47 protein-coding genes and 4 tRNA genes (1 of these 51 only partly in view) are annotated in these 57,039 nt (G+C 67.4%); 26 read left to right on the top strand and 25 right to left on the bottom strand.

Annotation, left to right across the window (positions count from 1 at the left end; translation table 11 throughout):
* The 3 genes from AC5P78_RS16175 to ahpC form a co-directional block, all read right to left on the bottom strand.
* Positions 1-389, bottom strand: the 5' end (the start) of a protein-coding gene (locus AC5P78_RS16175) for a LysR substrate-binding domain-containing protein (protein ID WP_005412310.1). It extends 574 nt beyond the left edge of the window; 389 of the gene's 963 nt are visible here — the first part of the coding sequence; the start codon lies at positions 387-389; its stop codon lies beyond the left edge, outside the window.
* An 85-nt stretch (positions 390-474) separates the two neighbouring features.
* Complete coding sequence (gene ahpF, locus AC5P78_RS16170) at positions 475-2,067, bottom strand: alkyl hydroperoxide reductase subunit F (RefSeq protein WP_005408158.1); 1,593 nt, start codon at positions 2,065-2,067, stop codon at positions 475-477.
* Between the two features lie 223 nt (positions 2,068-2,290).
* Positions 2,291-2,854 (bottom strand): alkyl hydroperoxide reductase subunit C, encoded by a 564-nt coding sequence (gene ahpC, locus AC5P78_RS16165; protein WP_005408159.1) that lies wholly within the window; start codon positions 2,852-2,854, stop codon positions 2,291-2,293.
* A 297-nt stretch (positions 2,855-3,151) separates the two neighbouring features.
* Here ahpC and prmC point away from each other — a divergent pair, with 297 nt between their 5' ends.
* Together prmC and pip are read left to right on the top strand one after the other, a co-directional pair.
* Entirely contained in the window at positions 3,152-4,009 is an 858-nt protein-coding gene (gene prmC, locus AC5P78_RS16160; RefSeq protein ID WP_005408160.1) for a peptide chain release factor N(5)-glutamine methyltransferase, read from the top strand.
* Positions 4,010-4,057: 48 nt separating this feature from the next.
* The gene (gene pip / locus AC5P78_RS16155) at positions 4,058-4,999 is read left to right on the top strand and encodes a prolyl aminopeptidase (RefSeq protein WP_005408161.1); all 942 of its coding nucleotides are present in this window, start codon (positions 4,058-4,060) and stop codon (positions 4,997-4,999) included.
* A gap of 375 nt (positions 5,000-5,374) precedes the next feature.
* Here pip and AC5P78_RS16150 read toward each other — a convergent pair whose 3' ends face one another.
* Positions 5,375-6,274, bottom strand: coding sequence for a LysR family transcriptional regulator (locus tag AC5P78_RS16150; RefSeq protein ID WP_224481821.1), 900 nt, complete (start codon positions 6,272-6,274; stop codon positions 5,375-5,377).
* Between the two features lie 91 nt (positions 6,275-6,365).
* On the opposite strand from AC5P78_RS16150, the gene AC5P78_RS16145 reads away from it, so the two are divergent.
* Complete coding sequence (locus AC5P78_RS16145) at positions 6,366-7,784, top strand: MFS transporter (protein WP_088610979.1); 1,419 nt, start codon at positions 6,366-6,368, stop codon at positions 7,782-7,784.
* Between the two features lie 136 nt (positions 7,785-7,920).
* Here AC5P78_RS16145 and AC5P78_RS16140 read toward each other — a convergent pair whose 3' ends face one another.
* The 4 genes from AC5P78_RS16140 to AC5P78_RS16125 are packed head-to-tail and all read right to left on the bottom strand — an operon-like array spanning position 7,921 to position 10,775.
* Complete coding sequence (locus AC5P78_RS16140) at positions 7,921-8,718, bottom strand: N-formylglutamate amidohydrolase (RefSeq protein WP_062607744.1); 798 nt, start codon at positions 8,716-8,718, stop codon at positions 7,921-7,923.
* Positions 8,711-9,265, bottom strand: coding sequence for an NUDIX hydrolase (locus AC5P78_RS16135; protein WP_062607743.1), 555 nt, complete (start codon positions 9,263-9,265; stop codon positions 8,711-8,713). Before AC5P78_RS16135 ends, AC5P78_RS16140 begins: the two co-directional genes overlap by 8 nt.
* Positions 9,262-10,197, bottom strand: coding sequence for a 5'-3' exonuclease (locus tag AC5P78_RS16130; protein ID WP_495217298.1), 936 nt, complete (start codon positions 10,195-10,197; stop codon positions 9,262-9,264). Before AC5P78_RS16130 ends, AC5P78_RS16135 begins: the two co-directional genes overlap by 4 nt.
* A complete protein-coding gene (locus tag AC5P78_RS16125) occupies positions 10,194-10,775 on the bottom strand; it encodes a nitroreductase family protein (RefSeq protein WP_005412319.1) in 582 nt (193 codons plus the stop codon). The genes AC5P78_RS16130 and AC5P78_RS16125 overlap by 4 nt, the downstream gene beginning before the upstream one ends.
* Positions 10,776-11,106: 331 nt before the next feature.
* On the opposite strand from AC5P78_RS16125, the gene pacR reads away from it, so the two are divergent.
* Entirely contained in the window at positions 11,107-13,428 is a 2,322-nt protein-coding gene (gene pacR, locus AC5P78_RS16120; protein WP_012479215.1) for a PacR family protein, read from the top strand.
* Positions 13,429-13,479: 51 nt separating this feature from the next.
* Positions 13,480-14,559: an NAD(P) transhydrogenase subunit alpha gene (locus tag AC5P78_RS16115; RefSeq protein ID WP_012479216.1), complete on the top strand. Its 1,080-nt coding sequence runs from the start codon at positions 13,480-13,482 to the stop codon at positions 14,557-14,559.
* Between the two features lie 121 nt (positions 14,560-14,680).
* Here the strand turns inward: AC5P78_RS16115 and AC5P78_RS16110 are convergent, their stop codons facing one another.
* From AC5P78_RS16110 to AC5P78_RS16100, 3 genes are read right to left on the bottom strand one after another with little or no spacing between them, the layout of a single operon-like run.
* Positions 14,681-15,142 carry a DUF3106 domain-containing protein gene (locus AC5P78_RS16110; protein ID WP_012479217.1) on the bottom strand — a complete coding sequence of 154 codons (462 nt, stop codon included), beginning with the start codon at positions 15,140-15,142 and terminating at the stop codon, positions 14,681-14,683.
* A 3-nt stretch (positions 15,143-15,145) separates the two neighbouring features.
* The gene (locus tag AC5P78_RS16105) at positions 15,146-15,472 is read right to left on the bottom strand and encodes a hypothetical protein (protein WP_012479218.1); all 327 of its coding nucleotides are present in this window, start codon (positions 15,470-15,472) and stop codon (positions 15,146-15,148) included.
* Positions 15,469-16,053 carry an RNA polymerase sigma factor gene (locus AC5P78_RS16100; protein ID WP_495217297.1) on the bottom strand — a complete coding sequence of 195 codons (585 nt, stop codon included), beginning with the start codon at positions 16,051-16,053 and terminating at the stop codon, positions 15,469-15,471. Before AC5P78_RS16100 ends, AC5P78_RS16105 begins: the two co-directional genes overlap by 4 nt.
* 98 nt (positions 16,054-16,151) lie before the next feature.
* On the opposite strand from AC5P78_RS16100, the gene AC5P78_RS16095 reads away from it, so the two are divergent.
* Complete coding sequence (locus tag AC5P78_RS16095) at positions 16,152-16,472, top strand: NAD(P) transhydrogenase subunit alpha part 2 (RefSeq protein WP_005408173.1); 321 nt, start codon at positions 16,152-16,154, stop codon at positions 16,470-16,472.
* Positions 16,469-17,929, top strand: coding sequence for an NAD(P)(+) transhydrogenase (Re/Si-specific) subunit beta (locus AC5P78_RS16090; RefSeq protein WP_414498587.1), 1,461 nt, complete (start codon positions 16,469-16,471; stop codon positions 17,927-17,929). Before AC5P78_RS16095 ends, AC5P78_RS16090 begins: the two co-directional genes overlap by 4 nt.
* Before the next feature lie 290 nt (positions 17,930-18,219).
* Here AC5P78_RS16090 and AC5P78_RS16085 read toward each other — a convergent pair whose 3' ends face one another.
* Positions 18,220-18,639 carry a hypothetical protein gene (locus AC5P78_RS16085; RefSeq protein ID WP_012479221.1) on the bottom strand — a complete coding sequence of 140 codons (420 nt, stop codon included), beginning with the start codon at positions 18,637-18,639 and terminating at the stop codon, positions 18,220-18,222.
* A 122-nt stretch (positions 18,640-18,761) separates the two neighbouring features.
* Here AC5P78_RS16085 and sufT point away from each other — a divergent pair, with 122 nt between their 5' ends.
* From sufT to AC5P78_RS16070, 3 genes are all read left to right on the top strand, one after another.
* Positions 18,762-19,313 (top strand): putative Fe-S cluster assembly protein SufT, encoded by a 552-nt coding sequence (gene sufT / locus AC5P78_RS16080; RefSeq protein ID WP_012479222.1) that lies wholly within the window; start codon positions 18,762-18,764, stop codon positions 19,311-19,313.
* A gap of 59 nt (positions 19,314-19,372) precedes the next feature.
* Positions 19,373-20,467, top strand: a complete 1,095-nt coding sequence (locus AC5P78_RS16075) for a branched-chain amino acid aminotransferase (RefSeq protein ID WP_005412326.1) — start codon at positions 19,373-19,375, stop codon at positions 20,465-20,467.
* A 452-nt stretch (positions 20,468-20,919) separates the two neighbouring features.
* A complete protein-coding gene (locus AC5P78_RS16070; RefSeq protein WP_024957748.1) occupies positions 20,920-22,662 on the top strand; it encodes a S8 family peptidase in 1,743 nt (580 codons plus the stop codon).
* A 120-nt stretch (positions 22,663-22,782) separates the two neighbouring features.
* Here the strand turns inward: AC5P78_RS16070 and AC5P78_RS16065 are convergent, their stop codons facing one another.
* The 3 genes from AC5P78_RS16065 to wrbA all read right to left on the bottom strand — a co-directional run bounded on the left by AC5P78_RS16065 (position 22,783) and on the right by wrbA (position 24,273).
* A complete protein-coding gene (locus AC5P78_RS16065) occupies positions 22,783-23,268 on the bottom strand; it encodes an asparaginase domain-containing protein (RefSeq protein ID WP_010481766.1) in 486 nt (161 codons plus the stop codon).
* Positions 23,269-23,347: 79 nt separating this feature from the next.
* Positions 23,348-23,683 carry a DUF2069 domain-containing protein gene (locus AC5P78_RS16060; protein WP_005408180.1) on the bottom strand — a complete coding sequence of 112 codons (336 nt, stop codon included), beginning with the start codon at positions 23,681-23,683 and terminating at the stop codon, positions 23,348-23,350.
* Positions 23,680-24,273: an NAD(P)H:quinone oxidoreductase gene (gene wrbA, locus AC5P78_RS16055; protein WP_005408181.1), complete on the bottom strand. Its 594-nt coding sequence runs from the start codon at positions 24,271-24,273 to the stop codon at positions 23,680-23,682. Before wrbA ends, AC5P78_RS16060 begins: the two co-directional genes overlap by 4 nt.
* Positions 24,274-24,350: 77 nt before the next feature.
* On the opposite strand from wrbA, the gene AC5P78_RS16050 reads away from it, so the two are divergent.
* Positions 24,351-25,625, top strand: coding sequence for a YihY family inner membrane protein (locus tag AC5P78_RS16050; protein ID WP_005408182.1), 1,275 nt, complete (start codon positions 24,351-24,353; stop codon positions 25,623-25,625).
* Positions 25,622-26,191, top strand: coding sequence for a TlpA family protein disulfide reductase (locus AC5P78_RS16045; protein WP_005408183.1), 570 nt, complete (start codon positions 25,622-25,624; stop codon positions 26,189-26,191). Before AC5P78_RS16050 ends, AC5P78_RS16045 begins: the two co-directional genes overlap by 4 nt.
* A 608-nt stretch (positions 26,192-26,799) precedes the next feature.
* On the opposite strand, the gene ppk2 is transcribed toward AC5P78_RS16045, so the two are convergent.
* The 4 genes from ppk2 to hemA form a co-directional block, all read right to left on the bottom strand.
* Complete coding sequence (ppk2, locus tag AC5P78_RS16040) at positions 26,800-27,582, bottom strand: polyphosphate kinase 2 (RefSeq protein WP_005408184.1); 783 nt, start codon at positions 27,580-27,582, stop codon at positions 26,800-26,802.
* Between the two features lie 190 nt (positions 27,583-27,772).
* Positions 27,773-29,485, bottom strand: a complete 1,713-nt coding sequence (locus AC5P78_RS16035) for an O-linked N-acetylglucosamine transferase, SPINDLY family protein (RefSeq protein ID WP_099484328.1) — start codon at positions 29,483-29,485, stop codon at positions 27,773-27,775.
* 5 nt (positions 29,486-29,490) lie between these two features.
* Positions 29,491-30,573 (bottom strand): peptide chain release factor 1, encoded by a 1,083-nt coding sequence (gene prfA, locus AC5P78_RS16030; RefSeq protein ID WP_005412330.1) that lies wholly within the window; start codon positions 30,571-30,573, stop codon positions 29,491-29,493.
* A complete protein-coding gene (hemA, locus tag AC5P78_RS16025) occupies positions 30,551-31,834 on the bottom strand; it encodes a glutamyl-tRNA reductase (RefSeq protein ID WP_099484327.1) in 1,284 nt (427 codons plus the stop codon). The genes prfA and hemA overlap by 23 nt, the downstream gene beginning before the upstream one ends.
* 63 nt (positions 31,835-31,897) lie before the next feature.
* Here hemA and AC5P78_RS16020 point away from each other — a divergent pair, with 63 nt between their 5' ends.
* The 8 genes from AC5P78_RS16020 to ychF all read left to right on the top strand — a co-directional run bounded on the left by AC5P78_RS16020 (position 31,898) and on the right by ychF (position 39,003).
* Positions 31,898-33,583, top strand: a complete 1,686-nt coding sequence (locus AC5P78_RS16020; protein WP_171969031.1) for a tetratricopeptide repeat protein — start codon at positions 31,898-31,900, stop codon at positions 33,581-33,583.
* Positions 33,580-34,239, top strand: a complete 660-nt coding sequence (lolB, locus tag AC5P78_RS16015; RefSeq protein WP_005408189.1) for a lipoprotein insertase outer membrane protein LolB — start codon at positions 33,580-33,582, stop codon at positions 34,237-34,239. The genes AC5P78_RS16020 and lolB overlap by 4 nt, the downstream gene beginning before the upstream one ends.
* Complete coding sequence (ispE, locus tag AC5P78_RS16010; RefSeq protein ID WP_005408190.1) at positions 34,236-35,105, top strand: 4-(cytidine 5'-diphospho)-2-C-methyl-D-erythritol kinase; 870 nt, start codon at positions 34,236-34,238, stop codon at positions 35,103-35,105. The genes lolB and ispE overlap by 4 nt, the downstream gene beginning before the upstream one ends.
* Positions 35,106-35,116: 11 nt before the next feature.
* A tRNA-Gln gene (locus tag AC5P78_RS16005) sits at positions 35,117-35,193 on the top strand.
* A gap of 140 nt (positions 35,194-35,333) precedes the next feature.
* Positions 35,334-36,293 (top strand): ribose-phosphate diphosphokinase, encoded by a 960-nt coding sequence (locus tag AC5P78_RS16000; RefSeq protein WP_005415400.1) that lies wholly within the window; start codon positions 35,334-35,336, stop codon positions 36,291-36,293.
* A gap of 109 nt (positions 36,294-36,402) precedes the next feature.
* Positions 36,403-37,020: a 50S ribosomal protein L25/general stress protein Ctc gene (locus AC5P78_RS15995; protein ID WP_005408191.1), complete on the top strand. Its 618-nt coding sequence runs from the start codon at positions 36,403-36,405 to the stop codon at positions 37,018-37,020.
* Between the two features lie 48 nt (positions 37,021-37,068).
* A complete protein-coding gene (pth, locus tag AC5P78_RS15990) occupies positions 37,069-37,647 on the top strand; it encodes an aminoacyl-tRNA hydrolase (RefSeq protein WP_005408192.1) in 579 nt (192 codons plus the stop codon).
* Positions 37,648-37,911: 264 nt separating this feature from the next.
* Positions 37,912-39,003: a redox-regulated ATPase YchF gene (gene ychF / locus AC5P78_RS15985; RefSeq protein WP_005408193.1), complete on the top strand. Its 1,092-nt coding sequence runs from the start codon at positions 37,912-37,914 to the stop codon at positions 39,001-39,003.
* Between the two features lie 504 nt (positions 39,004-39,507).
* Here the strand turns inward: ychF and AC5P78_RS15980 are convergent.
* The 6 genes from AC5P78_RS15980 to AC5P78_RS15955 form a co-directional block, all read right to left on the bottom strand.
* The gene (locus tag AC5P78_RS15980) at positions 39,508-42,783 is read right to left on the bottom strand and encodes an autotransporter outer membrane beta-barrel domain-containing protein (protein ID WP_495217296.1); all 3,276 of its coding nucleotides are present in this window, start codon (positions 42,781-42,783) and stop codon (positions 39,508-39,510) included.
* Between the two features lie 263 nt (positions 42,784-43,046).
* Positions 43,047-43,688, bottom strand: coding sequence for a response regulator (locus tag AC5P78_RS15975; protein WP_005408195.1), 642 nt, complete (start codon positions 43,686-43,688; stop codon positions 43,047-43,049).
* Entirely contained in the window at positions 43,685-46,912 is a 3,228-nt protein-coding gene (locus AC5P78_RS15970; protein ID WP_005408196.1) for a hybrid sensor histidine kinase/response regulator, read from the bottom strand. Before AC5P78_RS15970 ends, AC5P78_RS15975 begins: the two co-directional genes overlap by 4 nt.
* Before the next feature lie 123 nt (positions 46,913-47,035).
* A complete protein-coding gene (locus AC5P78_RS15965; RefSeq protein ID WP_005408197.1) occupies positions 47,036-48,256 on the bottom strand; it encodes an EAL domain-containing response regulator in 1,221 nt (406 codons plus the stop codon).
* The gene (locus AC5P78_RS15960; protein WP_012479230.1) at positions 48,253-51,024 is read right to left on the bottom strand and encodes a response regulator; all 2,772 of its coding nucleotides are present in this window, start codon (positions 51,022-51,024) and stop codon (positions 48,253-48,255) included. The genes AC5P78_RS15965 and AC5P78_RS15960 overlap by 4 nt, the downstream gene beginning before the upstream one ends.
* Positions 51,025-51,186: 162 nt before the next feature.
* Positions 51,187-53,925: a TonB-dependent receptor plug domain-containing protein gene (locus AC5P78_RS15955; protein ID WP_012479231.1), complete on the bottom strand. Its 2,739-nt coding sequence runs from the start codon at positions 53,923-53,925 to the stop codon at positions 51,187-51,189.
* A 170-nt stretch (positions 53,926-54,095) separates the two neighbouring features.
* Between AC5P78_RS15955 and AC5P78_RS15950 the strand changes: the two genes are divergently transcribed.
* The 6 genes from AC5P78_RS15950 to AC5P78_RS15925 form a co-directional block, all read left to right on the top strand.
* A complete protein-coding gene (locus tag AC5P78_RS15950; protein WP_012479232.1) occupies positions 54,096-55,115 on the top strand; it encodes a cyanophycinase in 1,020 nt (339 codons plus the stop codon).
* A 105-nt stretch (positions 55,116-55,220) separates the two neighbouring features.
* Entirely contained in the window at positions 55,221-56,237 is a 1,017-nt protein-coding gene (locus tag AC5P78_RS15945; protein ID WP_024957319.1) for an isoaspartyl peptidase/L-asparaginase family protein, read from the top strand.
* 137 nt (positions 56,238-56,374) lie between these two features.
* Positions 56,375-56,460 (top strand) — tRNA-Tyr (locus AC5P78_RS15940).
* Between the two features lie 24 nt (positions 56,461-56,484).
* Positions 56,485-56,558, top strand: a tRNA-Gly gene (locus tag AC5P78_RS15935).
* A gap of 49 nt (positions 56,559-56,607) precedes the next feature.
* A tRNA-Thr gene (locus tag AC5P78_RS15930) sits at positions 56,608-56,683 on the top strand.
* A gap of 41 nt (positions 56,684-56,724) precedes the next feature.
* Positions 56,725-57,039, top strand: a 315-nt coding sequence (locus AC5P78_RS15925) for a GTP-binding protein (RefSeq protein ID WP_258010329.1), incomplete at its 3' end; no start/stop codon positions are given.

Below are 57,039 nucleotides of genomic sequence, written 5' to 3'. Positions count from 1 at the left end.
TCGCTCTTTTCCTCGACCAGCAGCAGTTCCAGCTCCGGGAAGCGCTCGCGGATGCGTGGGATCACATGCGGCAGCAGGTACGGACCGAGGGTCGGGAAGATCCCCAGGCGCACCGTCCCGGCTTCCGGGTCGCGGCTGCGTCGCGCCGCTTCCTTCAGCTGCTCCACTTCGGACACGATCACCCGTGCCCGTGCCGCCGCTTCCTGGCCGGCCGGGGTCAGCATCACCTTGCGCGGTGCGCGTTCCACCAGCGGCAGGCCCAGTTCCTCTTCCAGCTTGCGGATCTGGGTGGACAGCGTGGGCTGGCTGACAAAGCAGGAGGCGGCAGCCCGGCCGAAATGCTTGTGGTCGGCCAGGGCTACCAGGTACTTCAGATCACGTAGGTTCATCCTTACACCCCAGGGGTAACGGACCGGCTGACGGCATGGTTACCCGACAGGCAGACAATGTTCCCGGTGATCTGGGAACGGTGGATCAGGCCGCTTCAGCAACGGCACCGCTGCTGTTGCTCACCGACGAGCGGATCAGGTGGTCGAACGCGCTCAGTGCGGCGGTCGAACCGGCGCCCATGGCAATGATGATCTGCTTGTAGGGTACCGTCGTGCAATCGCCAGCAGCGAACACACCCGGCAGGTTGGTCTGGCCGCGGTCGTCGATGACGACCTCGCCACGCGGCGACAGCGCCACCACATCCTTCAGCCACTCGGTGTTGGGCAGCAGGCCGATCTGCACGAAGATGCCTTCCAGCTCGACGCGGTGGGCGTCGCCGCCGACGCGGTCCTTGTAGACCAGGCCGGTGACACGGCTGCCGTCACCCAGCACTTCGGTGGTCTGTGCGCTGGTCAGCACGGTGACATTGGCCAGGCTGCGCAGCTTCTTCTGCAGCACTTCATCGGCGCGCAGGCTGGAATCGAACTCCAGCAGGGTTACATGCGACACGATGCCGGCCAGATCGATGGCCGCTTCCACGCCGGAGTTGCCGCCGCCGATCACCGCCACGCGCTTGCCCTTGAACAGCGGGCCATCGCAGTGCGGGCAGTAGGCCACGCCCTTGTTGCGGTACTGGTCTTCGCCCGGCACGTTCATCTGCCGCCAGCGCGCGCCGGTGGACAGGATCACCGAGCGCGACTTCAGCACCGCGCCGTTCTCCAGCTGCACCTGCACCAGGCCGTCTTCGCCGGCCGGCACCAGCGCACTGGCGCGCTGCAGGTTCATGATGTCCACCTCGTACTCGCGCACGTGCTGTTCCAGTGCCGTGGCCAGCTTCGGGCCTTCGGTCTCCTTCACCGAAATGAAGTTCTCGATCGCCATGGTGTCCAGCACCTGGCCGCCGAAACGCTCGGCGGCGATGCCGGTGCGGATGCCCTTGCGTGCGGCGTAGATCGCCGCTGCAGCACCGGCCGGGCCACCGCCCACCACCAGCACGTCGAAGGCGTCCTTGGCGGCGATCTTCTCGGCATCGCGCTTGCTGGCATTGGTGTCCAGCTTGGCCACGATCTGCTCGAGGGTCATGCGGCCCTGGTCGAACACTTCGCCGTTGAGGTACACGGTCGGCACCGACATGATCTCGCGCTTCTCGACTTCGTCCTGGAACAGGGCACCGTCGATGGCCACGTGCTGGATGCGCGGGTTGAGCACCGCCGCCAGGTTCAGCGCCTGCACCACGTCCGGGCAGTTCTGGCAGGACAGCGAGAAGTAGGTTTCGAACCTGTACTCGCCTTCCAGGTTCTGCACCTGCTCGATCAGCTCGGCGGTGGCCTTGGACGGATGACCGCCCACCTGCAGCAGCGCCAGCACCAGCGAGGTGAACTCATGGCCCATCGGCAGGCCGGCGAAGGTCAGATGGATGTCCTGGCCCGGGGTGCCCAGGTCGAAGGACGGCACGCGGCCCTGGCCATCGCGCAGCACCTGCAGCGAGATCTTGTCCGACAGGCTTTCCAGGGTCTGCAGCAGTTCCAGCATCTCCTGCGACTTGGCGCCGTCGTCGGCGTGCGCAGTGATCTGGATCGGGCGGGTCACGCGCTCCAGATAGGTCTTCAGCTGCGACTGCAGGTTGGCGTCCAACATCGGTCTTCTCCTGGCTTCAGGCAAACAGGGGGCGTGGCACCGCTGTACAAGGTAGCGGACCAGCTGGGGGTAGGGGTGAACCCAAGACAGCGACCGTGGAAGGGGCTGGCTGGCCAAGGCGGGCGAGCGTTGGCTGTCTTGGGTTCACCCCCACGCCGGTAGGGCACCGGCATGGGGATGAAGGGCGCGACGTGGCGTGGGGCCACGGCAGGCGGGTACTGCGTTAGATCTTGCCGACCAGGTCCAGCGACGGGGTCAGGGTCTTCTCACCTTCCTTCCACTTGGCCGGGCACACCTGGTTCGGGTTGGCGGCGGTGAACTGGGCAGCCTTCAGCTTGCGCAGGGTCTCGGAAACGTCACGGGCGATCTCGTTGGAGTGGATCTCCAGGGTCTTGATCACGCCTTCCGGGTTGATGATGAAGGTGCCGCGCAGCGCCAGGCCTTCTTCCGGAATGTGCACGCCGAAGGCGTTGGTCAGCTGGTGGGTCGGGTCGCCGACCAGCGGGAACTGGGCCTTGCCGACGGCCGGCGAGGTTTCGTGCCACACCTTGTGCGAGAAGTGGGTATCGGTGGTGACGATGTAGACCTCGGCGCCAGCCTTCTTGAACTCGGCGTAATGGTCAGCCGCGTCTTCGATCTCGGTCGGGCAGTTGAAGGTGAAGGCGGCCGGCATGAAGATCAGGACGGACCACTGGCCCTTCAGGCTGGCGTCGGAAACCTTGATGAACTCGCCATTGTGGTAAGCGTTGGCTTCGAACGGCTGGATCTGGGTGTTGATCAGGGACATCGTTTTTCCTCTGGTGAAGGGGAGTGGGTGAATCGACAGGAGCTAGGTTACCGACTCACTGGCGATAAGAACAATCCATTGATTGCATCTATTTGATAGATGTAGTCTATCATTTGGTCATGAGCAGGCACTGAACCCTGCCGCTCCCATCCTGCAACTGGCTGTGTGACAAGGGAAATCTCCCGGAGGCGCGGAAAGGGGCCGATAGCCCCTCCTTATTCCCTCCGGCAGAACCTGAACGGATTGCAGCTTTTTGCAGTGTCGAGCCACGCTCGACTGCGGCTCTACAATTGCGGCATGTCTTTCCAAACCGAACCCTCCCTGCGCCAGACCGTGGCTGAGGCCAGTGCCCGTCTCGGCGGCATCGAGGCCCGCCACGAGGCTGAACTGCTGCTGCTGCACGTACTGGACCGCCCGCGCAGCTGGCTGTTCGCCCACGCCACCGATCCGCTGGCCGCCAATGACCAGGCCGCCTTCGAGGCGTTGCTGGCCCGCCGCGTGGCCGGTGAGCCGGTGGCCTACCTGACCGGCCGTCGCGGATTCTGGACGCTGGACCTGGAGGTCGACCCGGCCACGCTGATCCCGCGTCCGGAAACCGAGCTGCTGGTCGAGCTGGCGCTGGAGCGCCTGCCGCCAGACCAGTCGCTGCAGCTGGCCGACCTGGGCACCGGCAGTGGTGCGATTGCACTGGCACTGGCCAGCGAACGGCCGCAGGCGCAGGTGCTGGCCACCGACGCCAGCCCGGGCGCGCTGGCCGTGGCCGCGCGCAATGCCGCCCGCCATGATCTGCGCAACGTCCGCTTCGCTGAAGGCGGGCACGACTGGTATGCACCGCTGCAGGGCGCGCGTTTTGATCTGATTGCCAGCAACCCGCCGTACATCGCCAGCGACGATCCGCATCTGGAGCGGGGTGACCTGCGCTTCGAGCCGGCCACCGCACTGGCCTCGGGTCCGGATGGCCTGGACGACATCCGCCGCATCGTCGACGGTGGCCAGGCCCACCTGCTGCCCGGCGGCTGGCTGCTGATCGAGCACGGTTGGGACCAGGGCGAGGCGATCCGCGCGCTGTTCGACGCGGCGGGGTTTGCCGAGGTGCAGACCGTGCAGGATCTGGAGCAGCGCGACCGCATCACCCTGGGCCGGCGTCCGGCCTAGAATGGAGGTTCTCCTGCCACGGCAGGGCATCACCCTGGAGCTGCAAGCATGCGTACGCTGTACCCCGCCATCACCCCCTATGACGTCGGCACCCTGAAGGTCGACGACCGCCACACGCTGTACTTCGAGCAGTGCGGCAACCCGGACGGCAAGCCGGTGGTGATGCTGCACGGTGGCCCGGGCGGTGGCTGCAGCGACAAGATGCGCCAGTTCCACGACCCGTCCAAGTACCGCATCATCCTGTTCGACCAGCGCGGTGCCGGCCGTTCCACCCCGCACGCCGACCTGGTGGACAACACCACCTGGGACCTTGTTGCCGATATCGAGAAGCTGCGCGAACACCTCAAGGTCGATCGCTGGCAGGTGTTCGGTGGCAGCTGGGGTTCGACCCTGGCGCTGGCCTATGCCGAAACCCATCCGCAGCGCGTGACCGAACTGGTCCTGCGCGGCATCTTCATGCTGCGCCGCTGGGAGCTGGAATGGTTCTACCAGGAAGGCGCCAACCGCCTGTTCCCGGATGCGTGGGAGCACTACCTCAAGCCGATCCCGTCGGTGGAGCGCCATGACCTGATCTCGGCCTTCCACCGCCGCCTGACCAGCGACGACGAAGCCACCCGCCTGGAAGCGGCCAAGGCGTGGGCGGTGTGGGAAGGCGCGACCAGCTTCCTGCATGTCGATGATGACTTCATCAACAGCCACGAAGACCCGCACTTCGCACTGGCTTTTGCCCGCATCGAGAACCACTACTTCGTCAACGGCGGCTTCTTCGAGGTGGAAGACCAGCTGCTGCGCGACGCGCACCGCATCGCCGATATTCCCGGCGTGATCGTGCACGGCCGCTACGACGTGGTCTGCCCGCTGGCCAACGCCTGGGACCTGACCAAGGTCTGGCCGAAGGCGAAGCTGGAAATCACCCCGGCCTCGGGCCATTCGGCGTTCGAGGCCGAGAACGTGGACGCGCTGGTACGCGCTACCGATAGCTTCGCCTGATCGGTAGTGCCGGCCGCTGGCCGGCAACGCCTCATCGGTAGCGCCGGACGATGCCCGGCGCTACCAACCCTCATCCACGCATGGCGTGGATCTACCACAACCTGGTAGTGCCGGCCGCTGGCCGGCAACGCCGCACCGGTAGCGCCGGGCCATGCGCGGCGCTATCAACCCTCGTCCACGCATGGCGTGGATCGACCACAGCCTGGTAGTGCCGGCCGCTGGCCGGCAACGCCGCACCGGTTGCGCCGGGCCATGCGCGGCGCTACCAACCCTCGTCCACGCGTGGCGCGGATCTACCACAGCCTGGTAGTGCCGGCCGCTGGCCGGCAAACCTGAAACGGGTGGATTCCTGCAGGCGCCGGCCAGCGGCCGGCGCTACCAATCCCCGGCCAGCAATGCGTCGGCCAGCACCTGCAGCTTCGGCGAATGCTGGCGCGACGGTGGGTAGATCAGTGACAGCGCGCGGCTGCGGCCCTCGAACGGCTGCAGCACGCGCTGAAGGCGGCCGTCGGCCAAGGCATCGGCCACCGCGAAATCCATCACCTGCACGATGCCGATGCCGGCGATGGCCGCTTCCACCAGCGGATCGCCGCTGTCGAACACCATCCGCGTCGGCGGCGTGAACTCGCGCAGTTGCCCGTCCTGCAGGAACTGCCAGTCCACCAGCCGGCCACTGCGCAGGTTGCGCACCGCCAGGCAGGCGTGATCCCGCAGCGCGGCCACATCGTCCGGTGCGCCACAGCGGGCCAGATACGCGGGGCTGGCCACCGTCACCCAGCGCAGCGGCCGCAATGGCCGCGCGACGATGCGCTGGTCGGCGATGACGCCGGTGCGCAGCGCGGCATCGAAGCCTTCCTCGACCAGATCGACCAAGCGGTCACTGAGCACGGCTTCCACCTGCAGTTGCGGATGCTGTTCCAGTAATGGCGCCAGCATCGGCACCAGCACCTTGCGCCCGAACATCGACGGCGCACTGATCTTCAACGTACCCGAGGGCGTGCACGGGCGGTCGGCCAGTTGCCGCTCGGCATCGTCGAGGCCGGCCAGCAGCGGTGCCACCTGTTCCACGAACTGGCGGCCATCCGGGGTCAACGCCACGTTGCGGGTGTTCCGCTGCAGCAGCTTTACCCCCAGCGTGGCTTCCAGCCGCCCGATCGCGCGCGACAGGCCGGACTGGCTCAGGCCCAGCTGCCCGGCAGCGACGGTGAAGCTGCGTGCCTCGGCCACCTGCACCAGCATGCGCACCGCATTGAGGTCCAACGAGGATCCATTCATGCCGAAAATCATGACAGATATGGTCGGGCAGGGGTTTATTGATTGGCCCGCATCAATGAGACTGCGTTCCCCCACCGATCCACCGCCGCCGATGCCCCCTCTCAAGTACCCACGCTGGGCGCTGACCCTGCTGGCCACCGCGCAGCTGATCATCGCCCTGGACGCCACCATCATCTTCGTCGCCCTCCATGACATGGGCCGCGCGCTGCAGATCAACGCGCAGCAGCTGCAGTGGGTGGTCAGTGCCTACACCGTGGCGTTCGGTGGCAGCCTGCTGCTGGGTGGTCGCGCCGCCGACCTGATCGGCCGTCGCCGTTTCTACCGGCTGGGCATGCTGCTGTTCGCACTGGCGTCGCTGCTCGGTGCGTTGGCGCCGAATGCCACCTTGTTGATCATCGCGCGCGCCGCGCAGGGCGTCGGTGCGGCCCTGCTGTTCCCCGCCACGCTGGCACTGATCAACACGCTGTACGCCGAAGGCCCGGTGCGCAACCGCGCGCTGGCGATCTGGAGCATGGCCAGCGCGGTGGGCCTGGCGCTGGGCACGCTGCTGGGTGGCGTGCTGACCCAGGCGTTCGGCTGGCCGGCGGTGCTGGCGGTGATCGTGCCGCTGGCCACGGCGTGCGCGGTCGCAGCCGGTGCGTGGTTGCCGTCCGATGGTCCAAGGGTGCGCGGCCGCTCCTTCGATCTGGCCGGTTGTCTGACCGTCACCGCCGGCGGCAGCCTGCTGGTCACTACCCTGGTGCAAGGGCCGGAGTGGGGCTGGACGGCACCGGCCACGCTGATCTGCCTGCTGCTTTCAGCCGTGCTGTTGACGGTGTTCGTACAGATCGAAAAACGCAGCCGTGACCCGCTGATGCAGTTTTCGCTGTTGCGCCTGTCGGGCCTGCGCGCGGCACTCGGCCTGACCTTCGCCTTCATGAGCAGCTATGGCGTGCAGTACTACTTCCTGGCGCTCTACTTCCAGGATGGCTATGGCTGGAGCCCGCTGCAGGCCGGCATGGCCTTCCTGCTGCCGACGTTGGTGTGCACCTTCGGCATCCGTATTGCCGAACGCATGCTGCGGCGCCGTTCGCCAAGGCAGGTACTGGCCTGGGGCTTCGCCGCCGGTGCCATCGGCATTGCCGCGGTGGCGCTGGCGATGCCGCACGGTGCCAGCTACTGGCCGCTGCTGCCGGGCATCGTGGTGCTCAGCATCGGCCAGGGCATGAGCTGGACGGCGATGTGGATCGTGGCCGGGCAGGGAGTGCCGGCCGCACAGCAGGGCGTCGCGTCCGGCATGGCGGCCACCGCCCAGCAGATCGGCGGCGCGTTGGGACTGGCGGTGCTGGTGATGGTGGCCAACGCCGCGCGCGGCACGCAGGCCGCAACCAGTGCCGACGCCCTGCAAGGCATGGTCAATGCACAGTACGGCGCCGCGTTGTTCGCCGCGCTCGGCGTGGTGATCGCGCTGGGCCTACGCCCGGCGCCGGTCGAATCGGCCGCCACCGTCTGCCCGGTCAGCGATGCATGATTGAAGGCGCTGCCGTGGGTGGATGTGCCACGCCTGCGGTGGTGCCGGCCGCTGGCCGGCAACCTCGGGGTGGTTGGATCATTGAGGTTGCCGGCCAGCGGCCGGCACTACCGATCCGGAATGGATCCACGCGCGTTCAACCGAACGCCAGCAACTGCGGCTGCAATGCGCTGAAGATCCGCGCCAGCCGCTCCGCCCACGCCTGCTGCCCAGCCACATCGGCAATCAGGTCCTGGCGGATTTCCAGTTCCACGTGCACCAGCCCGCGGCCTTCGCCATGCACCGGCACTGCGTAGTCGCTGGTGCTGCTCACCGAATACGGTTCATTGTCACCAACCACCAGGTCGCCTTCCTCGCGCAGTGCCTGCAGCAAGGCATGGGCGAAGCGCGTGTCCTGGTGGTACAGCACGCCGGCATGCCACGGTCGCTGCGCGCCGTTCATCGCCGGAGTGAAGCTGTGCATCATCACCAGCAGGGTGGGGCGGCCGGCATCTCGGCGCGCATCCAGTTCCGCGTCGATGCGCGCGTGGTAGGGCGCGTGGATCGCATCGATACGCTGCTGCCGCTGTGCCGCCGACAGCCCGGCATTGCCCGGCACCACGGTGTGGTCGCTCACCTCCGGAATCAGCGTCGGCGAGGCCAGCGGGCGGTTGCAGTCGATCAGCAGCCGCGAATAGGTCTGTTCGATGGCCCAGGCATCCAGCCGTTCGGCCAGTGCGCGGGTGGTGCCGGCAATGCCGATGTCCCAGCCGATATGGCGGTCCAGTTCGGCCTGCGGCAAGCCCAGGCCTGCGAGGGCACGCGGCACCTGCTGGCCGGCATGATCGGCCAGCATCAGGTACGGCGAGGCACCCTGAGGCCGGTGGATCGTATGGATCGCCGGGTCGTCGGCGCCGAGCAGCGCCGGCAGCGCGTGCAGGTCGGCGTCAGCCACGCGGGCGTCCGTCCAGGTGATGCTCGATCATCCACAGCCCGGCCCAGAGCTTGGCGTCCAGCTCGTAGCCTTCGCCCATCTTCTGCACCAGCCAGGCCGCTGCCTCACTGCGCGGAATCTCGTGCACGATGATGTCTTCGCTGTCGTCACCACCGCCCTCGCCAACGCGGCGCAGGCCGGTAGCGCGCACGAAAGCGATCTTCTCGCTGCTGGCGCCGGAAGAGGTCGGGCCGATCAGCAGCACTTCGGCGTGATCGGCGGTCCAGCCGGTTTCTTCTTCCAGTTCGCGCACGGCCGAGACTTCGATCGATTCGCCGGCGTGGATGTCGCCGACCAGGCCGGCCGGCATCTCGATGGTGGGTGCCTGCAGCGGCACGCGGAACTGCTCTACGAACAGCACGTTGTCCTCGGGGGTGACGGCGATGATGATCGCGGCCAGGCCACCGGCGTGGGTACGTTCGCTGTATTCCCAGGTGCCGCGCACCAGCATGCGCTGGTACTTGCCTTCATAGACGACACGCGGGGCTTCGGTGTTGCGCTGGCTCATGCGGGCTCGCTGTGGGTGGGAAGAATATCGGGCACGCCGGCGGCATCGAACAGCCGGCGGCGGGTCATCGGGCCGAAGCGCAGGGTCTGGCACAGGCCGCCGAGCAGCTCGGGATCGGCCGCCTGGCGCAACAGGCCGGGCTGGCTGCCTTCCAGTGGCGCGTCCAGCGCGATGGTGGTCAGCTGGCGCCAGAGCTGGGCGTGCTCGCGCTGCTCGCGCAGGCGCACCGCCATCTGGGCGGCGCCGCGCAGGCGCAGGAACGGCACTTCGTCCAGGCGTTCGTACAGCGCATCCATGCTGCCGAAATGGGCCAGCAGCACGGCGGCGGACTTGCTGCCGACGCCACTGATGCCGGGAATGTTGTCCACCGCATCGCCGCATAGCGCCAGGTAGTCGGCGATCTGGTGCGCGTGCACGCCGTGCCGCGCCTTCACTCCGGCCACGTTCCAGCGCTGGTTGCGTGCGTAGTCCCACTGCTCGTCGTGATCCAGCAGCAGCTGCGACAGGTCCTTGTCGGCGGAGATGATCACGCCGCGGTGGCTGCCACGATGCACATGCAGGGCGCTTCCGATCAGGTCGTCAGCCTCGTATTCATGGTGGGCCAGAACGGCGAGGCCCAATGCTGCGCACAGCGCCTTGCAGTGCACGAACTGGCGCTTGAGCGCCTCCGGCGCCGGGTCGCGGTTGGCCTTGTAGGCGGGGTACAGGCGGTGGCGGAAGCCACTGTCCAGCGCTTCGTCGAAGGCGATGGCGATGTGACGCGGGCGTTCGCGCTCGAGCAGGTCCAGCAGGAAGCGGGCGAAGCCGTGCACGGCATTGGTCGGCCAGCCCTGCGCGTCCTGGTACTGGTCGGGCAGGGAGTGCCACGCGCGGAACACATAGATGCTGGCGTCGACCAGGTACAGCGACGGCGGTGGTACCGGCAGGGTCATGCCGGAGGCGTCCAGTCGCGCAGCAGGGTGGCAGGGTCCGGACGCTCGCGCTCGGGCACAGCGGCCTTCGGCGTGCCGATATGGATGAAACCGGCGATGCCTTCGCCCTCGGCCAGGCCCAGGTAGGCGTGCACGGCGGGGTCGAAGGCCATCCAGGCGGTCAGCCACTGCGCGCCGAAGCCCAGCGCCTGTGCGGCCTGCAGCAGGGCGAAGCAGACGCAGCCGGCGGTCATCAGCTGCTCCTGCTCGGGGACCTTCGGGTCCGGGCGCGGGCTGGCCACCACCACGATCACCAGCGGCGCATGGCTGAAACGCTGGCGATCCTTCTCGAACACGGCCTCGCCCGCATGCGGGTCGCGTTGGCGGCTGCGCTCGGCCAGGAAGTCGCCCAGAGTGTGACGTGCATCGCCGGCGATCTTCAGGAAGCGGAACGGTACGCGCTTGCCGTGATCGGGCACGCGCACTGCCGAAGCCAGCATCCGCTGCAGGGTGGCCGGGTCCGGGCCGGGCTCGGCCAGTTGCCGCGAAGGCACAGAGCGGCGGGCATCCAAGGCGAGCAGAGCGGCGGGGTCGGGCATGGAGTCTGAACCGGTCATCACGAAGGTTTGATTATAGTCGGGGTGGTCAAAGACACCGTCTGTGTCGCGTCTGGCCTTTGAATACCAAATTGTGATGAACGTCATGCCACTGGCGGGAAACGGGCGGCCGCTTCCCCTCGCCTCGCAGGCCTTGCACGGCTTACGATATCTACCTTGCCGGGCCGCCGGTCATGAGGTTTGAAGTGAGGACTGTTTCACTGTCCGTGACGGGCTGGCCGGCCTACCATCGACGTACCGGTACATGGGGTGTGCCGGTCGTCGCGATGTCCACGTTGTCTGTCGTACCAGAGAAGGTGGGGAGCCTTCCCGAATGATGAGCGCGCCCACACCGATGGGATCGCCGGGTCGTGACCCGGCCCAGCTCCAGCGTGCCCGGGACATGGTCCTGCCCGCGCTGTGCCAGGCCTTTGGCGCGGCACTGGCGCGCTTCGACGATGCCCTGTTCGACCGGGCCGGCAATGCCGGTTCGTCGCAGCTGCTGTTCCTGGATGCGATGCGCGAACTGCGCCGCCGCCGCGAGGACATTGCCGGTGCCTTCTCTGGCCACCTGCAGCGGGCCTGGGATGCGCTGGCCAGTGGTGAGCCCATGTCGGCCGAATCGACGCTGTCCGGCCCAGCCGAGGATGGCCTGAGCCTGCTGGCCGAGCACGTGCTGGAGTCGCGGCTGGCGGTGCGCAATTTCGCCACGGTGCTGCTGCGTGACTTCAAGCCGGTGCTGGCGCGGCTCGACCGTCGCCTGGGCCGTCTGGTCGGCGGCGCCGAACTGGATGCCGACCATAATCCCATCAGCCCCGAACACCTGGGCGTGGCCATCCACGAAGCCTTTGCCGGCTGTGAACTGGCCCCGGAAGTGCACCTGGTGCTGATCAAGCTGTGCGAGCGTGACCTCCGCGCGCCGGTGGGTCGCATCTACGAGAAGCTGGACGAGCAACTGGCCGCGGCCGGGGTGATGTCGCAGATGGGGGCGCCGCGGCGTCCGCCATCGGCCGCGCCCGACCCGCGCATGGCCTCGGGCCTGGATGACCTGGTGGAGCAGCGCCCGGGCTCGGGCCTGGACGGCGAATTCGGTGATGACGAGCAGGCCGCGCCGGCCTGGGCGCAGCGCTTTGCCGCACGCTGGTCCGAGCGGCGTGGCCACATGCAGCAGCACCTGGGCGCCGAAGGCAGCGGCACCGGCGAGGCCCATGCGGGCCAGCAGGGCATGCTGCTGGAGGCGCTGCACGAACTGCTGCAGCAGACCCGCCACGTGCGCGAGGACGCGACGTCGGCCGCACAGGTGGCGATCGGCCAGCAGCGTCCGCTCAGCCAGCGCGAGATGATGTCGGTGCTGTCGCTGCTGCAGGCCACGCCCAGTGCGACCCTGCGTGCAGCGATCGGCGAGGATGGCGAATCGTTGGCGCAGCGGTTGAAGAGCGAAGTGCTTTCCAGCGCCACCCGTCTCGGTGTCGACCCGGGCCAGACCCGGCTGGACCCGCAGGACGAGGATGCAATCGACCTGGTGGGCATGCTGTTCGACGTGATGCTGGACGAGCGCGAACTGGAAGGCCGCTCGCGCGAGTTGATCGGCCGCCTGGTGGTGCCGTTCGTCAAGGTCGCCATGCTCGACCGCCGCATGTTCGTGCAGAAGACCCATCCGGCGCGCAAGCTGCTCAACTCGCTGGCCGAGGCCTGCGAAGGCAACACTGGCGAAAGCCAGGCCGAGCGCATGCTGATGGCCAAGGTCGAGGAGATCATCGAGCGCCTGGTCGCCGAGTTCAACGAGAACCTGGCGATCTTCCTGACCCTGGAAGAAGAATTCCGCGAGTTCCTCGTGCAGCATCGTCGCCGCGTGGAAATCGCCGAGCGTCGCGCCGCCGAAACGCAGCGTGGCCAGGAAAAGCTGGAAATGGCCCGTACCCGTGCCGGTGCCGAGCTGGACCGCCGCATTGGTGATGCCACCCTGCCGCCGGCCATCGCTGAATTCCTGCGCCAGCCATGGCAGCACCACCTGACCCTGGCGCTGCTGCGCGAGGGCGAGGAGGGCGCATCGGTGGCCGAAGCGCTGAGCCTGGGCGACGGGCTGCTGGAGGAAGTGGCCGAGGCCCGCCGCCAGATTGTCGGCAAGCCGTGGCTGCAGGCCTGGCAGCCGGTGCTGGCCAAGGTGTTCGCCAGCGTGGGCGTGCATGGCGACGCCGCCACCGGTGCCATCGATGCCCTGCATGACACCCTGCAGGGCATTGCCGAATCGCGGCCGGAACTGCAACGCGCGCTGCCGGAACTGCCGCAGGTGGCACTACCGACCCCGCCGGTGGCCGAATCGCCGGCGGTCGAGCTGGGCGGGCAGATCGATGCCGATGATTTCGACAATGCCGACGCCGATCGCTTCCGTCGCATGGAGATCGGCAACTGGCTGGACTTCGTCGACAAGGACGGCAAGGTGCAGGCCGGCAAGCTGTCCTGGGTCAGCCCGATTTCCTCGCGCCTGCTGTTCGTCAACCGTCGCGGCGTGCGCTTCTGCGTGGCCTCGCCGGAGGAACTGGCGGTGATGGTGCGGCTGGGACGTCTGCGCGCCCATGTGGATGACGGTGCGTTCGACAGCGCGATGCAGGGTGTGATCGATCGGCTGGACCCGGGCAGCGCCACGCTGCACTGAGTGGAGCCGCCTGCTAGGATCGGGAAAACTCACCGATCAGCGGGGACCTGCATGGCCGTGGCGTTGCTGGGGATCAAGGAGACCGCGCCGGGCGAACGGCGCGTGGCGCTGACGCCGGAAACCGCGCGCAAGCTCGGCGCCCTCGGCATTACCGTCTGGTACGAGGCCGGTGCCGGTCTGGCCGCAGGTTTCACCGATGCAGCCTATGACGACGCCGGTGCCCGCGCATTCGACGCCGGGCGCTGGGCCGAAATCGACATCCTGTTGTGCGTGCAGGCGCCGCCGGCGGCGGTGCTTGAACAGCTCAAGCCGGGTGCCACCGTGGTTGGCCTGTTGACCCCGGCCAGTGATCCGGGCCTGGCGGCACTGGCTGCCGATGACCGCCTGCACCTGTTCCCGCTGCAGCAGCTGCCGCGCACCACCCGTGCGCAGGCCATGGACGTGCTCAGTTCGCAGGCCGGCATGGCCGGTTACAAGGCCGCGCTGATCGCCGCCGAACGCGCACCACGTTTCTTCCCGATGTTGACCACCGCTGCCGGCACCGTGCGTCCGGCCAAGGTGCTGGTGATCGGTGCCGGCGTGGCGGGGCTGCAGGCCATTGCCACTGCCCGGCGTCTCGGTGCACAGGTGGAAGGTTTCGACGTGCGTCCGGAAACCCGCGAGCAGATCCAGTCGCTGGGCGCGCGCTTCCTCGACCTGGGGGTGAGCGCGGCGGGCGAAGGCGGGTACGCGCGCGCGTTGACCGATGAAGAGCGTGCCGAGCAGCAGCGCCGCCTGGCCGACCACCTGCGCAGCGTGGATGTGGTGATCTGCACCGCAGCGGTACCGGGGCGACCGGCGCCGACGATCGTGACTGCCGCGATGGTGGAGGGCATGGCCACCGGCAGCGTGATCGTGGACCTGGCTGCCGAGAGCGGCGGCAACTGCGCACTGACCCAACCGGGGCAGTGCATCGAGCATCAGGGCGTGACCATCGATGGCCCGCTGGGCCTTGCCAGCCGCGGCGCCACCCAGGCCAGCGAGATGTATGCGCGCAACCTGCTCAACTTCGTCGCGCTGTTCGTGCGCGAAGGGCAGCTTGGTTTCGACTGGGAAGACGAGCTGCTGGCGAAGACACGCTGGCAGGCGTGAACGACATGGGGTCAGATCCCTTTGCCTCTGGCAAAGGGCTCTGACCCTGGTTCCCGGAATCTGCCAGGGGTCGGATCCCTTTGCCTCAGCAAAGGGCTCTGACCCCGTTCCCCGCGGCGTTTCAGCGCGGCTTCGCCGGCGGTGGGTTGTCGCGCACCCAGTCCTTGCGTTGTTCCGGCGTCATCTGCGACCAGCGCTCGCGCAGTGCATCGCGCTGCGCGGGCGGCAGTTCCCGCATCTGGCCGAACAGGGCCCGGGCCTGCTCACGCTGTTCCGGGCTCATGTGCTCGAAGCGGCGCAGGCCACGGCGGGCCTTGTCGCGCTCCTCCGGGCTCATCGTCTGCCAGCGCTGGCCATGCGAGAGCATGCGCTGGCGCTGGCCGGCATCGGCGCTGTTCCAGCGGTCGCGCAGTGGCGCCAGCAGCGATTCCCGCTGCGCTTCGCTCAACTGTTCCCAGGCCGGCAGCGGCGTGGCCGGCGCAGGGCGTGCCGCAGGGGCGGGCGCGGCGCTCTGCGCCAGCGCCGGGAGGGCCGGCAGCAGCAACAGGGTCATCAGCAGGGGCAGGGTGTGCAGTCGGGACATGATTCACTCCATCGCCAGGTCGGTATCGCCCAGCCACAGGTACAGATCGGGATTTTCGTCGTAGAGCGCGCTGTTGTCTTCCACCGAGGCCAGCACAGGTGCCGGCGCGGGGCCCGTCAGCGTGCCATGGCCAGTGAACTGCAGGCCGATACCCAGCGCCACCACCAGTGAACAGGCGCTGGCCAGCCACCAGCGCAGGCGCCCGTGCCGGGTCGCGCTGGCGCCGTGTCGGGCCTGGCGCAGGCGTGCCAGTGTGGCCGGCGACAGCGCATGCAGCGACTGCGCGTGCAGGCTGCGCAGGGTGTCATCGGAAGGCAGGGAGCGGTTCACGGGTGGATCTCCAGGTAGTCCTGCAGCGCCTGCCGGGCGCGTGCCAGATGGGTTTTTACCGCGCCTTCGCTGCAGCCCATGGCGCGGGCGGTGGTGGCCCCGTCCAGGTCCTGCAGCACGCGCAGGGTGAAGGCCTCGCGCTGGCGGGCGGGCAGGCGGCGCAACGCGTCCACCAGCTGCTGGTACTGCTGGCGCTGTTCATGCGCCTGTGCCGGGTCCGGGCCGGAATCGGCCCAGTCGATCTCGCCGCCTTGCGCGTCCTGGTTGTCGCGCCAGAACGGCAGGCGGAAGCGGCGCCGGCGCTGCACGTCGATCACGCGCCGGCGCAGGATGCTCCAGAACAGCGGCGCCCATTCGGCTGCCGGCTTGTCGGCGTAGTCCAGCATGCGCAGCAGCGCGTCCTGCACCGCGTCCATGGCGTCTTCGCGCTGGCGCAGGCCGGCCTCGGCGAAGCGGAACGCGCGCGGGCCGACGCTGGCCAGGAACGCTTCCAGCGATGCCGGCAGGGCATCGGTCTCGGCGCTCGGGGGGACGGGGCTGCTCACCAGCACAGGGTACGGTTCCTCGCTCGGGGTCACCATCGACAACGCGTGAGCGCCGCTTCGGTTGACGCCGGGTGCACGCCGGGTTCAGCCCATGGTTATGATGGGCCGACGAAGACAGAGCGGGAGCGTTGCCAGTGAGTGACGGGTTCGTAGCGCTGTACATCTTCATGCTGGCCGCCATCGCCGGCCACGTGATCATTTCGCGGGTGCCGGTGATCCTGCATACCCCGCTGATGTCGGGCTCCAATTTCATCCACGGCATCGTGCTGATCGGCGCGATGGTGGTGCTGGGGCACGCACAGACACCGTTGGAGAAGGCCCTGGGCTTCCTCGCCGTGGTGCTGGGTGCCGGCAATGCCGCCGGTGGCTACGTGGTTACCGCGCGCATGCTGGAAATGTTCAAGCCGAGCGCGCCCAAGGGCGGCAAGGACGAGCCGAAGGAGCCGCAGGCTTGAACATCAGCACCGTCGAACTGCTCGACTGGCTGGTCAAGGCCAGCTACCTCGTCGCCGCCACGCTGTTCCTGCTGGGCCTGCAGCGCATGGCCTCGCCACTGACCGCGCGCAGCGGCATCCGCTGGGCCGGGCTGGGCATGCTGCTGGCCACGGCGGCCACTTTCTTCCTTCCCGAACTGCACAACGTGCCGCTGATCCTGGTGGCGCTGCTGCTCGGCGCGGGCCTGGCCTGGTGGTCGGCCGGCAAGGTTGCCATCACCGACATGCCGCAGATGGTGGCGCTGTACAACGGCATGGGCGGTGGCTCGGCGGCGGCGATCGGCGCGGTGGAGCTGCTGCGCTACGCTTTCCTTGCCAACCGCGATACCAGCCACTGGAGCGCGCAGGCGCTGGCCGATCTGGCCGCGCGCCAGCCGTCGGGCACGGTGCTGCTGCTGGCGGTGGTCGGCGCAGCGATCGGCGCGGTGTCGCTGTCCGGCTCGGTGATCGCCTGGGCCAAGCTGGATGGACGCCTGGACAAGCGCGTGACCTGGCCGGGCCAGCAGGTGATGAACCTGCTGGTGGCGCTGGCGGTGGTGGTACTGGCGATCATCGCCGCCAGCACGCTCAGCACCTGGGCGATCGTTGCCTTCTTCGTACTTGCGCTGACGCTGGGCGTGCTGATGACGCTGCCGATCGGTGGCGCCGACATGCCGGTGGTGATCTCGCTGTACAACGCGTTCACCGGCCTGGCGGTGTCGTTCGAAGGTTACGTGCTGGGCAACGAAGCATTGATCATCGCCGGCATGATGGTCGGCGCGGCGGGCATCCTGCTGACCCGTCTGATGGCCAAGGCGATGAACCGGCCGATCCGCAACGTGCTGTTCTCCAACTTCGGCGGTGGTGCTGGTGGCGAAGCGCAGGCGATCAGCGGCTCGCAGAAGCAGATCGAAGCGGCTGACGTCGCCGCGATGATGGCCTTCGCCGAGCGCGTGGTGATCGTGCCTGGCTACGGCATGGCCGTGGCGCAGGCGCAGCACAAGATCTGGGAGCTGGCGCAGCGGCTGGGCCAGCGCGGGGTGAAGGTGAAGTTCGCGATCCACCCGGTGGCCGGGCGCATGCCGGGGCACGTGAACGTGCTGCTGGCCGAAGCGGGCGTGCCCTACGACCTGATCGCGGACATGGACGACATCAACCCGGAGTTCGCCAACACCGACGTGGTGCTGGTGATCGGCGCCAACGACGTGGTCAATCCGGTCGCACGAACCGATCCGGCCAGCCCGATCTACGGCATGCCGGTGCTGGACGTGGTCAATGCGCGCAACGTGGTGGTGATCAAGCGCGGCAAGGGCACCGGCTTCGCGGGCATCGAGAATGCGCTGTTCTACGCCGACAACACCCGCATGCTGTATGGCGACGGTGCCGAAGCGGCAGCCTCCCTGGTCAGCGAGTTGAAGGCGCTCGACGGCGGGCATTGAGGACCGGGGGCGGATCCCTTTCCGCAGGAATGGGCTTTGACCCCTTTGCCGGCCAGCGGCCGGCACTACCGCATCCACGCGTGGCCGCTGCATCGGGTAGGTGCGGGCCCTGGTCCGCACGCGTTTGCCGGCCAGCGGCCGGCACTACCGCATCCACGTGTGGCGGCTACATCGGGTGGGTGCGGGCCCTGGTCCGCACGCGTTTGCCGGCCAGCGGCCGGCACTACCATCCCATCCACGCATGCGTGGATCTACCTGCATGTCCCCGGCGGGCGTGGCAACCGGCGCGCTCAGCGCGCCAGCCAGGCGCCTACGGCCACGGCCACGGCCAGCCACAGCCACTCCACCGCGCCATTGGCCAGGGTGATCAGGGTCCAGGCCAGGTGCGGGCCCATCCGCATCGTGGCGTCCCACAGGTCCAGCCCGATCGAGCCGCCCATCCAGGCGCTGGCGATGGTCCAGTTGGCCACGGCGGCCACCAGCAGGGTGCCCACCACGACCAGCACGATGCGCAGCCGGCCCGGGCCGAGCGTACCCATGCGCAGCATGAACACCAGTTCCAGGGCGGTCAGTACCGCCATCCAGCCGACCTGCCGGCCGGTCATCAGCGCCAGCACCATCCAGGCAAGGGGAGCAACAACCAGGCCCAGCAACAGCATGATGGGCCAGAGCCAGGTCACGGCCCTGGCACGCGCGGCATTGGAGGACATCGAAGCTCCCTGAAGATCACCCACAGGATACTGTGGTTTGCGGCGGTGCACCGGCGGTGCCGGAGCGGCTGGGCTAGAATGCCGTCTTGCGTGGCCCCGGCCACGGCCCCATATCGGTCCCCATGTATTCCCGTAGCAGCGAACCTGTCCACTTCGAGCGCGATTGCGAGGCCGTGATGGTCCCGCAGGGCGATACCGTGACCCTGCCCGCCGGCAGCTATGGGTACATCACCCAGGCGCTGGGCGGCAGTTATTCGGTGTTCGTCGAGGGCAACCTGTTCCGCATCGCCGGCAAGGACGGCGACGCCATCGGCAAGGAGGCACCGGCACCGCTGGAACTGCCGGCCGACGCCACTGATGAACAGGTGGAACAGCTGGTGTGGCAGCAGCTGCGCACCTGCTTCGACCCGGAAATTCCGGTGAACATCGTCGAACTGGGCCTGGTCTACGAGGTCGAGATCAAGCACCTGGACGAAGGCCAGCGCGAGATCGACGTGAAGATGACCCTGACCGCACCGGGTTGTGGGATGGGCGACATCCTGGTCGACGACGTGCGCAGCAAGCTTGAAATGATCCCGACGGTGGCCGAGGCCGACGTCGACCTGGTGTTCGACCCGCCGTGGAACCAGCACATGATGTCCGAGGCGGCCCGGCTCGAGACCGGCATGCTTTGACCCAGGGCCCGCAGTGACGCGGGCCCGGCACTACCCGCAACCAGAACAGGAATCCTCCGGTGTCCCAGTCCATCCCCAGCTTCGCCGTTACCCGTTCGGACCACCCGCGCAGCGCTGAAGAGCGCGCCAAGATCCTGGAGAAGCCGGGCTTCGGCCTGCACTTCACCGATCACATGGTGGAAGTGCGCTGGGACAAGGATGCCGGCTGGCACAACGCCAACGTGCGTGCCTACGGCCCGTTGCAGCTGGATCCGGCCGCGGCCGTGCTGCACTACGGCCAGGAAATCTTCGAAGGCATCAAGGCCTACCGCCATGCCGATGGCTCGATCTGGACTTTCCGTCCGGATGCCAACGGCCGTCGCCTGCAGCGTTCGGCGCAGCGCCTGGCGCTGCCGGAACTGCCGGTGGAGATCTTCGTCGAATCGCTGAAGCAGCTGATCGCCGTCGACAGTGACTGGGTGCCGTCGGCCGATGAGTCCAGCCTGTACTTCCGTCCGTTCATGATCGGCGACGAAGCCTTCCTCGGCGTGCGTGGCGCGCACAAGGCCGGCTACTACGTCATCGCCAGCCCGGCCGGCCCGTACTTCGCCAAGGGCGTTGCCCCGGTGTCGATCTGGCTGTCCACCGAATACGCGCGTGCGGCCAAGGGCGGCACCGGTGCCGCCAAGTGCGGTGGCAACTATGCTGCTTCGCTGCTGCCGCAGCAGAAGGCGCAGGCACAGGGCTGCTCGCAGGTGCTGTTCCTCGACCCGGTCGAAGGCAAGTACCTGGAAGAGCTGGGTGGCATGAACGTGTTCCTGGTCTACAAGGACGGCACGCTGGTGACCCCGGAACTGTCGGGCAGCATCCTCGAGGGCATCACCCGCGAGAGCATCCTGCAGCTGGCCCGCGACCGTGGCATGAAGGTCGAAGAGCGCAAGGTCAGCATCGACGAGTGGAAGGACGGCGTGGCCTCCGGCGCGATCAGCGAAGTGTTCGCCTGCGGCACCGCGGCGGTGGTCACCCCGATCGGCCAGCTGAAGGGCGAGGGCTTCTCGGTGGGCGACATCAACGCGCCGGCCGGCGAAGTGACCATGTCGTTGCGCAAGGAACTGACCGACATCCAGTACGGCCGCTTGCCGGACCGCCACAACTGGCTGGTCAAGCTGGGCTGATCGCCCACGCTGAACTGTAGCGTCGAGCCCGCGCTCGGCGGCGCTTCCGGAAAGCCCGTCCCCGTGACGGGCTTTCTGCGTTGTGGGGCCTGCGGTCAGATCCCTTTTCCATGGGAAAAGGGATCTGACCCCGAATCAGCGAACGCCGATGTCGGCATAGTCATCCCAGGACACGTGACGGCCCAGTCAGGTCTGTGCAGGACACGAGAAGGTTCCTTCACCTTCACAAACCCTCGACCCGAAAAGTCTCAGAACGAACATTTCATCTTGCTGAAAAGACGCTGAAAATCTTGTGGTGTCCGGTTTCGGCCATTAGCGTCATCTGCACGGCGGATCGTTAGGGGGATCCGCTGACTCACCGGACTTCGAACCTCGCCAATGCAAGCCAGCCCAGGGTTCGGGCCGGTGCTTCTGCCGATTCCGGCATTCACACCACAAGAAAGGGAAATACGATGTCCCAGGTAACGCAACCGCGTGTGCGTCGAGTGTGGGTGGTCCTTGGTGCGTCCGTTCTGTCATCGCTGCTGCTGGCCACGCCTGCGCTGGCCGGTGATGTCCAGCTCAGCGGCCTGCAGTCCGCGCCGACGCACCAGCGTTTCATCGTGAAGTACCGCGACGGCAGCGCCGCCGTGGCCAACACCACTGCGCTGGCTTCGTCGCTGAAGACGGCCGCCGCTGGCCTGGCCAGCAGCCAGGGCCGCGCGCTGGGCCTGCAGGAGGTCCGCAAGCTGGCCGTCGGCCCGACCCTGGTCAAGACCGACCGTCCGCTCGACCAGGCCGAATCCGAGCTGCTGATGCGCAAGCTGGCCGCCGACCCGAACGTGGAATACGTCGAAGTCGACCAGATCATGCGCGCGACGCTGACCCCGAACGACACCCGCTTCAGCGAGCAATGGGGCTTCGGCACCTCCAATGCCGGCATCAACATCCGGCCGGCCTGGGACAAGGCCACCGGCACCGGCGTGGTGGTGGCCGTGATCGATACCGGCATCACCAACCATGCCGATCTCAACGCCAACATCCTGCCGGGCTATGACTTCATCAGCGACGCCGCGATGGCGCGCGATGGCGGCGGCCGCGACAACAATCCGAACGACGAAGGCGACTGGTACGGCGCCAACGAGTGTGGCTCGGGCATCCCGGCCTCCAACTCCAGCTGGCACGGCACCCACGTTGCCGGCACCGTGGCCGCGGTGACCAACAACAGTACCGGCGTGGCAGGTACCGCGTTCAATGCCAAGGTCGTGCCGGTGCGCGTGCTCGGCAAGTGCGGCGGCTACACCTCCGACATCGCCGATGCGATCGTGTGGGCGTCCGGTGGCACCGTCAGCGGCGTACCGGCCAACGCCAATCCGGCCGAAGTCATCAACCTCTCGCTGGGCGGCGGTGGCAGCTGCTCGACCACCTACCAGAACGCGATCAACGGCGCGGTCGGCCGTGGCACCACCGTGGTGGTCGCCGCCGGCAACAGCAACACCAACGTGTCCTCGTCGGTGCCGGCCAACTGCCCGAACGTGATCGCGGTGGCGGCGACCACCTCGGCCGGTGCACGTGCCAGCTTCTCCAACTACGGTACCGGCATCGACATCTCGGCACCGGGCCAGAGCATCCTGTCCACCCTCAACACCGGCACCACCACGCCGGGCAGCGCGACCTACGCGTCGTACAACGGCACCTCGATGGCGGCGCCGCACGTGGCCGGCGTGGTCGCGCTGATGCAGTCGGTCGCTCCGAGCCCGCTGAGCCCGGCGCAGGTCGAGAGCATCATCAAGAGCACGGCACGTCCGCTGCCGGGCGCCTGCTCGGGTGGTTGCGGCGCCGGCATCATCGACGCCAATGCCGCCGTGGCCGCGGCGATCAACGGTGGCGGCAACCCGAACCCGGGTGGCAACGTGCTGCAGAACAACGTGCCGGTGACCGGCCTGGGCGCTGCGACCGGTGCCGAGCTGAACTACACCGTCGCGGTTCCGGCCGGCAGCACCCAGCTGCGCGTCGCGATCAGTGGCGGCAGCGGTGATGCCGACCTGTATGTGCGCCAGGGCAGTGCCCCGACCGATACCACCTACACCTGCCGTCCGTACCTGAGCGGCAACAGCGAGACCTGCACCATCAACAGTCCTGCCGCCGGCACCTGGTATGTGCGGGTGAAGGCCTACAGCACCTTCTCGGGCCTGACCCTCAACGCCCAGTACTGAGCCCAAGCCCCTCTCCATGGGCACGCCCCGGCTCAGGCCGGGGCGTTTTTCTTTGGGTAGGTACCGGCCTTGCAAGGGCAGCGCTTTGGTGGGTGCCGACCTTGGTCGGCACGCTGTTCCTCAGACCGACTCGAAGCGGTTGGCGGCCACGTTCTTGCGCACGTGCTGCGGATCGAAGATACGACCGTTCATGGCGATGTATACGCCGCTCGGCAGCGACTGCACCGCACCGATCGCGCAGCCGATGTTGAACTCCGCATCCGACCCACGGAACCGCGCCGGGCTGAGCGCGCCGGTCATCACGATGGTCTTGTCCGGGATCGTCGCCAGCACCTTGCCGGTCTGCACCATCGAGTCGGTGCCGTGGGTCACCAGCACGTGGCGGGTCGGCTGCGCGGCGATGGTGGCGCGGATCAGTTCGCGGTCTTCATCGTTGATGTGCAGCGAATCCTTGCGCAGGATCGGAATCACGTTGAAGCGGAACGTCACGCCCAGCTCGCGCAGGATCATGCCGATCTGGGGGTCGCCGATCTGGTAGTCCGACTTGTCGTCGAAGTAGATCTTGTCGATCGTGCCACCGGTGGTGACGACCAGGAGCTCTTCCATCATGTGCATGCGCGAAACCAGGACAGGTACAGCGGCGCGGGGCCAGGGACACAGATGATACGGCCCGGCGGGCGCAGCGTCAGCGTCGTTTGCCGAAGCGGGCGCGCAGCCCCGGCAGGCTGGCGCTGAAGATCACCAGCAGGGCCAGGGCGATTTCGATCAGCGCCAGCCAGCGTGTTTCCGGGTGGCTCCAGGCGCTCATCACGCCGTGGCTGAACCAGCCCAGCGCCAGTACCGAGGCCCAGAACCCGGCCTTGCGCCAGCCCAGGCGCAGCGCAAAGGCCAGCGCCAGCGGCGGCGCGGTGAACACCAGCTGGGTGGCCAGCCAGTGCTTGTCATTGATGAACCAGCCGGCGAACAGCGCGGCCAGCCCCATCAGGGCCAGCAGCAGGACCGTGCGCGGCGGGCGGCTCATCGGGCCAACCGCTGCGCGATGTCGGCCACCCGGCGGCCCAGCGCGCGGGCCAGCACGGCCTCGTCGTCGGTCGGCTGCGGGTCATCGGCGGCACCGGCCACGTGGCTGGCGCCATAGGGCGTGCCGCCGCTGGTGGTGTGGCTCAACGCCGGTTCGGTGAACGGGATGCCGACGATCACGCAGCCATGGTGCAGCAGCGGCACCTGCATCGACAGCAGGGTCGATTCCTGCCCGCCGTGCATCGAGGCGGTGGAGGTGAACACGCCGGCCGGCTTGCCGGACAGGGTGCCATTGACCCATTCGGCGCCCAGTCCATCCAGGAAGTGCTTGACCGGGGCTGCCATGTTGCCGAAGCGGGTGGGGCTGCCGAGCAGCAGGCCCTGGCATTCCACCAGGTCCTGCACGCTCACATAGGGGGCGCCGTCGTCGGGTACCGGCGGCTGCGCGGTCTGGGTCACGGCGGCCACTGGCGGCACCGTGCGCAGGCGCGCGCTCATGCCCGGCACTTCGCCAATGCCCCGCGCGATCTGGCGCGCCAGCCGTGCCACCGAACCGCCCCGGCTGTAGTACAGCACCAGAATCTCGCCCATCGTGCCCGCTTCTCCTCGTCGTGTGGTCGCCAGTATGGCTATCCTGCCAGCATTCCGCATCGGGTACCCTTCCACCGATGGAACCTTTGGATACGCTCAACCTGTGGATGGAGCGCGCGCGGGATCGCGCACGGGCCATCAGTTTCGGCCGCTTCCTGTGGCATCGCTTCCTCGACGACCGCCTGTTCCAGGCAGCGGCGGCGCTGGCCTACACCACGGTGTTCGCGCTGGTACCGCTGGCCATCGTGGTGTTCGGCGTGCTGTCGGCCTTCCCCGTCTTCGACCGCTGGAGCGACCAGCTCAGCGATTACGTCTTCTCCAACTTCGTGCCCAACGCCGCGCGCGCGGCCGAGGGCTACCTGCGGCAGTTCTCGGCCAGTGCCGGCCAGCTCACCGCCGCCGGCTTCATCGCGCTGGTCGTCTCGCTGCTGATCACCCTCAACAGTGTTGAAGAAACCTTCAACCAGATCTGGCGGGTCGGCTCGACCCGGCCCAAGCTGACCCGTTTCCTGGTCTACTGGACTGTACTGACGCTGGGCGCGATGCTCGCGGCGGCTTCGCTGGCGGTGTCGGCGCGGGTGTTCGCGATGCCGCTGTTCGGCACGCAGGAGGGCCGCTGGCTGGCCGAACTGGCACTGCGGCTGGCGCCGATCCTGATCGAGTTCGTCTGCATCACGCTGATGTTCCGGGTGGTGCCGCACCACACGGTGAAGTGGCGGCATGCAGTGCCTGGCGCCATTCTGGCCGCGGTGATCCTGGAGCTGGTGAAGTGGGGTATCGGCGCCTACCTGGGCAGCTTCCAGTCCTACCAGAAGCTGTATGGCACGGTCGCCTTCGTGCCGATCCTGCTGCTGTGGATCTACCTGTGCTGGGTGGCGGTGCTGCTGGGCGCGTCGTTGTCTTCGTCGATGGCGGCCTTCCGCTACCAGCCGGTGGAACTGCGCCTGCCGCAGGGCTACGAGTTCTATGGCCTGCTGCGCCTGCTCGGCCGCTTCCACCATGCCCGAGCCAAGGGCAAGGGCCTGGCCGATGATGAAATCCTGCGGCTGGAGCCGATGCTGACCGATTCGCTGCTGCAGGACCTGGCCTGCAACCTGCAGGAGATCGGCCTGCTGCGCCGCGATGAACGTGGCGAATGGCTGCTCTCGCGCGACCTGGACCAGGTGAGCCTGGCCGATCTTTACGAATGTACCCAGTTGCGCATTCCGGTAGCCGAGCAGCATCTGCCGTATCGCGACGACAGCCTGGGCCGTGCCGCATTGGCGGCGCTGGATGATCTGCGGCTGCCCCTGCGTGAACGCCTGAAGCGCAAGGTCAGCGATATCTATACCGACTCTGGAGACATGCCATGACCCGCAAGACCCCGTTGCTGCTCCCGCTGGCCCTGCTGCTGGCACTGTCGGCCTGCAAGCCGGCCCAGGAGCCGACGCCGGCCAGCAGCCAACCGCCGGCGCAGGCACCGACGCCGACCGCACCGGCGCCGGTCGAGGAAACCCCGGCCGAGCGCACCACCGCCGAGTTCCCGACGCTGAAGATGAAGGCGGTGGATGGCAGCGACTACGACCTGGCCGCGCACCGCGGCAAGTGGGTGGTGGTGAACTTCTGGGCGACCTGGTGTGCCCCGTGCCGCAAGGAGATGCCCGAGCTGTCGGCGCTGCATGCGATGCGCAGCAACATCGAAGTGGTCGGCCTGGCCTACGAGGACATCGAAGTGCCGGAAATGCAGTCGTTCCTGACCAAGCATCCGGTGACCTATCCGATCGTGATCGTGGACCCGTTCGATCCGCCGGCCGATTTCGCCACTCCGCGCGGCCTGCCGCTGACGCACCTGCTGGATCCACAGGGCAAGCTGGCGCACACCTTCCTCGGCCCGGTGACGGCCGCCGACATCGAAAAGCAGATCGCTGCTGCCAAGTAATGGGGTTGGGCGGCAGGGCCTGCGGCCCTGCACCCGCGGTAGTGCCGGCCGCTGGCCGGCAACCCCAGCAAAAGCAACAGCAACAGCGGGCTATCCGTGGGATGGCGGGGCGGTGTCGGAGTGCGGGGACGCTGCAAGTACGTCCCTGTAAGCTTGGCAGCCGCATCCATGCGGCTGACACCCCGCACTCCGACACCGCCCCACCTCTGACAGATTCCTCATGTCTGGTAGATCCACGCCATGCGTGGATGATTCTCCAGACAAATCGAATATTTCGAATTGAATTCGAAGAGCATCCACGCATGGTGTGGATCAACGACAGATCGCGGAGAACTGTCGAAGGCGGGGTGGGTCCGGGTGCGGGGGCGTGAGCCGCATGGGCGCGAGGCACGCCTCGGGCGGGTTGGGCAGGACGCCCAACCCCGGTCTTGCCGTGTGCGCAGGACAGCGCACACGAGCAAGCCGCGACCGAGCTTACATGGACGTACTTGCAGCGCCCCCCCCACCCGGACCCGCCCCGCCATCCCTCAGGAAGCCCGCCGTTGCTGTTGCTGTTGCCGTTGCTCTGGCTTCGGCAGGTGCAGGGCCGCAGGCCCTGCCGACCTACCCTAATCCTCGACCGGGAAGTCCTCGATCGGCTTCAGCACATCGTAGTGCTCGCGATGCAGCTTGCCCTTCAGCTTCGGCAGCTCCGGCAACGGTGCATCCACGCGCGTGTCCGGCAACCGGTCCAGCAGGTTGCGCACCAGCGTCAGCCGGCCCAGCCGCTGGTCGTTGAAATCCACCAACGTCCACGGTGCCGCCTCGCGATGGGTCGCGCGCAGCATCGCCTCGCGCGCCTCGGTGTAGGCGCTGTACTTGCTGCGGGATTTCAGGTCCACCGGGGAGAGCTTCCAGCCCTTCAGCGGATCGAGATGGCGCTCGGCGAAGCGCTTCTCCTGCTGCTCCTGGTCCACGCACAGCCAGTACTTGAACAGCAGGATGCCGTCGTCCACCAGCAGCTGTTCGAACACCGGCGCCTGGCGCAGGAACTGCTGGTACTCGGTCTCGCTGCAGTAGCCCATCACCCGTTCGACGCCTGCGCGGTTGTACCAGCTGCGGTCCATCAGAACGATCTCGCCGGCGGCGGGCAAGTGCGAGGCGTAGCGCTGGAAGTACCACTGCGTGGCTTCGCGGTCGGTGGGCTTGGGCAGCGCCACCACCCGGCACTGGCGCGGGTTGAGGTGCTGGCTGATGGCCTGGATCGCGCCGCCTTTGCCTGCCGTGTCGCGCCCTTCGAACAGCACCAGCAGGCGCTGTCCGCTGTGCTGCACCCAGCGCGCCATGGCGGTCAGTTCCAGCTGCAGCGGCAGCAGCAGTTCGTCGTAGTCCTTGCGCTTGAGCTTGGCCATCGTCACACCACGCGGGGAGGAAGCCCGAGCGTAGCGCAGGGGCTGCCCAGGCGATGTCGACGCCGGGTAGAGTCGACGGTCAGTCGACTATCGCGCGCAGCGCGGGGTTTTCGGCTTCCTGCCGAGGGCAGTCGACCAGCAGTCGACTCTACCCAGTCGACGTCATCCAATCGACATTACCCAGCCGACATTACCCCGTCGGTTCGGTTGTTCCCAGCCAGCCGTGTTCGCGCGCCAGCTGCTGCACCAACGCCGACAGATCGCGGGCAAACCCGTCCATGTCGAACAGCCCGCTGCGCTCGCGCGCCTGTGCCAGTTCAGCGCGCAACGCCGCCAGTGCTGCAGGGTCGTTGCCCAGCGCGCTGGCGGTGGTGATGAACGCCGCATCGTCGGCGACATTCATCCGTGCCATTCCCAGATGGTGGTTGAGGCTGCCGGCCACGCGCGCGGCGAAGGTGTCACCCGGGCAGGTAAGCACCGGGCAGCCGGCCCACAGCGCATCGGAGGCGGTGGTGTGCGCGTTGTACGGATGCGTGTCGAGGAACAGGTCGGCCAGCGGGTAACGGGCCAGGTACTGCGGATGCGGCAGCTTGGCCATGAACACCAGGCGCGCCGGGTCCAGGCCGGCAGCCTGCGCGGCCGTGCGCAGGCGGGCGTCGGCCTGGCCCGGTCCGGACAGCAGCCACAGTACGCTGCCGGGCACTGCCTGCAGCACTGCGAAGGCACGGCCCATGCTGCGCGGGTTGAGCTTGTAGCTGTTGTTGAAACAGCAGAACACCACGCCCTGCGCGGGCAGTCCGCAGTCCGCACGGGTCGGCGCAGGCTCCAGCACGCGCGTATTGTCTGACGGCTGGAAGGCTCGTGGCAGGCGCAGCACGCGTTCGCTGTAGCACGGCTCCAGTGCCGGCGGCAGGGCGAAGGCATCGCCGACCACCGCGTCCATCCACGGCGCCCCCGACGTGCCCGGATAGGCCAGCCAGTTCAACTGCAGCGCGGCAGGGCGCATCGCCAACACTTCCGGCGTGCCGCCACCGCCCCAGCCGCGCAGGTCGAACAGCAGGTCGATGCCCTGTGCGCGGATGCGTGCGGCGGTATCGGCATGTCGCAGGCCAGCCACATCATGCAGCTGCGCCGCTGCCTGCAGCCGCTGGCGGATGCGGCTGCCGTCGTCGCGGTTCAGTGCGAACAGATGCAGTTGCAGTGCGGCGTCGCGACGCAGCTGCTCGAACAACGCCACGGTCAGCAATCCGGTCGGATGTGCGCCGAACCCATTGGAGAGGAAGCCGACGCGCAGCGGGCCGTGCGGGCGCACCGTTGCCGGCGGCAATGGCCGCACCGAGGCAGCCAGGGCCAGCGCACGGGTGTGCGCGCAGGCCAACTGTTCGGCAGCGCTGGCGTCCTCGCTGAGGAAGGCGAACGGCTCGACCACGCCCTGGCCGCTGGCAACGGCGGCGCGCACCTGTGCCGCCAGCGTGTCCAGGTCCTGCCAATCGCACAGGCGGCGCTGCCAGGCCAGGCGCTGGGCGGCGATGTACGGCTCGGCCGGCATCAGCCCATGCGCGCGTCGATAGGCCGCCGACGCGCCTTCGGCATCATCGGCATCTTCCAGTGCATGGCCCAGCCACAGTGCAATGCCGGGATGCTGCGGTGCCAATGCCGAGGCCTGGCCGAGCAGCTTGGCCGCATCGCCATGTGCACCGGCCATCCACGCCACGCGGCCCAGCCGTGCCAGCGCTTCGGGGTGATTCGGGCGCAGCTGCAGCGCACGTCGCGCGGCCTGTTCGCCGGCAGCGATGTCGCCGGCTTCCAGTTCCACGTCGGCCAACATCACCCAGGCGACGAAGTCGTCGGGCTGGCGGGCGATCGCTTGCTGCAGTTGCTGTCGCTGCTGCCAGGCCGACATCGTGCTCAGCCCGCCGACAGCTGGGCCAGGGCGTCGACCTGGTGTTCGTGGCTGAGCCGCTGCAGCAGCGGATCGAGGTCGCCGGCCAGGATATTGGGCAAGTCGTACAGGGTCAGGCCCTCCACGCGGTGGTCGGTGATGCGCCCCTGCGGGAAGTTGTAGGTGCGGATGCGCTGGCTGCGGTCACCACTGCCGACCTGCAGGCGCCTCGACTCGGCCTGGGCCGCGTCCTGGCGTTGGCGCTCGGCGTCGAGCAGCTGCGCTTTCAGGCGCTTCATCGCCTTGTCGCGGTTGGCGTGCTGGCTGCGTTCGGTCTGGCATTCCACCACCACGCCGGTCGGTACGTGGGTGATGCGGATCGCCGACTCGGTCTTGTTGACGTGCTGGCCACCGGCGCCGGAGGAGCGGAACGTATCCACCTTCAGGTCGGCCGGGTTGATGACGATGTCATCGACTTCGTCGGCCTCCGGGATGATCGCCACGGTGGCCGCCGAGGTATGGATGCGGCCCTGCGATTCGGTGGCCGGCACGCGCTGCACACGGTGCGTGCCCGATTCGAACTTCAGGCGCGAGAACGCACCACGGCCGACCACCCGTGCCACCACCTCCTTGTAGCCACCGTGCTCGCCGGGATTGTCCGATTCGATCTCGACCTTCCAGCCCTGGCGCTCGGCATAGCGGGCGTACATGCGGAACAGGTCGCCGGCGAAGATCGCCGCCTCATCGCCACCGGTGCCGGCGCGCACTTCCAGGAACAGGTTGCCTTCGTCGCGCGGGTCGCGCGGTACCAGCAGCAGCGCCAGCTCCTGCTCCAGTTCCAGCAGGCGCGCCTGCGCGGCGGCGATTTCCTCGTCGGCCAGCTCGCGCAGGTCGGGGTCGGCGCGCATGCCTTCCGCGGCGGCCAGATCAGCCTTGGCACGGGATTCATCGGCCAGGGCGATGGCGATCGGTTCAAGTTGGGCGAATTCGCGCGAAAGGTCGCGGAAACGGGTGTTGTCGGCGACCACGTCGGGTTCGGCGAGCAGGCGTTCCAGTTCTTCGCGGCGCTCGGCCAGCGCTTCCAGCTTACGGCGCAGGGTCGGCGTCATCGGGTCTCACGGGTGGGTGGCGGTAACCCGGCGTAGCCGGGAACAGGCGCTCGGCGGCGCGGGTCAGGTCGGCATCGCCGCTCAGTGCGGCAGCGCGCAGGGCAGCGGTAGGAGGATGCAGCAATCGATTGGTCAGGCCGTGCGCCAGCAGTTCCAGCACTTCGTCGGCCGGCTTGCCGTTGGCCAGCTGCTGGCGCGCGCGTTCCAGCAGTTCAGTGCGGGTGGCCTCGCCGAACGCACGCAGCTGTCGTAGCGGCGCCTGGTGGGCGCTGGCCTGCTGGGTCTCGATAAAACGCGATACCTGAAGGTCGATGATCGCCTCGGCCTCGGCGGCCGCCTCGCGGCGTCCGCGGCGGTTGTCTTCCACCGCGCGCTCCAGGTCGTCGACGGTGTAGAGGAAGGCGTCGTTGAGCGTGCCGACCTCCGCCTCGATGTCACGCGGCACGGCCAGGTCGAACAGCAGCATCGGCTTGTGCCGGCGCGCGCGCAGGGCCTTGGCCACCATCTCGCGGTGGATCACCGGTTCGCGCGCAGCGGTGGCCGAGAACACCACGTCGGCCTCGCCCAGGTGGCGGTCCAGTTCGGTCAGCGGCAGGGCTACGCCACCATGGCGGCTGGCAAGTTCCTGCGCGTGGGCGAGGGTGCGGTTGGCGATCAGCAGCCGACGTACCCTGCCTTCGCTCAGGTGCCGTGCAGCCAGTTCGATGGTCTCGCCGGCACCGACCAGCAGCACGGTGGAATCGTCCAGCCGCGCGAACGCGTTCTGCGCCAGGCGCACCGCCGCCGACGCCACCGATACCGGGTTGGCGCCGACCTGGGTATCGGTGCGCGCACGCTTGGCCACCGAGAAGGTCTGCTGGAACAGGCGGTCCAGGCGCTGGCCGAGCAGGCCGTGGTCACGCGCGGTCGACCATGCGTCCTTCACCTGGCCGAGGATCTGCGGTTCGCCCAGCACCATCGAGTCCAGGCCGGTGGCGACCCGGAACAGGTGGCGTACGGCTTCTGCATCGGCATGCTGGTACAGGTAGCCCTGCAGGTCGCCGGCCTGGGCCTGCAGCCACTGGTCCAGTGCCTGTGCCGAATCGGCCACGGCATACAGCTCGGTGCGGTTGCAGGTGGACAGCAGCACCGCCTCGGCGATCTGCGGAGTATCGCGCAGCGAACCGAGCGCGCGCGGCAACGCCTCACCGGCGAAGGCCGCGCGCTCGCGCAGCTCCACCGGTGCGGTCTGGTGATTCAGTCCGAGCACCCACAGGGTCATTGTTCAGTTGCTTGCGATAAGCTGCTGGCCATTGGACGACATTTTAAGGCCCCGATGCCGACGATGCCCGCATTGATTCGCATCCCCAGTGTTCTGCTGCTGTCCCTGGCCTGCAGCCAGGCCCTGGCGGCGGTGCCGGCCAAGGCCCCCGTACGGGCCCCGGCCACTGAGGAACTGGCGCTGGAACCGGTGATGGCCGGTGAGTTCGCGCTGCAGGCTGGCAAGCTGGCCGAGGCGGCCCGCTGGTACCTGCAGGCCGCCCAGCAGACCGACGGCGACGCCGGCCTGGCCGAGCGCGCGACCCGCATTTCCATGCTCGCCAACGATGACGCCAGCGCCGCCAAGGGCCTGGCCCTTTGGCAGCAGCGCGCGCCCAGCTCGTTGACCATGCGCAGTGCCGCTGCCGCGCTGGCCATGCGCCAGGGCGATGTGAAGGCAGCGCGTGGCGATCTGCAGGCCTTGCTGGCCGACCCGGATGAACGTGGCTGGAAGTTCGCCCTGGCCGCCCTGATCGGCGGCGGCCGCGACCCGGCAGTGCCGGCGCAGGTGCTGGGCGAGCTGGTCGACGCCAACGCCATTCCGCCGAAGATCGAGGCGTGGCAGGAGTTCGGACGCCTTGCCCTGCGCATGGACAAGCCCGAGCTGGCGCGGCGCATGATCGACGAAGTGGTCAAGCGCTTCCCCGAAGAACCGCGTGTGGCGCTGCTGCGCGCCAGCCAGCTGCAGCAGGCCGGGGAGACCGGCAAGGCGCTGTCGCTGCTGCACGATGTGGAGCCGAAGACCCGCCAGGACCCGGAACTGCGCAATGCAGTGGCCATTGCCTATGACAGCCTCGGCCAGCCAGCCGCCGCCGAGCGCGTGCTGGCGTTCGGCCCGCAGGACGTGCAGACCTGGGGCATGCGCGCCTCGCTGTTGGCCAAGCAGGGCGACAAGGCCGCGCTGTCCAACCTCTACAACGAACTGTCGCGGCAGGCGGCCAAGCCGGACCCGGCGCAGCGCCTGCTGCTGGGCAAGATCGCCGAATACCTGAAGCGTTATCCCGAGGCGGTGCAGTGGTACCACAGCGTGCCCGGTGGCGATGAACTGAGCGAGGCGCGCCTGCGCGCGGCCAACGCCCAGGCTCTGGCCGGGCGCCTGCCGCAGGCTTTGGATGAAGTGCACGCGATCCAGTCCGATGCGGTGGTCGACGACGATGTGCGCCGCGATGCCTACCTGCTGGAAGCCGAACTGCGCCAGCGTGCTGACGACAGTGCCGGGGAGCTGGATGCACTGGCCCGCGGCCTGGCCGCCTACCCGGATGACAACGGCCTGCTGTACGCCCGTGCGCTCACCTGGGAACGCCGCGACGACATCCCGCGCGCCGAGGCCGACCTGCGCAAGATCCTGGTGACCGACCCGGAGAACGTGCCGGCATTGAACGCGCTGGGTTACACCCTGGCCGATCGCACCGGTCGCCTGCAGGAAGCGCTGGAGCTGATCGACCGCGCCCGCGTGGCCGAACCGGACAACGCTGCCATCGTCGACAGCTATGGCTGGGTGCTGTATCGCCTGGGCCGCAAGGAAGAAGCACTGGTGCAGCTGCGCCGTGCCTGGACCCTGGCCAAGGACCCCGAGATCGCCGCCCATGTCGGCGAAGTGTTGTGGGTGCTGGGCAAGCATGACGAGGCCCGCCATTTCTTCGACGAAGCGGCCAAGCTCGACCCTGAAAACCGCGCGCTGCTGCGCGCCCGTGAGAAATTCAATCCATGAGTGTTTCCCTGATCCGGCCGCTGCTGTTGGCAACCGCGGCCCTGGCGCTGACCGCCTGTACCAGCGTAGGCACGCAGAAGATCCCGGCGCCGGCGGTGGTCGAGGTTGTTTCGGCCGAAGCGGCGCAGGCCGAGGCGGCGCGCGTGGCCGCGCTGCAGGCACAGCCGGACTGGGCTTTCCAGGGCCGGGTCGCGGTCAGCAAGGGCAAGGATGGCGGCAGCGGACGCATCGACTGGAAGCAGGAAGGACGCCGCTATGTGGTTGAGCTGAGCGCGCCGGTGACCCGGCAGAGCTGGAAGCTGACCGGCGATACCCATTCCGAAGCCGGTCGGCTGGAAGGATTGGCCGGCGGGCCGCGTGACGGCGAAGACGCCCAGCAACTGCTGCTGGAGGCGACCGGCTGGGACATCCCGGTCAACCAGCTGCCGGCGTGGATCCGTGGCCTGGTGGCCGGTGATGCTGCCGGCCCGGAGAAGGTCGAGCGTGATGGTGAAGGCCGGCCGCGTCGCATGCAGCAGATGGGCTGGCAGGTGCAGTACCTGGACTGGTACCCGGCCGAGGCCGGGCGCCCGGCGCTGCCGCGCCGGATCGAGGCCAGCAATGGCGACGCCAAGGTGCGCCTGCTGGTCGACCAATGGGGGCAGGGCACCCCATGAGTGCCGGGCGCGATGACACGGGCTGGTCCTGGTGGCCGGCCCCGGCCAAGCTGAACCTGTTCCTGCACATCACCGGCCGCCGTGCCGATGGCTACCACGAGCTGCAGACCGTGTTCCGCCTGCTGGACTGGGGCGACCGCATCGGTCTGCGCCTGCGCGAAGACGGCCAGGTGCGCCGGCAGGGCGAGGGGCTGGCTGGCGTGGCCGAGGCGGATGACCTGGCGGTCCGCGCCGCGCGGCTTCTGAAAGATGCGGCCAATATCGTGCAAGGCGCGGACATCATCGTCGAAAAACACGTTCCTGCAGGTGGTGGCTTTGGCGGCGGTTCGTCCGACGCGGCCACCGTACTGGTGGTGCTGAACCGGCTCTGGCGTGCCGGTCTGGACGAGGACGCGCTTGCTGCGCTGGGACTGCGCCTGGGCGCTGACGTGCCGGTGTTCGTGCGCGGGCGCAATGCTTGGGCCGAAGGGGTGGGTGAGCGCCTGCAGCCGATCGTGCTGGAGCCGGCCTGGTATGTGGTGGTTGAACCGGGTGTTCATGTTCCCACCCCGGCTCTGTTCGCAGACCCGGATTTGACGCGCGGCAGCCCAGTGGCGAAAATAGAGGACTTCGCTTCCGGGACCTTGGTCGGGAACGCGTTCGAACCGGTGCTGCGCCGCCGTGAGCCTGCCGTCGAGGCAGCGTTCGCCGCGTTGAGCGACATCGGCACGGCGCGGCTGACCGGTTCGGGAAGTGGTTGTTTCGTCGAGTTCGCATCGCAGTCTGCCGCAGAGCAGGGACGGTCGAAGTTGCCGAAGGAGTTGCGGGCAAGGGTGGCAGCGGGCGTTGCGCGTTCGCCACTGCTGGATGCACTCGAGCAACACTGATTTATCAATGCAGGGGCGTCGCCAAGAGGCCCAAGGCACCAGGTTTTGATCCTGGCATTCGTAGGTTCGAATCCTACCGCCCCTGCCAATAGCGGCTGTGTCCGCGCCTTCCAGCGCATCGCCCGCGCGGGACGTGGAAACAACCGCGGTGTTGTCAGCAGCAAGGGTCCATCGGGGTCCTTGCCGACTCCGGATCCCCGCCACTCGTCCCCGCCCGAGACAATCATGATGCAAGAGTCCCCGAACCTGCTGGTCTTTTCCGGCAACGCCAACAAACGTCTGGCGCAGAACATCTGCAAGGAACTGGGGGTTCGCCCGGGCAAGGCGCTGGTCTCGCACTTCTCCGATGGTGAAGTGCAGGTGGAGATCGAAGAGAACGTCCGCAAGCAGGACGTGTTCGTGATCCAGCCGACCTGCGCGCCGAGCGCGGAAAACCTGATGGAACTGCTGGTGCTGATCGACGCGCTCAAGCGCGCATCGGTGGCCAGCGTGACCGCCGTGGTGCCGTACTTCGGCTACTCGCGGCAGGATCGCCGCATGCGTTCCTCGCGCGTGCCGATCACCGCCAAGCTGGCGGCGAAGATGTTCAGCACCGCTGGCGCTGATCGCGTGCTGACCGTCGACCTGCACGCCGACCAGATCCAGGGCTTCTTCGATATTCCGGTGGACAACGTGTATGCGTCCCCGCTGCTGCTGGCCGACATCTGGCGCGCCTACGGCACCGAGAACCTGATCGTCGTGTCGCCGGACGTGGGCGGCGTGGTCCGCGCCCGTGCCGTGGCCAAGCGCCTGGATGACGCCGACCTGGCGATCATCGACAAGCGCCGCCCGCGCGCCAACGTCTCCACCGTGATGAACATCATCGGTGACGTCGAAGGCAAGACCTGCGTGATGGTCGATGACATCGTCGACACCGCCGGCACCCTGTGCGCTGCTGCTGCTGCCCTGAAGGCGCGCGGTGCGCTCAAGGTCGCCGCCTACTGCACCCACGCGGTGCTGTCGGGCCCGGCGGTGGACAACATCACCAATTCCCAGCTCGACGAGCTGGTGGTGACCGACACCATCCCGCTGAAGGACGCGGCGCGGGTGTGCAGCAAGATCCGCCAGCTGAGCGTGGCAGAAATGCTGGCCGAAACGATGCGCCGCATCGCCTTCGGCGAGTCGGTCAGCTCGCTGTACGTCGACTGAGTTTTTCGCCCCTGCCGGCAACGGCGGGGGCATACCCGGATGCTTCTGGTCGCGGAAGCATCTTCAACCGCCACGCCGCAGGGCGCGGCAACAACCTGAGTAGTCGAAAATGTCGAAGACCCATGAAATCAAGGTCACCAAGCGTGAACTGCAGCGTAAGGGTGCGAGCCGCCGCCTGCGTCACGCCGGTGTGATCCCGGCCATCGTGTACGGCGGCAACGCCGAGCCGGTCGCCATCAGCCTGGACCACAACGAAATCTGGCTGGCCCAGCAGAACGAGTGGTTCTATGCCTCGATCCTGGACCTGAACCTGGATGGCCAGGTGCAGAAGGTCCTGCTGCGTGACATGCAGCGCCACCCGTACAAGCAGCTGATCATGCACCTGGACTTCCAGCGCGTGAACGAGAACGAAGCCCTGACCGCTTCGGTCCCGCTGCACTTCGTCAACGAAGACACCTCGCCGGCCGGCAAGGCTGCCGACGTCGTGGTCACCCACGAACTGAAGGAAGTGACCATCACCTGCCTGCCGAAGGACCTGCCGGAGTCGATCGAAGTCGACCTGGGCGAGCTGAAGGCCGGTGACGTGGTGTACCTGTCCGACATCAAGCTGCCGAAGGGCGTGGAAATCCCGGCCCTGGCGCTGGGCAAGGACCACGACGACGCCATCGTCACCGCCAAGGCCGGCAAGGCCGACGAGGCTGACGAAGAAGCGGCTGCCGCCGAGTAATACCGTTACGGTGCCTGCCTCCGGGCAGGCACCGTACTGGAAGGAACCATGGCAGGACTGCGACTGATCGTCGGTCTGGGCAATCCCGGATCGGAACACGCCCGGACCCGGCACAATGCCGGGTTTCATTTCGTTGAGGCCCTGGCGGAGAAAGCCGGTGCGCGATGGAATGTGGACAGCAAGCTGTTCGGTGAGACCGCCAAGGTCGAGATCGCCGGGCAGACGGTGTGGCTGCTCAAGCCCGCCACCTTCATGAACCTCAGCGGCAAGTCGGTCACCGCCGCACAGCGGTTCTGGAAGATCGAACCGGAAGAAACCCTGCTCGCACACGACGAACTGGACCTGGCGCCCGGCGTGGCGCGGCTGAAGTTCGACGGTGGCCACGGCGGCCAGAACGGCCTGCGCGACACCATCCGCCTGCTCGGCCACGGCAAGTTCCATCGCCTGCGCGTGGGCATCGGCCATCCCGGCCACAAGGACCGCGTAGTGGGTTGGGTGCTGGGGCGCCCGTCCAAGGAGGACGACGTGCTGATCGCACGCGCCATCGACGATGCGATCGACGTGATGCCGCTGGCGGTACAGGGCGATTTCAGCGAAGCGATGAAGCGGCTGCACACCCCGAAATAAGCTGTAGGTACAGACCGTTGGTCGGTGTGGAACCATCCAATCCGCTAGGTACCGGCCGTTGGTCGGTACGGAACCAACCAATCCGGTAGGTACCGACCGTTGGTCGGTACGGAACCAACCAATCCGGTAGGTACCGACCGTTGGTCGGTACGGAACCAACCAATCCGGTAGGTACCGACCGTTGGTCGGTACGGAGAATGATTGGAAAAGCAGCGCCCAGGCCGCTGTTTCCCCAATCACTTTCACCCCAGAGAGCTGTCACCCATGGGTATCAAATGCGGCATCGTCGGCCTGCCCAACGTCGGCAAGTCGACCCTGTTCAATGCGCTGACCAAGGCGGGTATCGCCGCGGCGAACTTCCCGTTCTGCACCATCGAGCCGAACGTCGGCATCGTGCCGGTGCCGGACCCGCGCCTGAACGAGCTGGCGGGCATCATCAACCCTCAGAAGGTCATCCCGACCGCGGTCGAGTTCGTCGACATCGCCGGCCTGGTGGCCGGTGCCGCCAGCGGTGAAGGCCTGGGCAACAAGTTCCTGGCGCACATCCGCGAAGTCGACGCGATCACCCACGTGGTGCGCTGCTTCGAGCACGGCGACATCGTGCACGTGGCTGGCAAGGTCGATCCGATCTCGGACATCGAAACCATCGACACCGAGCTGGCGCTGGCTGACCTGGACAGTGTCGAGAAGGCGCTGAACCGTGCCGAGCGTGCGGCCAAGGGCGGCGACAAGGACGCAGCGGCGCGCAAGCCGGTGCTGGCCAAGCTGCAGGCTGCGCTGTCGGACGGCAAGGCCGGTCGCTCGGTCGGCCTGGACGAGGAAGAGAAGGCGCTGGTGCGCGACCTGTTCCTGCTGACCCTGAAGCCGGTGATGTACATCGCCAACGTGCTGGAAGACGGCTTCGAGAACAACCCGCACCTGGAAGCCGTGCGTGCGCATGCTGCCGCCGAAGGCGCGCAGGTGGTGCCGGTGTCGGCCGCGATCGAAGAAGAGCTGTCCCAGCTCGATGACGAAGACCGCGATACCTTCCTGGCCGACCTGGGCCTGAGCGAGCCGGGCCTGAACCGCGTGATCAACGCGGCCTACAGCCTGCTCGGCCTGCAGACCTACTTCACCGCTGGCGTGAAGGAAGTCCGCGCGTGGACCGTACGCAAGGGCGCCACCGCCCCGCAGGCTGCCGCAGTCATCCACACCGACTTCGAGAAGGGTTTCATCCGCGCCGAAACCATCGCGTATGACGACTTCATCAAGTACAAGGGCGAAGCCGGCGCCAAGGAAGCCGGTCGCCTGCGTCTGGAAGGCAAGGAATACCGCGTGCAGGAAGGCGACATCCTGCACTTCCGCTTCAACGTCTGATCCAGCGGCATCGGATCGACCCCGGACGCCCCGCCCTGTGCGGGGCGTTCGCGTTTCCGGCGATGGACAAAAAAACACCACGCTGCGAAACGCTTGCGGTGTGATGTTCGCCGGTACTTGTCCACAGCAAACTCCCATCGCTTTCCACGTCGGGTGTGGAAAACCGGCGAACCTGATGCAGCGCCGAGCCGATGCACGGCTGCGATGGACGTGAGCAGAGCGCGGGCTCGGCGCTACCTGCCTCGATCGTGCAGCGTGGACAAATTTTGACCACGCTTCGAAGCGCTTGCGCAGCAACACTCCCACCTACTTGTCCACATCAAATCCCAACCACTCTCCACGAGGGGTGTGGAAAACCGCGAAGAGGCATGGATAAAAAATAGCCACGTCCTGAAACGCTTGCTCCATGCGGTTCGCAGGCACTTGTCCACACCTAACCCCCATCGCTTTCCACGCGGCATGTGGAAAAAGCGCCCGGCACTCCCTTGCCGGGCACTTCCCGCATCACCAGGTGTACGACACGCCCATCTGCGCACTGATATCGCGGAAGCCCATGCCACCGCTCTGCCGGCTCAATTCACCCCAGCCTCGCCAACCGCCGGACAGATTCACCTGCACACCGGCCTTGGCTTCGTAGATGTCGCGCGGCAGCTGCCGCTGCAGGCGCTCGCCGTCCATCGCCAGGCCTGCGCCATTGCCGCCGGACCACCAGTTCACCGCCACGTACGGGTGCACCTGGCCCTGCGCCGGGCTCAACCCGCGGCTGTACAGGCGCAGGCCGAGGCGGCTGCTGGTCTCGCTACCGCCGCGGTCCTCGACCACCGTGCCGTTGGCCTCGACCACGCGGTCGCTGTCATAGCGGCTGTGAACCACCTGCAGCTGCGGTTCCAGGTAGATGCCGCGCTGCGCGGTGCGCCGCAGGGGAAGCACATAGCCGGCTTCGGCCGACGCACTCCAGTTGCGGGCGTCATAGCGCTCCTTCTGCAGGCCTTCGCCCTGCACGCTGTTGCGGAAGCGGCCGTACTGCAGCCAACCGTCCACATAGGCGCCGCCCTGCATGCGTGCATCCTGCAGCCAGGTGGCATAGGCGCCCACGCTGGTGCCGGTGACCACGCCCCGCGCGGCGTAGCCGGTCACCTGCGATCGGCTGTCATTGCGCGCACGGCCGTGACCGAGCATCGCACCTGCCTGCAGTTCGCCCTTGCCACCCACCTCGAAACGGCGGCCGACGCCGACCAGCACGCTGCTGATCTGCCCATCGACCTGGACCTGGCGGTTGCGGTCGTGGCTGTCGGGCTGCGCGCTGCGAAGGTGCATCCAGGCCACGGCATCGCCGCTGACGCCCGCTTCGGCGGCGGGATCACCGGCGCGGTCGTGCAGGCTGTGCCGGAACATGCCCAGCGCGGCGCTGCGGTTGGCCAGGTAGGCCGCCGGTTCCGGGCGTTCCACCTTCGGACGTGTCGGGTCAACTGGATCTACCGGATCGACGGGATCGACGGGATCGACAGGATCGACAGGATCGACAGGATCGACAGGATCGACGGGATCGACGGGATCGACGGGATCGACGGGGTCCACTGGATCCACTGGATCCACTGGATCGACAGGATCGACGTATTCCGAACGCAGGTACCAGTTGCCATCATCCGGGGTCGACACGCCGCCCTTGAACAGGAAGTAGTCGTAGGCACCGGCAACCGCGCGGCCCTGCAGGCCGAACTGAGCATCGGACTGGCCACCTACGGTGATCAGGCGGATGCCCTCCTGGGTCAGTGCACCGGCGCCGCCGGCATTGCGCACGCTCACGCTGGCGGTGCCGCTGCTGTTGCCGCTGATCACCAGCTGATCGCCGAGCGAGGTATCGTCCCCCAGTGCACGGTTGAAGATCCAGTGGCCACCGTTACCCACGTAGTCGCCGCTGACAGTGACGGTCTTGAAACCGCCCGCCGCCGGTGCATCGAAGGCAATGGTGCCGGCGTGTTCGAGTGCACCGACGCTGGAACTGTCACGCACGTTCCACTGGCTGCTGCCATCCAGCGCCAGCTGTGCGACCTGGTAACCGGAGTCGTTGCGCAGGGCGCCGCTGAACTGAGTACCGTTGCGCAGCACCATGTGCACCTCCGCAGTCGCGCTGTCGACGACCACGTCGCCGCTCAGGCGGCTGTTGTTCGCGGTGAAGCGGATCTCGGACGTTGCCACCGAGCTGCCATCAGTGAACACGGTATCGCTGACCCTCAGCAGTCGGCCGCCAACCAGGTCACCTGCCTGACGGGCGACAACGGCGGTATTGTTGAGTGTCAGTTCGTGGTTGCTTCCCTGCAGCCACAACGCTGGGCCGTCCAGGGTCTCGATCTGGCTGTCGTTGAACACCAGCCGATCCCAGTAGGGACCAAATACGGTGATGTAGGAACGATAGGCGCCCGAGTTCGTTCCCAGCGCCTGGATGTGCAGGGCGTCCGCAGTGAGCTTTGCAGTGTTCATCTGCACGATGCCGAACGAGGCTGCGCCATGGGTGGTGATCGAGCCGCCGTCCAGCTGTATGTCCGCGGTACTGCCGCCCAGGAACACACCACCGGACACCGCACCGTAGGTCGCAATGTCGAGATTCCTGGCACGGATCCGGGAGTAGGGCGTTGGAGGGTTGCTGCCGGAAGCGCGCAGGCCGTAGACGCCATCGCCATGGGTATCAATGCTGCCACCGGTGATCGTCGCGGTGCCACCCCATACGTCCACACCGTGGCCATACCCGTTGTCACCAAAGGTGCTGATCACAGTGTTGCTCAGGTCCGCCAGCGAGTCGGCACCGGACAGCCAGATCCCGGAACTGCCATCGCGCACGGTGAAGTGCGCGCCCTCGGCGGTCAACTTGCCCCAGCTGTTGACGTTGACGCCGTAGCCGCCGGTGCTTTCAAAGCGGGCATTGGTGATTTCCGCTGTGGCGAACGTTCGACTGGTCCGGTTTCCCATCAGTCGGATGCTGCTGCCGTTGGCGGTGGCGGTGCCCCCGGTGATGCGGAGGATCCCCCCGTTGTCAATGTCGAAGTAGCCATTGATGACATCCACATCGCGCAGCGACAACACGCTTCCGCTGCCGCTTGCGGACAGGCGGCCGCTGGAACCGTTGGTCGCCTGCGCGAACGTCATCGCCAGTGATTCCAACGAAAGCAGTGCGCCGCCGTCGGCATAGATGGCGCGGCCGGCACCGTTGCTGATCGTGGTACCCGATACATGCAGCTCGCTTCCACGTCCGCTGGAATACAGGGCATGACCATCGCTGCTTACACTGCCGCCATCGAGCCATATCTTGCCGCCGTTGGTGGCGTTGACCGTGCCGTAGCCGGAACTGTTGCGATAGGCATTGATGACCAGGTTGCTGGCGTGGATGACACTGCCGATGCCGGTTGCGTTGAGCGCATAACCGACGCCTGAACTTCCATTGCCAAGCTGTATGTGACCTCCCTGTACAAGAACACTGCCACCTGCGGAGGCCTGGATTGCGCTGCCGCCGCCGGTGACATCGACGCGCGTGCCATCGAGCGTTGCCGTGCTGCCGGCTCCGTTCACGTCCAGGGCGAAGCCGCCCATGGAGTGCAGCAGGGTATCGCTCGCATCCAGCTGCAGGGTCTGGCCATTGATGACCTTCAGCGGCCCGGTCAGATCGGCAGCGTGGACCGGCAGCGCCGCCCACAGGGCGGTGGCCAGCAGGCTGGGAAGAAGGGGGGCAGGCGCGAGGCGCGCGCGCCCGGGCGCACGGCGGTACCGTGTGGGGGAGGCGTACATTCTGTTGGACTTCCTGTGGCAGGGCGCAGCACGGCTGCGCGAACTGGCGCGGCAGGGCCGCGTCGCTGCGGAAGCCACACGCGATGGCAGCTGCAGGCGCCATCGGACTTCCGTCCCCCAGGGCGACGCAGCTACTGCCGGCAGGCGCACCAAGGCGGGATGCGTCCAGCCTAGAAATCGGCGCTGTCCTATGGAATCAGGCGTTTCCTAAAGCCGGTGCAGACCCTTGTACAGGGGCTGCAGGGTTCAGCCTGGAGTGGACCTCAGGCGAACAACGAGGCCTGCAGGCAGTACTCGATCAGCGCCTGATCACTGTCCACGCCCAGCTTGCGCATCGCGCTGATCTTCTGCGTGCTGACCGTCTTGGCGCTGCGCTGCAGCTGGCGTGCAATGTCGCCCACGCTCATGCCGCCGGTGAACAGCCGGATCACTTCCAGCTCGCGCGGCGACAGCCGCGCACGCACCGCATCGGCATCGGCCGGCTCGCTCGCCGCTACCGGCAGCAGGCCCGGGGGCCGGTAGACGCGGTCGGCCAGCACCACGCGCAGGGCCTGTACCAGGCTGCCCAATCCATGGCTCTTGAGCACCACGCCGCCGGCACCAGCGGCATACATCGCCGCAACCAACGACGGGTTGGACACCATCGTCAGCACCAGCAGGCGCGTCTCCGGGAAGCTGCGGCGCAGGAACGAGATCAGCTTGATGCCGTCCCCGAAGCGGTCGCCCCCTGGCATGCTGTAGTCGGTGATCACCGCCTGTGGCCGGGTCCGGGTCATCAGCTCGATCAGCGTCGCCGGGTCGGCCGCTTCGCCCACGACCTCGAGGTCCAGCTCCCCGGCCAGTACGTCGCGGATGCCGGCAAGCACGATCGGGTGGTCGTCGGCGATGAGGATCCGTGTGGTCATGGCGGGTTCGGGTCGTCAGATGAGGAAGGAGATACCGCGCCGAGCAGCGGATGCAGCAGCTGTTCGAGGCGTCGCTGGAAGCCGGCAAGCGGAGCCTCCTGGGTGACCAGGTCATCGCCGCCTGCGAGGCCCTGTTCGATCTGCAGGCCGCTGTCCACCAGCGCAGGTGCGCCGACGATGACCAGTGCGCCGCGGATGCGATGCAGTACCTGCACCACGCGCGCGGGATCGGCGGTGGCAATCGACTGGCGCAGGCTGTCCAGGTCAGCCTGCATGGTCTGCACGAACAATGCCTGCATTCTTGCGGGAACCTGCAGCGGCGGATCATCATCGCGCGTATCGGTGGATACAGGACTTTGCGGCGGCGCGGAAACCGCCACATCGCCCTGGGTGATCCGGATCAGCAGGCGTTGCAGCGCTTCCAGCGTGATCGGCTTGACCAGCACGCCCTGCATGCCCGATTCCTGGCAGCGTTGGCGTTCGGCCGGATCGGCGTTGGCGGTGGCTCCGTGGATCGGCACGCTGACACCGCGCGCCCGCAAGGCGCGCGCCAGGCCATAGCCATCCATCCCGGGCATGTTCAGGTCGGTCAGCACCAGCGCGAACGCGCCCTGCTGCCAGTAGCCCAGCGCTTCATTGCCATCGCTGGCGACCACGGCACGGCAGCCGAGCTGTTCCAGCTGGTCGCGCAGGATCGCCTGGTTGATCGGGTTGTCCTCGGCCACCAGCACCTGCAGGCCGAAACGACGCGTCGCCGGCAGGCGCCCTTCGGCGCTCGCCGCCAGTGGCTGGCCACTGGCCGCGGCCAACGCGAGCACGATCGCATCGAACCGGTGCAGGCCAACCTGCCAGAAGCCATCAATGTGCCGGGGGCGCACGCCGCCTTCGCGGCAGGCGACCACACGCGGTCCACCGGCCCACCGGGGCAGCGGGTCGTCAAGGACCAGGTCGAGCAGCACGGTGGGCGATGGCAAGTCTGCCGTGCTGTCTTCCCGGTACACGCTGGCCTGTGCACCACGCTGCTGCAGGCGTTCGCACAGCGATTGCACCAGCTCGCGCACGCCGCCCCGTACCTGGATCTGCAGGCCCGCAGGCAGCTGCGGCGCAGGGGATTGCTGCGGATCCGCCGGCGCCGGTGGCAGCGGCAGTTCGACGCTGAAGCTGCTGCCCAGGCCGCTCTCGCTGACCACACGCAGCTGGCCTTCCATCAACGCCACAAGATGCGCGCAGATGGCCAGCCCCAGGCCGGTGCCGCGCATCGCATCGGTGCCCGGGTTGGCCTGGAAGAACGGCTCGAACAGGTGCGCCTGGTGTTCGCTGGCAATGCCGATACCGGTATCGGCGACCTGCCACTGCAGCCAGCAGCGTTGCTCCTGCCAGCGTGCCGAAACGCGCACCACCACGCGCCCGCTGTCGGTGAACTTCAGTGCGTTGCTGATCAGGTTGTTGAGGACCTGGCGGATCCGCGCGGCATCACCGCACACCACGGGTGGCACGTCGGCATCGATGCAGGCGTAGAACCGCAGCCCCTTGTTGGCGGCCGCGGCAGCATACGAGTCGAGCGCATCCTCGGTCAGTCGCACCGGATCGAACGGGCTGGGCTCCAGGCTCAGTTGCCCGGCCTCGGCCTTGCTGACGTCGAGGATGTCGCTGATCAGCTGCATCAGGGTCGAGGACGAACGCTGGATCGTCGCCAGATAGTCCTGCTGCCGCGCATCCAGTGGTGTGAGTCCGAGCAGTTCGAGGGTGCCGAGCACGCCGTACAGCGGCGTGCGGATTTCATGGCTCATGGTGGCCAGGAACTGGCTCTTGGCCCGGTTGGCCTGGTCGGCGGCACGGCGCGCCTGCTGCAGCACCTGTTCGGCTTCATGCTGGCTGCTGAGATCGATGAACAGACACAGCACCGCCGGCTCGCCGCGATAGCGCGCCGGCGTCGCGGTCACCAGCAGGTGGCGGCCTTCGGGCGTGGTGTAGGCCAGCCCATCGCCGAGCGTGGTGCCTCCAGCGGCCAGCACGCTGCGCCGCCAAGGGCCATGCCAGCCTCCGCTGTGGTGGTCTTCGCCCAGCCAGCGGCGGGCGAGGGTGTTGTCCAGCAGCACATTGCCATCGGTACGGCGCAGCAGGCACAGCCCGATCGGCGCGTTGTCCAGGATGGTGCGGCTGAAGGCCTCGCTTTCCAGCAGGCGCGCGTGGTTGCTGCGCAGTGGTTCGATGACCGAACGCCGATACGCGCGCAGCAGCAGCGTGCCACCCAACGCCAGCAGCAGGGCCACCACGATCGCGCCGAGCAAGGGCCCCTGTGGGTGCTGGAACACCTGCCGCCAGCTGACGTGGTACACCGCCAGCCAGCCGCGCTCGCTGCGCATGCGGAACTGCAGGCCTGCAAGGCCGGCCTTCCAGGAGGTGCCAGCGTCACTGGCGTCTGCTGCATCGCCCAGCAGGCGCTGGCCATCGGTATCGAACAGCGACAGCCGCTGGAACACCGGAACACCCAGCACCTGCCGGTAGTCATCGACACGTCCCGGATCGAGCAGGCAGGCCAGCGCGGCCTGTGAATCCTTGTCGTCCTCGCCCCACAGGCGTGCATCCTGCGGCGCATGCGCGATGGCCAGCAAACGGGTCTGCCGGTCGCGCCACGGTACGCTCACCCAGACGATGCCACCGCGCTGCAGCGCCGGACGCGTGCCCATGACCCGGTGGATGTCGGCGATCGCCGGGCGCAGGTGATGCGGGCTGTTCTGGCTCGCATCGGTAACGCCGATCTGCACCGGTGCCAGCAGCCCGCGCGTGCCCTGGCCATCGACCAGCAGGCATTGCGGTGGTGGGTAGTGCGAGGCCGACCAGAACGTGCCGTAGAAGCGCAGGAAACGATCGCCCAGCTCGTTCGGTAGCGAAAGACTGGCTCCCTCGCTCCCGATCGCCGCGAAGTTGGCGAACAACGGGCCGCGTTGCAGTTCCACGCTGGCATCGGCAACCGGCTGTCCTCGTGCGCCGACATCGTGCAGCCGCCACTGGCGCAGGAAGCGCTCCTGCTCGCGAAGCGTGCCGTCCAGGCGGCGGAAGTGGTACTCGATCTTGCTGCGCTCTTCGTTCAAAAGTTGCGAGCCGGCAGACAGCAGCAGTCCGGCCTGCAGGGTCGCCAGCACCACCACGCCGATCAGCAGGGCGTGGACACGCAGTGAGCGGCGAGCGAGTCGGCGAACAGGGGCGGCCTCGGCCGGCATGGCGGGTCTCAGGGCAGGGGCGGACAGCGGCACCGGTGGCGGCAGCGCAAAGTCCGCCGCCACTGCACAGACAGGATCGTCAATGCCACTTGATGATGTTGTGAAGTCGCTGTGGAAACCGTGTCAGCTCAGGGCGGCTCGCGATCTTTCGTCCAGTCGCGGTGCTTCTTCGTCCAGCAGGCGGGTGAACTCATCTGAGGGCAGCGCCTGCGAGATCAGGAAACCCTGCACCTGGCTGCAGCCGAGCTGGCGCAACGCGGCCAGGTCGGCATCGCTTTCCACGCCCTCGGCCACGATGGTCAGCCCGAGCTGGTTGGCCAGCGCGATCACCGTCGACAAGGTCAGGTGCAGGGCCGGGTCACGGGCGCAGCCGCTGACCAGCGCGCGGTCGATCTTGACCTCGGTGAAGGGGGTATTGACCAGGTTGTGGACCGAGCTCAGACCCTGCCCGAAATCATCCTGGGCCAGGCCGAAGCCCTTCATGCGCAGCCGGCAGGCACCGGCGTAGAAGTCGCTGACGTGCCGCGTGGTGCTGTTTTCCATCAGCTCAAAGCACAATTCACCAGGCGTACCGCCGTTGGCCAGGGTCAGTGCCAGCAGTTCGTCGGGCAGGTCCGACTGCTCCAGCAGGTGAGGGGGCAGGTTGATCGATACCGGTACCCGGAACCCTTGTTTGCGCCAGCGTGCCTGTGCGCTGATGCTGGCCTTGAGCATCATCCGCAGCAGATCGCCCTCCAGCCCGTATCGGCAGATCGCCGGGAGGAAGCTGCCAGCGGCCAGCGTGCCCAGCTGCGGATGGCGCCAGCGCACCAGTGCCTCGGCCGCCACGACCCGCCCTGACTGCAGTGACTTCTTCGGTTGGAACCAGGCCGTCAGGCTGCCATCGGCCATGGCCTGGCGCAGCTGCGAAACATCCGGTTCGGGTGCAGCCGCCGCGCGCGTGGGGGCCTTGCCAGTGGCCGGACGCGCCTGCGCCAGCGCCTCGAACAGGGCATTCACTTCGGCGGCCGCCACCGGCTTGGGCAGCAGGCCGATCACCTCCAGCCCCAGTGATTCGGCCATCAGCCGTGCCGAGGTCATCATCCGCCGCGGGGCCGCGCTGACCACGGCAAGGCGGGGGGGGCGTGGCTGCGCCGCCAGCGCCTGGATGAACTGGATGCCGTCCTGCCCGGGCATCAGCAGGTCACTGACCACCAGGTCGTAGGGCTGGCAGGCACACAGTGCGATGGCGGCATCCACGTCTTCGCAGGCATCGACCTGGACGCCGGCACGGCTGCCGAAAAGATTGGCCAGGAAACCACGCTGGAAGGGCTGGTCTTCCAGGATCAGGACACGCTGGGTCATGCGGGATCTCCTTGGCGCAGGGCGGTGAGTGCCTTGCGCAGGCGGGCGATGTCGATGGGTTTGCTGAGGTAGCCCTGCATGCCACTGGCCAGGCAGCGCTCGCGCTCTTCGGCGGTGGCATTGGCGGTGGCGCCGATCACCGGTACCAGGTTGCCGTCATCGCGCAGCTCGCGGGCCAGCGCGTGGCCGTCCATGCGCGGCATGTTGATGTCGGTCACCACCAGATCGAAGCACTGCTCGCGGCACCGTTGCAGCGCTTCAATGCCATCCTGTGCCAGCTCCACGTCGCAGCCGAGGGTGCGCAGCTGCTCAGCCAGGATCACCCGGTTGATCGGGTTGTCCTCGACCGCCAGCACGCGCAGCCCCAGCGGCACGGGCGGTGCCAAGCGCGTGGTCTCCGGCTGCGCCGCACGTTGCTGCTGCACGTTGGCCAGCGCATTGCCGATCGCGGTCATGCCATGCAGGGTCACGACCAGGCTGCCATCGGCGGCAGTGATCGGCTGGTCACCGCCCTCGATCGATGCCACCACGCGCGGGCCCGACCATGCCAGCGGAGTGGCTGCTTCGCCATCCATCAGGATCGCGCCGTCATGGTCCAGCAGCGTCGGGTCACCAAGCAGGGGCTGCGCGTTGGCACCCCAGCGACACAGCCAGCCACAGGCACTGTCGACCAGCTCGCGGTCGCGGCCGCGCACCAGGATCGGTGGTTCCGGCAGCAATGTGGGCCCATCCTCGGCAGCGGCCAGCACCGGCAATGGCAGGCGGACGCTGAAGCTGCTGCCCAGGCCCGGCTCGCTCACCACCTGCAGCTCGCCGCTCATCAAGCGCACCAGACGGTCGCTGATGGACAGGCCCAGGCCGGTACCCTGCGCGCTGGCCGCGCCGCGGACCTGGCGGAACGGTTCGAACAGCCGCGCCTGTTCCTCCGCAGCGATACCCACGCCGGTATCGGTCACCTGCCAGGCCAGCACGCTCGATTCACCTTCGCGCTGCACCTGGCGCACGCGCAACATCACCCGGCCATGCTCGGTGAACTTGATCGCGTTGCTGAGCAGGTTGCCCAGCACCTGGCGGATGCGGTCGGCATCACCGAGCACCCGCGTCGGCAGGCGCGGATCGGTGCAGACCAGGATCTGCAGGCCCTTGCAGGTGGCTGACGCGGCGAAGCTGCGCAGCACACTCTCGGTCAGCTCGCGCGGCGAGAACGCCGCCGGCTCCAGGCTGAGCTGCCCTGACTCGATCTTGGACACATCCAGCACATCACTGATCAACTGCAGCAGGACCGACGAGGAACTCTCGATGGTGCGCAGGTATTGCGACTGCCGGGCGTCCAGCGAGGTGTGCCCCAGCAGCTCCAGCGTGCCCAGCACGCCGTACAGCGGAGTGCGGATTTCATGGCTCATGGTGGCCAGGAACGCGCTCTTGGCCTGATTGGCCGCATCGGCCGCCTGGCGTGCCGACGACAGTGCGGCCTGTGCCTGGCGGTGTCGGGAAATATCATGGAAGACGCATAGCAGCACATCATCGCCCTGGTAGCGGCAGGCGGCGTGCAGCACCTGCAGCTGGCGCCCGTCGCGGGCGGTGAATTCCAGTCCGCGCCCGCGCTCGCCGGCATGTCCGCGCCATGGCGCCTGCCAGTCGCTGTGTTCGCCTTCCTCGCCGAGCCAGTCGCGCAGCAGCTGGTTGGACAGCAGCAGCGCGCGGTCGTTGCGGCGCAGGACGCAGATGCCGACCGGCGCCATGTCGATCACCGTCGAACTGAAGTCCAGGTTCTCCAGCAGGCGGCGGTGCTGCTGCAGGGCCGGCTGGATCAGCTGCAGGTCCACGCGATGCCGTAGCAGGCGCAGCGCAACACCGGCCAGCAGCAGCAACAGCACGCAGACCAGCAGGGGCACGGCCAGGTCGCCCAGCAGCAGCTGCGGCGGCAGGTGGTAGACCAACCGCCAGCCGTCATTGCCGACACTTTTCACCAGCGCTACGCCGCGCGGCAGGCCGCCGCTCCATAACGTACCGAAGCTGTCGTCCTGGCGTTCCCGCAGGATTGTCCAGCCCGCGCGATCCAGCCGCGGCGCCTGGCTGGACAATGCAGGCTGCCCAGAACGGTCGAGCAACGCATAACCGCCGATGCCCTGGCCATCGATCATGCCCGCCGCTGCATCTGTATCAAGCAGCAGTACCAGCCACTGCGCCGGATGGGGACCGGACTGCACCGGCTGCGCCAGTGCGACGCCACGGTCACCCGGGCGCAGCCAGTACACCCGGTCAGCGCCCTCGAGGCTGCCGTTGCGCGCCTGCAGTGCACGCAGCGACGGCAGGCGCGCCAGGTCGACGTCGACCGCGTCGCCGGCCAGCCAATGCGCACCCCGCGCATCGACCAGCAGCAGGTGCGTCTGCAGCGCCTGCAGCGTGTGCTCGGCACGCGCTGACAACAGCAGCCGTTGTCCCGGCTGGCCACCGGGACCATCCAGCGGCACCTGGCGCATCCCTTCGCTGTCCGCAGCTGGCGCATCCGGGCGGCCGGCCAGCACCGAATCGCCCAGGTAGCGCAGCAGGGCTTCGCGCTGGTCGAAATAGATCTGGGCCCTGTAGGCCGCTGCATTCATCTCGCGGCGATGGGTCGAGATGTCCTCGGTGAATGCCGTGAGCAGGTAGAACCCGGCCGCGGCGGCCAGGCAGATGAAGACACAGACGGTCAGGCAGCGCAACAGCACCGACGCGGTGGTCGATGGCACTGTCTTCTGCAGCGAAGGGCGGGGGAAGCGGAACATGCAACGATGCTAGGAAGCGGCGCGGACGGCGCGGAATCAGCTGTTTCCTAAAATCTCCGGCTGGCCGACCGGCCCGGAGCCTGCACGCGGGCACTGTTCAGGTGGCAAAAAAAGGAACCCCCGCCGAAGCGGGGGTTTCCTGTACCGACATTGGCCGGGCACTTACAGCGCGCTGCCACCGAACTTGTGGGTGTACTGCAGGTTGATGGTGCGGCCGACGCTGTCGAACCAGGACACGTCGTAGTACGGATACGCGGTGTAGGTGGCATCCTTCGGCGGCATCTTGTTGAACACGTTGACCACCGACAGCGACAGGCGCGAATGGTCGTCGAAGCGATACTGCACCGAGGCGTTGTAGCGGTAGGTCGCCTTCACGTAGGGGCTGTCACCGCTTTCCCAGTCGAACGACTGGTCGTAGTTGTCCGAGGTCGGCAGCTTGCCCAGGCGCGAACCGTAGACCGTGGCCGACCACGCGTCCTTCTCCCAGGTCACGCTCAGGCTGGTCTTGGTGCGCGGGATGTCGAATCCGCTGTTGACCGCGAACTGGTCCAGGGTCGGATCGCCGGGGTAGCGCTGGAAATCGTGCTTCTTCACCCAGGTGTGGGTGCCATTGAGGATGAAGTCGCCGATACCGGTCTGCAGGCGGTAGCGCAGGCCGACGTCGATGCCGGAGGTCGACTCGCGGGCGACGTTGATCGGCGCCACGCGCACGCCGTACAGGCGGCCGTCGCTGGTACGGGTGATGCGGTCGAGCGCGTCCACGCAGGTCGGCGAATTGATGTCGGCACTGCCGAGCCGGCAGTTCGCTTCGTTGGCCAGGAGGGTGCGCACATCCATGTCCTGCACCTGCTTGCGCATGTCGATGTCGAACCAGTCCACCGACAGGTCCAGGCCGATCGCCGGCGACCAGACCAAGCCTGCACTCCACGAGGTGCTGGTTTCCGGGTCGAGCTGGCGGTTGCCGGTGCGGCTGCGGATCAGGTTGCGCTCGTAGTCGGAACAGTCGCTGGCGCCATCGGCGCGGCAGCTGTACAGGTCTTCGGCGGTGGTCTCGTCGTTGCCCGGTCCGGCGAACACGTAGTGCAGGTCCGGCGCGCGGAACGCGGTGCCATACGAACCGCGTACCAGCAGCGTGTCGATCGGGCGCCATTCCAGACCGCCGCTCCAGGTCGCCTTGCCGATGGTGTGGCCGGAATAGCGGTACTGGTCGTAGCGGCCGGCCACGCTCAGGTTGACCGTCTCGTGCAGCGGCATGCGCAGCTCGGCGGCGGTCGCCCAGCGGTTGCGCGAGCCCTGGCCGTCCGAATCCTTCCAGCTGTAGTAGTAGTACTGGGTGGCCAGCGGATCGGGATTCAGCGCATAGGCCTGCTGGCCCACTTCCACGGTCGCGGCGAACCCGGCATCACCGCCCGGCAGGCCGAACAGCGCGGAATTGGTCAGCGTGAATGCAGCCGTCTCGGTGCGCGACTTCGGCGAATAGGTGGTGCGTGCGGCAATCGAATCGTACTCGGCGCGGGTCAGCGGCCGGTACAGCCGCGACGGGGCCGCGTTGTAGATCGGGAAACCGTCGTCGTCCACGCCCAGCTGCGGGCCCAGGAACAGGTCATTCGCCTTGGAGGCGATGATCTGCGCCCAGCTGATCCGCGACTGGTACTGCGAATGGCTCAGCGCCGCTTCGTAGTCCCAGTTGCCGGCCAGATTGCCCTTGAAGCCGGTGGTCACGCTGAAGGTCTTCTGCGTGCTGCGCACCATCGCATTGCGCAGGCCCCCCATTTCCTCGGGTGAGAACTGGCGCTGCCAGAACTCGATCTCGCCGGTGGCCTGGTTGTTGAAGTAGCCCGACTCATCGCCATTGGCGTCCATGCGGCCCCACTTGGTGACGTCGCGCATCAGCGACATCGTGTGGTAGCCCAGCTGCACATCGGCGAACCATTGCTGGCCGTTGTCGAAGTCGTAGCTCAGCGAGGCGTAGCCATTGGCGCCGCGGCGCTTGCTGAGGATGGTGCCGTAGCCGATCGAGCTGTCGCTGCCGCAGTAGTAACCGTAGCGCGGGCGGTAGGCGCGGTAGGTGCTGCCCTGGTTCTGCCCGGCCAGCGCTTCGCAGGTGGCCGCGCCCGGATCCAGGTAGTCGTCGTTGTAGTCCGTACGCAGGTAAGCGCGGCGGGCGATGCGCGAGCCCTCGGTGGGGCCGTCCTGGGTCGAATCCTGGATGTCGCGCTCATAGGCCCACAGCGGGGTCTGCGACTGCAGCTCGACGCTGTACACGGCGTTGAAGTTGCCGCGGCTGAAGCCGCTGGCCAGGCTCATGTCGAACGACTCGCCACCGCCTTCGCTGGTGGTGCCCATGCGCATGTCGATCGTGGTGCCGTCGGCCTTCTTCTTCAGGATGAAGTTGACCACGCCGGCGATCGCGTCCGAGCCGTAGATGGCCGAGGCGCTGCCGGTCAGCACTTCGATGCGCTCGATCATCCCCAGCGGGATGTTGGAGACATCGGTGAAGTTGCTGCGGCCCTTGAACGGCATCGGGAAGTCGGCGATGCGGCGGCCATTGACCAGCACCAGCGTGTGGTTCGGGCCCAGGCCGCGCAGGTCCACCTGCTGGGCGCCCGGCGAGAAGTCGGCGCCGCTGGAAGACTGCTGGCTCTGGGTCTCACCGCCGTTCTGGGTCATTGCACGCAGCACGTCCGGCACGCTGGTGAAGCCGCTGGAGCGGATCTGTTCGGCGTCGATCACCGTGATCGGGGCGGGGCCTTCCACCTGGGCGCGCGGAATGCGCGAACCGGTGACCTGCACCGCATCCAGTTGTTGAACCGGGGAGGAAGCCGGTGCCTGGGCCGCCGCGGAAGCAGCCACGCCCATCAACGCCAGCTGGATCGACCACGCCATCGCCTTTCTACGCATGAGGAATTCTCGGAAATGAAGCCGGCCCGCAGAGGAGGGGCCCTGTCCCCCATTCAGATTTCCGGAACGGGCGCGCGCATTTAACGCCTTTTTCATGTCCTTGACTACTGGGTCCCTATCTGGCAAAGAGTGGAAACGCTTGCAAGTCGATTTTGTTCAGGGAGATCAAGATGCGACGCCTCCATCGGACCCTGCGTGCCCCCTTCGCCTGGCTGGCGCTGCTGGTCTTGGCCGTGCCGTTGGTCGCCCTTGCGCAGGACCTGCAGGGCCCGGGCTTCGCCTACTACGAAGCCGGCGATCTCGACGCGCCCCGGCCCGGTCCGCGCGCACCGGCCATGATGCTGATGGGCGGTGGCGAATGGGTGCCGGAGGCCTTCCACTGGTGGCTGAAGCAGGCTGGCAATGGCCGTGTGCTGATCCTGCGCGCTTCTGGCAGTGATGAGCTGCAGGACCGCCTGTACCGCGAGATCGGCGGTACCACCGCAGTGCAGACGCTGGTGTTCGACAGCCGCCGCGGCGCCGACGATCCGGCCGTGCTGCGCGTGGTTGCCGCAGCTGATGCCATCTTCATTGCCGGTGGTGACCAGTCGCGCTACATCCGCTTCTGGAAGGGCACTGCGCTCAACCGCGCGCTGAACGCCCACGTGCGCGCTGGCAAGCCGATTGCCGGTACCAGTGCGGGGCTCGCCATCCTCGGTGGCTATGCCTACGGCGCGATGGACGGCGGCAGCATCACCTCTGCCGGCGCCCTGGCGGACCCGATGGGCAGCGCGGTGACCATGGACAGCGGCTTCCTGCAGATGCCCTACCTGCAGCGCGTGGTCACCGACACCCACTTCGACAAGCGCGACCGGCTCGGTCGCCTGATCGTGTTCGTGGCGCGTGCCGCACAGGACAGTGGCGACCCCGACATCGTCGGCATCGGCGTCGACGAGGACACCGCCCTGTGCGTGGAGCCTGATGGCCAGGCGCAGGTCTACAGTGCTGACGGCGAGGGCAAGGTCTGGGTGGTCAACCCTGGCCGCGATGCCGACCGCCTGGTCGAGGGCGAGCCGCTGCGCTTCCGCGCGGTGCCGGTAACGGTGGTCGCCAGCGGCAGCCGCATGCGCCTGGATGACGTCCAGGCCGAGGCCGACTATCAGGCCGTGGCCGACGTCAGCGACGGTGAGCTTGAGTTCACGCTTCGGTAGTGCCGGCCGCTCGCCGGCAACCCACCTTCCCTGATACGCCCCCCGCCGGCCAGCGGCCGGCACTACCCTGCAATCCATTCCCCGCTACTGCTGGAGACGTATCCGATGAAACTGCGCCTGGCGCTGTCTGCGCTGCTGTCCCTGCCCATGCTTGCCCAGGCCGCACCGGCCGCTTCACCGCTGCTGGTCATCCACGGCGGCGCCGGCGTCGAGCGCAAGGACCTGTCGCCGGCCGAGGAAAAGGCCGCACGTGACGCGCTGCGGGCGGCACTGCTGAAGGGCCATGCGGAACTGGCGGCGGGGCGCCCCGCGCTGGCCGCAGTCACCGCCGCGATCACCGTGCTGGAGGACGATCCCACCTTCAACGCCGGCAAGGGCGCGGTGTTCACCCACGACGGCCACAACGAGCTGGATGCGGCGGTCATGGATGGCGCGAACCAGGCGGCGGGCGCGGTGGCGGGCGTGCAGCGGGTGCGCAACCCGATCCTGCTGGCGCAGACCGTGATGCAGAAATCCCGCCACGTGATGATGGTCGGGCAGGGCGCCGAAGCCTTCGCGGCCGAGCAGGGCATTCCTCTGGTCGATCCCTCCTACTTCCGTACAGAGAAGCGCTGGCAGCAGCTGCAGCGCGCGCTGAAGGAAGAGGCCAGCGGCCAGGCGCATGCTGACCTGGAGACTGCAAAGCACTTCGGTACCGTTGGTGCGGTCGCATTGGACGCGCAGGGGCATCTGGCCGCCGGCACCTCCACCGGGGGCATGACCAACAAGCGTTACGGCCGGGTCGGTGACTCGCCGATCATCGGTGCCGGCACCTGGGCCGACGCACGCTGCGCGGTGTCCGGCACCGGGTGGGGCGAGTACTACATCCGCACTGCGGCCGCGCACGAGATCTGCGCGCGCATGCGCTACCAGGGGCAGAGCCCGGAGCAGGCCGGCAAGGGCGTGATCAACGAGACGATTCCGCAGATGGGCGGCGACGGCGGTGCGATCGTGCTCGGCGCAGACGGAAAAATGGCCACGCCGTTCAACACCCAGGGCATGTATCGGGGCTGGATCGGCGGCGACGGCGTCCCTCATGTCGCAATTTTCGCCAACGAGACCCTGCCGGTTCCCGGGCAATAACCTTGCGTATCAATGGGTTTGCGACAGCGTGTGAAAAAAATGGAAAAAAGCGTTGACAGCCCCCCGTCCCATCAGCAGAATAAGCGGCTCACCACCACACACCGCAACGCTTCGGCGGCAACGGAATGGGGTGGTAAGGAGGGATACCCAAGCGGCCAACGGGGGCAGACTGTAAATCTGCTGGCTTACGCCTTCGGTGGTTCGAATCCACCTCCCTCCACCAGTTTCACGTTGTGACATTCCCGGCGCGGGAGTAGTTCAATGGTAGAACCTCAGCCTTCCAAGCTGATGGTGCGGGTTCGATTCCCGTCTCCCGCTCCATTGAATGAACTTTGAATATTATCGAGTTCATGTCATAATGCAAAACTCGGCTCACGTAGCTCAGTCGGTAGAGCACTTCCTTGGTAAGGAAGAGGTCGAAGGTTCGATTCCTTTCGTGAGCACCATCTTAAGCATCACCTCTCAGACGAATTCGAGATAAGCAGCCATGGCCAAGGGTAAGTTCGAGCGCACCAAGCCGCACGTCAACGTCGGCACCATCGGTCACGTCGACCACGGCAAGACCACGCTGACCGCCGCACTGACCAAGATCGGTGCCGAGCGCTTCGGTGGCGAGTTCAAGGACTACTCCTCGATCGACGCCGCTCCGGAAGAAAAGGCTCGTGGTATCACGATCTCGACCGCGCACGTCGAATACGAATCCCCGGTCCGTCACTACGCCCACGTCGATTGCCCGGGCCATGCTGACTACGTCAAGAACATGATCACCGGTGCCGCCCAGATGGACGGCGCGATCCTGGTG

The organism is Stenotrophomonas sp. YJH_SMC_133 (assembly GCF_059370655.1).
Note: the sequence above shows the minus strand (reverse complement) of the source record. Positions and strands in the feature narration are given on the sequence as shown.

Excerpts from the sequence above, each read along its gene's own strand:
- AC5P78_RS16085 (WP_012479221.1), bottom strand. The coding sequence starts at position 18,639 with ATGTCCTCCAATGCCGCGCGTGCCAGGGCCGTGACCTGGCTCTGGCCC.
- AC5P78_RS16145 (WP_088610979.1), top strand. The coding sequence starts at position 6,366 with ATGCCCCCTCTCAAGTACCCACGCTGGGCGCTGACCCTGCTGGCCACC.
- ispE (WP_005408190.1), top strand. The coding sequence starts at position 34,236 with ATGAGTGCCGGGCGCGATGACACGGGCTGGTCCTGGTGGCCGGCCCCG.
- AC5P78_RS16020 (WP_171969031.1), top strand. The coding sequence starts at position 31,898 with ATGCCCGCATTGATTCGCATCCCCAGTGTTCTGCTGCTGTCCCTGGCC.
- hemA (WP_099484327.1), bottom strand. The coding sequence starts at position 31,834 with ATGACCCTGTGGGTGCTCGGACTGAATCACCAGACCGCACCGGTGGAG.
- pip (WP_005408161.1), top strand. The coding sequence starts at position 4,058 with ATGCGTACGCTGTACCCCGCCATCACCCCCTATGACGTCGGCACCCTG.
- AC5P78_RS16110 (WP_012479217.1), bottom strand. The coding sequence starts at position 15,142 with ATGTCCCGACTGCACACCCTGCCCCTGCTGATGACCCTGTTGCTGCTG.
- AC5P78_RS16060 (WP_005408180.1), bottom strand. The coding sequence starts at position 23,683 with ATGAGCCGCCCGCCGCGCACGGTCCTGCTGCTGGCCCTGATGGGGCTG.
- AC5P78_RS15960 (WP_012479230.1), bottom strand. The coding sequence starts at position 51,024 with ATGTTCCGCTTCCCCCGCCCTTCGCTGCAGAAGACAGTGCCATCGACC.
- pth (WP_005408192.1), top strand. The coding sequence starts at position 37,069 with ATGGCAGGACTGCGACTGATCGTCGGTCTGGGCAATCCCGGATCGGAA.
- wrbA (WP_005408181.1), bottom strand. The coding sequence starts at position 24,273 with ATGGGCGAGATTCTGGTGCTGTACTACAGCCGGGGCGGTTCGGTGGCA.
- AC5P78_RS16115 (WP_012479216.1), top strand. The coding sequence starts at position 13,480 with ATGGCCGTGGCGTTGCTGGGGATCAAGGAGACCGCGCCGGGCGAACGG.
- AC5P78_RS15995 (WP_005408191.1), top strand. The coding sequence starts at position 36,403 with ATGTCGAAGACCCATGAAATCAAGGTCACCAAGCGTGAACTGCAGCGT.
- ahpF (WP_005408158.1), bottom strand. The coding sequence starts at position 2,067 with ATGTTGGACGCCAACCTGCAGTCGCAGCTGAAGACCTATCTGGAGCGC.
- AC5P78_RS16135 (WP_062607743.1), bottom strand. The coding sequence starts at position 9,265 with ATGAGCCAGCGCAACACCGAAGCCCCGCGTGTCGTCTATGAAGGCAAG.
- pacR (WP_012479215.1), top strand. The coding sequence starts at position 11,107 with ATGATGAGCGCGCCCACACCGATGGGATCGCCGGGTCGTGACCCGGCC.
- AC5P78_RS15980 (WP_495217296.1), bottom strand. The coding sequence starts at position 42,783 with ATGTACGCCTCCCCCACACGGTACCGCCGTGCGCCCGGGCGCGCGCGC.
- AC5P78_RS15975 (WP_005408195.1), bottom strand. The coding sequence starts at position 43,688 with ATGACCACACGGATCCTCATCGCCGACGACCACCCGATCGTGCTTGCC.
- ahpC (WP_005408159.1), bottom strand. The coding sequence starts at position 2,854 with ATGTCCCTGATCAACACCCAGATCCAGCCGTTCGAAGCCAACGCTTAC.
- prfA (WP_005412330.1), bottom strand. The coding sequence starts at position 30,573 with ATGACGCCGACCCTGCGCCGTAAGCTGGAAGCGCTGGCCGAGCGCCGC.
- AC5P78_RS15965 (WP_005408197.1), bottom strand. The coding sequence starts at position 48,256 with ATGACCCAGCGTGTCCTGATCCTGGAAGACCAGCCCTTCCAGCGTGGT.
- AC5P78_RS16130 (WP_495217298.1), bottom strand. The coding sequence starts at position 10,197 with ATGACCCTGCCGGTACCACCGCCGTCGCTGTACCTGGTCGACGCCAGC.
- prmC (WP_005408160.1), top strand. The coding sequence starts at position 3,152 with ATGTCTTTCCAAACCGAACCCTCCCTGCGCCAGACCGTGGCTGAGGCC.
- AC5P78_RS16065 (WP_010481766.1), bottom strand. The coding sequence starts at position 23,268 with ATGGAAGAGCTCCTGGTCGTCACCACCGGTGGCACGATCGACAAGATC.
- AC5P78_RS16045 (WP_005408183.1), top strand. The coding sequence starts at position 25,622 with ATGACCCGCAAGACCCCGTTGCTGCTCCCGCTGGCCCTGCTGCTGGCA.
- AC5P78_RS15945 (WP_024957319.1), top strand. The coding sequence starts at position 55,221 with ATGAAACTGCGCCTGGCGCTGTCTGCGCTGCTGTCCCTGCCCATGCTT.
- AC5P78_RS16070 (WP_024957748.1), top strand. The coding sequence starts at position 20,920 with ATGTCCCAGGTAACGCAACCGCGTGTGCGTCGAGTGTGGGTGGTCCTT.
- AC5P78_RS15955 (WP_012479231.1), bottom strand. The coding sequence starts at position 53,925 with ATGCGTAGAAAGGCGATGGCGTGGTCGATCCAGCTGGCGTTGATGGGC.
- AC5P78_RS15970 (WP_005408196.1), bottom strand. The coding sequence starts at position 46,912 with ATGCCGGCCGAGGCCGCCCCTGTTCGCCGACTCGCTCGCCGCTCACTG.
- ppk2 (WP_005408184.1), bottom strand. The coding sequence starts at position 27,582 with ATGGCCAAGCTCAAGCGCAAGGACTACGACGAACTGCTGCTGCCGCTG.
- AC5P78_RS16000 (WP_005415400.1), top strand. The coding sequence starts at position 35,334 with ATGCAAGAGTCCCCGAACCTGCTGGTCTTTTCCGGCAACGCCAACAAA.
- AC5P78_RS15950 (WP_012479232.1), top strand. The coding sequence starts at position 54,096 with ATGCGACGCCTCCATCGGACCCTGCGTGCCCCCTTCGCCTGGCTGGCG.
- AC5P78_RS16035 (WP_099484328.1), bottom strand. The coding sequence starts at position 29,485 with ATGTCGGCCTGGCAGCAGCGACAGCAACTGCAGCAAGCGATCGCCCGC.
- lolB (WP_005408189.1), top strand. The coding sequence starts at position 33,580 with ATGAGTGTTTCCCTGATCCGGCCGCTGCTGTTGGCAACCGCGGCCCTG.
- AC5P78_RS16100 (WP_495217297.1), bottom strand. The coding sequence starts at position 16,053 with ATGGTGACCCCGAGCGAGGAACCGTACCCTGTGCTGGTGAGCAGCCCC.
- ychF (WP_005408193.1), top strand. The coding sequence starts at position 37,912 with ATGGGTATCAAATGCGGCATCGTCGGCCTGCCCAACGTCGGCAAGTCG.
- sufT (WP_012479222.1), top strand. The coding sequence starts at position 18,762 with ATGTATTCCCGTAGCAGCGAACCTGTCCACTTCGAGCGCGATTGCGAG.
- AC5P78_RS16125 (WP_005412319.1), bottom strand. The coding sequence starts at position 10,775 with ATGCCCGACCCCGCCGCTCTGCTCGCCTTGGATGCCCGCCGCTCTGTG.
- AC5P78_RS16150 (WP_224481821.1), bottom strand. The coding sequence starts at position 6,274 with ATGAATGGATCCTCGTTGGACCTCAATGCGGTGCGCATGCTGGTGCAG.
- AC5P78_RS16050 (WP_005408182.1), top strand. The coding sequence starts at position 24,351 with ATGGAACCTTTGGATACGCTCAACCTGTGGATGGAGCGCGCGCGGGAT.